Origin of the sequence: Candidatus Clostridium radicumherbarum, from assembly GCF_045310525.1 — a bacterium.
Classification (GTDB): domain Bacteria; phylum Bacillota; class Clostridia; order Clostridiales; family Clostridiaceae; genus Clostridium_AT; species Clostridium_AT radicumherbarum.
Window position 1 is genome coordinate 576,714 of sequence record NZ_JBJHZY010000001.1, and the last position, 57,671, is coordinate 634,384.

Annotated in this window: 53 protein-coding genes, 1 riboswitch and 1 other annotated feature (1 of these 55 only partly in view); of the genes, 35 read left to right on the forward strand and 18 right to left on the reverse strand. The window is 31.7% G+C overall.

Annotation, left to right across the window (positions count from 1 at the left end):
- Positions 1 to 116: 116 nt before the first annotated feature.
- Positions 117 to 1,184 carry an ArsR/SmtB family transcription factor gene (locus ACJDUH_RS02800; protein WP_406763631.1) on the reverse strand — a complete coding sequence of 356 codons (1,068 nt, stop codon included), beginning with the start codon at positions 1,182 to 1,184 and terminating at the stop codon, positions 117 to 119.
- Positions 1,185 to 1,425: 241 nt separating this feature from the next.
- On the opposite strand from ACJDUH_RS02800, the gene ACJDUH_RS02805 reads away from it, so the two are divergent.
- The 8 genes from ACJDUH_RS02805 (at position 1,426) to ACJDUH_RS02840 (ending at position 10,193) form a co-directional block, all read left to right on the forward strand.
- Positions 1,426 to 2,055 carry an SOS response-associated peptidase gene (locus tag ACJDUH_RS02805; protein ID WP_406763632.1) on the forward strand — a complete coding sequence of 210 codons (630 nt, stop codon included), beginning with the start codon at positions 1,426 to 1,428 and terminating at the stop codon, positions 2,053 to 2,055.
- A 149-nt stretch (positions 2,056 to 2,204) separates the two neighbouring features.
- Positions 2,205 to 2,759: a DsbA family oxidoreductase gene (locus ACJDUH_RS02810; RefSeq protein WP_406765004.1), complete on the forward strand. Its 555-nt coding sequence runs from the start codon at positions 2,205 to 2,207 to the stop codon at positions 2,757 to 2,759.
- 120 nt (positions 2,760 to 2,879) lie between these two features.
- Positions 2,880 to 3,923 (forward strand): DNA polymerase IV, encoded by a 1,044-nt coding sequence (locus ACJDUH_RS02815; protein WP_406763633.1) that lies wholly within the window; start codon positions 2,880 to 2,882, stop codon positions 3,921 to 3,923.
- Positions 3,924 to 4,122: 199 nt separating this feature from the next.
- Complete coding sequence (locus tag ACJDUH_RS02820; RefSeq protein ID WP_406763634.1) at positions 4,123 to 4,656, forward strand: RNA polymerase sigma factor; 534 nt, start codon at positions 4,123 to 4,125, stop codon at positions 4,654 to 4,656.
- A gap of 14 nt (positions 4,657 to 4,670) precedes the next feature.
- On the forward strand, positions 4,671 to 6,341 hold the full coding sequence (locus ACJDUH_RS02825; protein ID WP_406763635.1) for a LolA family protein: 1,671 nt from the start codon (positions 4,671 to 4,673) through the stop codon (positions 6,339 to 6,341).
- Between the two features lie 324 nt (positions 6,342 to 6,665).
- Positions 6,666 to 8,915 carry a type IA DNA topoisomerase gene (locus tag ACJDUH_RS02830; RefSeq protein WP_406763636.1) on the forward strand — a complete coding sequence of 750 codons (2,250 nt, stop codon included), beginning with the start codon at positions 6,666 to 6,668 and terminating at the stop codon, positions 8,913 to 8,915.
- Between the two features lie 215 nt (positions 8,916 to 9,130).
- Positions 9,131 to 9,394, forward strand: a complete 264-nt coding sequence (locus tag ACJDUH_RS02835; protein WP_406763637.1) for a hypothetical protein — start codon at positions 9,131 to 9,133, stop codon at positions 9,392 to 9,394.
- 160 nt (positions 9,395 to 9,554) lie between these two features.
- Positions 9,555 to 10,193: a hypothetical protein gene (locus ACJDUH_RS02840; RefSeq protein WP_406763638.1), complete on the forward strand. Its 639-nt coding sequence runs from the start codon at positions 9,555 to 9,557 to the stop codon at positions 10,191 to 10,193.
- Between the two features lie 149 nt (positions 10,194 to 10,342).
- Here the strand turns inward: ACJDUH_RS02840 and ACJDUH_RS02845 are convergent, their stop codons facing one another.
- From ACJDUH_RS02845 to ACJDUH_RS02855, 3 genes are read right to left on the reverse strand one after another with little or no spacing between them, the layout of a single operon-like run.
- Positions 10,343 to 11,338 (reverse strand): ABC transporter substrate-binding protein, encoded by a 996-nt coding sequence (locus ACJDUH_RS02845; RefSeq protein ID WP_406763639.1) that lies wholly within the window; start codon positions 11,336 to 11,338, stop codon positions 10,343 to 10,345.
- A gap of 60 nt (positions 11,339 to 11,398) precedes the next feature.
- Entirely contained in the window at positions 11,399 to 12,154 is a 756-nt protein-coding gene (locus ACJDUH_RS02850; RefSeq protein ID WP_406763640.1) for an ABC transporter ATP-binding protein, read from the reverse strand.
- Positions 12,141 to 13,019 carry an ABC transporter permease gene (locus ACJDUH_RS02855; protein WP_406763641.1) on the reverse strand — a complete coding sequence of 293 codons (879 nt, stop codon included), beginning with the start codon at positions 13,017 to 13,019 and terminating at the stop codon, positions 12,141 to 12,143. The genes ACJDUH_RS02850 and ACJDUH_RS02855 overlap by 14 nt, the downstream gene beginning before the upstream one ends.
- A gap of 540 nt (positions 13,020 to 13,559) precedes the next feature.
- Here ACJDUH_RS02855 and ACJDUH_RS02860 point away from each other — a divergent pair.
- On the forward strand, positions 13,560 to 15,332 hold the full coding sequence (locus ACJDUH_RS02860) for an aminopeptidase P family protein (RefSeq protein WP_406763642.1): 1,773 nt from the start codon (positions 13,560 to 13,562) through the stop codon (positions 15,330 to 15,332).
- A gap of 307 nt (positions 15,333 to 15,639) precedes the next feature.
- On the opposite strand, the gene ACJDUH_RS02865 is transcribed toward ACJDUH_RS02860, so the two are convergent.
- Both ACJDUH_RS02865 and ACJDUH_RS02870 read right to left on the reverse strand, forming a co-directional pair.
- Entirely contained in the window at positions 15,640 to 17,994 is a 2,355-nt protein-coding gene (locus ACJDUH_RS02865; protein WP_406763643.1) for a glycosyltransferase family 39 protein, read from the reverse strand.
- Positions 17,995 to 18,188: 194 nt separating this feature from the next.
- The gene (locus tag ACJDUH_RS02870) at positions 18,189 to 19,346 is read right to left on the reverse strand and encodes a 3D domain-containing protein (RefSeq protein WP_406763644.1); all 1,158 of its coding nucleotides are present in this window, start codon (positions 19,344 to 19,346) and stop codon (positions 18,189 to 18,191) included.
- A gap of 254 nt (positions 19,347 to 19,600) precedes the next feature.
- Here ACJDUH_RS02870 and ACJDUH_RS02875 point away from each other — a divergent pair, with 254 nt between their 5' ends.
- Positions 19,601 to 20,374 carry an FMN-binding protein gene (locus ACJDUH_RS02875; protein ID WP_406763645.1) on the forward strand — a complete coding sequence of 258 codons (774 nt, stop codon included), beginning with the start codon at positions 19,601 to 19,603 and terminating at the stop codon, positions 20,372 to 20,374.
- Between the two features lie 56 nt (positions 20,375 to 20,430).
- On the opposite strand, the gene ACJDUH_RS02880 is transcribed toward ACJDUH_RS02875, so the two are convergent.
- A complete protein-coding gene (locus tag ACJDUH_RS02880; protein ID WP_406763646.1) occupies positions 20,431 to 20,901 on the reverse strand; it encodes an FMN-binding protein in 471 nt (156 codons plus the stop codon).
- A 163-nt stretch (positions 20,902 to 21,064) separates the two neighbouring features.
- Here ACJDUH_RS02880 and ACJDUH_RS02885 point away from each other — a divergent pair, with 163 nt between their 5' ends.
- Positions 21,065 to 21,217 (forward strand): hypothetical protein, encoded by a 153-nt coding sequence (locus ACJDUH_RS02885; RefSeq protein ID WP_406763647.1) that lies wholly within the window; start codon positions 21,065 to 21,067, stop codon positions 21,215 to 21,217.
- Positions 21,218 to 21,360: 143 nt separating this feature from the next.
- On the opposite strand, the gene ACJDUH_RS02890 is transcribed toward ACJDUH_RS02885, so the two are convergent.
- Positions 21,361 to 21,846 carry an FMN-binding protein gene (locus ACJDUH_RS02890; protein ID WP_406763648.1) on the reverse strand — a complete coding sequence of 162 codons (486 nt, stop codon included), beginning with the start codon at positions 21,844 to 21,846 and terminating at the stop codon, positions 21,361 to 21,363.
- A gap of 184 nt (positions 21,847 to 22,030) precedes the next feature.
- Between ACJDUH_RS02890 and ACJDUH_RS02895 the strand changes: the two genes are divergently transcribed.
- Together ACJDUH_RS02895 and ACJDUH_RS02900 are read left to right on the forward strand one after the other, a co-directional pair.
- Positions 22,031 to 22,174, forward strand: a complete 144-nt coding sequence (locus ACJDUH_RS02895) for a hypothetical protein (RefSeq protein WP_406763649.1) — start codon at positions 22,031 to 22,033, stop codon at positions 22,172 to 22,174.
- 151 nt (positions 22,175 to 22,325) lie between these two features.
- On the forward strand, positions 22,326 to 23,690 hold the full coding sequence (locus tag ACJDUH_RS02900) for an MATE family efflux transporter (protein WP_406763650.1): 1,365 nt from the start codon (positions 22,326 to 22,328) through the stop codon (positions 23,688 to 23,690).
- Positions 23,691 to 23,818: 128 nt separating this feature from the next.
- Here the strand turns inward: ACJDUH_RS02900 and ACJDUH_RS02905 are convergent, their stop codons facing one another.
- Positions 23,819 to 24,208, reverse strand: a complete 390-nt coding sequence (locus ACJDUH_RS02905) for a rhodanese-like domain-containing protein (RefSeq protein ID WP_406763651.1) — start codon at positions 24,206 to 24,208, stop codon at positions 23,819 to 23,821.
- A 293-nt stretch (positions 24,209 to 24,501) separates the two neighbouring features.
- Here ACJDUH_RS02905 and ACJDUH_RS02910 point away from each other — a divergent pair, with 293 nt between their 5' ends.
- Positions 24,502 to 24,732 (forward strand): glutaredoxin family protein, encoded by a 231-nt coding sequence (locus ACJDUH_RS02910; protein ID WP_479723044.1) that lies wholly within the window; start codon positions 24,502 to 24,504, stop codon positions 24,730 to 24,732.
- Between the two features lie 54 nt (positions 24,733 to 24,786).
- Here ACJDUH_RS02910 and ACJDUH_RS02915 read toward each other — a convergent pair whose 3' ends face one another.
- Together ACJDUH_RS02915 and ACJDUH_RS02920 are read right to left on the reverse strand one after the other, a co-directional pair.
- Positions 24,787 to 25,386: a TlpA family protein disulfide reductase gene (locus ACJDUH_RS02915; RefSeq protein WP_406763652.1), complete on the reverse strand. Its 600-nt coding sequence runs from the start codon at positions 25,384 to 25,386 to the stop codon at positions 24,787 to 24,789.
- A gap of 56 nt (positions 25,387 to 25,442) precedes the next feature.
- Positions 25,443 to 26,147, reverse strand: coding sequence for a cytochrome c biogenesis CcdA family protein (locus ACJDUH_RS02920; protein WP_406763653.1), 705 nt, complete (start codon positions 26,145 to 26,147; stop codon positions 25,443 to 25,445).
- Positions 26,148 to 26,330: 183 nt separating this feature from the next.
- On the opposite strand from ACJDUH_RS02920, the gene trxB reads away from it, so the two are divergent.
- The 6 genes from trxB to ACJDUH_RS02950 all read left to right on the forward strand — a co-directional run bounded on the left by trxB (position 26,331) and on the right by ACJDUH_RS02950 (position 32,581).
- The gene (gene trxB / locus ACJDUH_RS02925) at positions 26,331 to 27,260 is read left to right on the forward strand and encodes a thioredoxin-disulfide reductase (RefSeq protein ID WP_406763654.1); all 930 of its coding nucleotides are present in this window, start codon (positions 26,331 to 26,333) and stop codon (positions 27,258 to 27,260) included.
- 339 nt (positions 27,261 to 27,599) lie between these two features.
- Positions 27,600 to 27,855 (forward strand) — a binding site (T-box leader).
- 146 nt (positions 27,856 to 28,001) lie between these two features.
- Positions 28,002 to 29,165: an ABC transporter substrate-binding protein gene (locus ACJDUH_RS02930; RefSeq protein WP_406763655.1), complete on the forward strand. Its 1,164-nt coding sequence runs from the start codon at positions 28,002 to 28,004 to the stop codon at positions 29,163 to 29,165.
- A 66-nt stretch (positions 29,166 to 29,231) separates the two neighbouring features.
- Positions 29,232 to 30,116, forward strand: coding sequence for a branched-chain amino acid ABC transporter permease (locus ACJDUH_RS02935; protein WP_406763656.1), 885 nt, complete (start codon positions 29,232 to 29,234; stop codon positions 30,114 to 30,116).
- A gap of 59 nt (positions 30,117 to 30,175) precedes the next feature.
- Positions 30,176 to 31,126, forward strand: coding sequence for a branched-chain amino acid ABC transporter permease (locus tag ACJDUH_RS02940; RefSeq protein WP_406765005.1), 951 nt, complete (start codon positions 30,176 to 30,178; stop codon positions 31,124 to 31,126).
- Complete coding sequence (locus ACJDUH_RS02945; RefSeq protein WP_406763657.1) at positions 31,104 to 31,874, forward strand: ABC transporter ATP-binding protein; 771 nt, start codon at positions 31,104 to 31,106, stop codon at positions 31,872 to 31,874. The genes ACJDUH_RS02940 and ACJDUH_RS02945 overlap by 23 nt, the downstream gene beginning before the upstream one ends.
- 2 nt (positions 31,875 to 31,876) lie before the next feature.
- On the forward strand, positions 31,877 to 32,581 hold the full coding sequence (locus ACJDUH_RS02950) for an ABC transporter ATP-binding protein (protein WP_406763658.1): 705 nt from the start codon (positions 31,877 to 31,879) through the stop codon (positions 32,579 to 32,581).
- A gap of 14 nt (positions 32,582 to 32,595) precedes the next feature.
- Here the strand turns inward: ACJDUH_RS02950 and gap are convergent, their stop codons facing one another.
- Positions 32,596 to 33,642 (reverse strand): type I glyceraldehyde-3-phosphate dehydrogenase, encoded by a 1,047-nt coding sequence (gap, locus tag ACJDUH_RS02955; RefSeq protein ID WP_406763659.1) that lies wholly within the window; start codon positions 33,640 to 33,642, stop codon positions 32,596 to 32,598.
- 358 nt (positions 33,643 to 34,000) lie between these two features.
- Here gap and ACJDUH_RS02960 point away from each other — a divergent pair, with 358 nt between their 5' ends.
- From ACJDUH_RS02960 to ACJDUH_RS02980, 5 genes are all read left to right on the forward strand, one after another.
- Positions 34,001 to 34,384: a hypothetical protein gene (locus ACJDUH_RS02960; RefSeq protein ID WP_406763660.1), complete on the forward strand. Its 384-nt coding sequence runs from the start codon at positions 34,001 to 34,003 to the stop codon at positions 34,382 to 34,384.
- A gap of 168 nt (positions 34,385 to 34,552) precedes the next feature.
- Complete coding sequence (locus ACJDUH_RS02965) at positions 34,553 to 35,461, forward strand: D-alanine--D-alanine ligase (protein ID WP_406763661.1); 909 nt, start codon at positions 34,553 to 34,555, stop codon at positions 35,459 to 35,461.
- 11 nt (positions 35,462 to 35,472) lie between these two features.
- Positions 35,473 to 36,933, forward strand: a complete 1,461-nt coding sequence (locus ACJDUH_RS02970; RefSeq protein WP_406763662.1) for an aminotransferase-like domain-containing protein — start codon at positions 35,473 to 35,475, stop codon at positions 36,931 to 36,933.
- 171 nt (positions 36,934 to 37,104) lie between these two features.
- Positions 37,105 to 37,605, forward strand: coding sequence for an NUDIX hydrolase (locus tag ACJDUH_RS02975; protein WP_406763663.1), 501 nt, complete (start codon positions 37,105 to 37,107; stop codon positions 37,603 to 37,605).
- Positions 37,606 to 37,877: 272 nt separating this feature from the next.
- Positions 37,878 to 39,620, forward strand: coding sequence for a methyl-accepting chemotaxis protein (locus ACJDUH_RS02980; RefSeq protein ID WP_406763664.1), 1,743 nt, complete (start codon positions 37,878 to 37,880; stop codon positions 39,618 to 39,620).
- Positions 39,621 to 39,675: 55 nt separating this feature from the next.
- On the opposite strand, the gene ACJDUH_RS02985 is transcribed toward ACJDUH_RS02980, so the two are convergent.
- From ACJDUH_RS02985 to ACJDUH_RS02995, 3 genes are all read right to left on the reverse strand, one after another.
- The gene (locus ACJDUH_RS02985) at positions 39,676 to 41,145 is read right to left on the reverse strand and encodes a S1C family serine protease (RefSeq protein WP_406763665.1); all 1,470 of its coding nucleotides are present in this window, start codon (positions 41,143 to 41,145) and stop codon (positions 39,676 to 39,678) included.
- A gap of 210 nt (positions 41,146 to 41,355) precedes the next feature.
- On the reverse strand, positions 41,356 to 42,189 hold the full coding sequence (locus ACJDUH_RS02990) for a DegV family protein (protein WP_406763666.1): 834 nt from the start codon (positions 42,187 to 42,189) through the stop codon (positions 41,356 to 41,358).
- A 171-nt stretch (positions 42,190 to 42,360) separates the two neighbouring features.
- The gene (locus ACJDUH_RS02995; protein WP_406763667.1) at positions 42,361 to 42,936 is read right to left on the reverse strand and encodes a hypothetical protein; all 576 of its coding nucleotides are present in this window, start codon (positions 42,934 to 42,936) and stop codon (positions 42,361 to 42,363) included.
- A gap of 360 nt (positions 42,937 to 43,296) precedes the next feature.
- Between ACJDUH_RS02995 and ACJDUH_RS03000 the strand changes: the two genes are divergently transcribed.
- Positions 43,297 to 43,716, forward strand: a complete 420-nt coding sequence (locus ACJDUH_RS03000) for a DUF3785 family protein (RefSeq protein ID WP_406763668.1) — start codon at positions 43,297 to 43,299, stop codon at positions 43,714 to 43,716.
- Positions 43,717 to 43,934: 218 nt separating this feature from the next.
- Here the strand turns inward: ACJDUH_RS03000 and ACJDUH_RS03005 are convergent, their stop codons facing one another.
- Together ACJDUH_RS03005 and ACJDUH_RS03010 are read right to left on the reverse strand one after the other, a co-directional pair.
- Entirely contained in the window at positions 43,935 to 44,846 is a 912-nt protein-coding gene (locus tag ACJDUH_RS03005) for a transposase (protein ID WP_406763669.1), read from the reverse strand.
- Between the two features lie 83 nt (positions 44,847 to 44,929).
- Entirely contained in the window at positions 44,930 to 45,679 is a 750-nt protein-coding gene (locus tag ACJDUH_RS03010; protein WP_406763670.1) for a DUF438 domain-containing protein, read from the reverse strand.
- A 301-nt stretch (positions 45,680 to 45,980) separates the two neighbouring features.
- On the opposite strand from ACJDUH_RS03010, the gene ACJDUH_RS03015 reads away from it, so the two are divergent.
- The 6 genes from ACJDUH_RS03015 to deoD all read left to right on the forward strand — a co-directional run bounded on the left by ACJDUH_RS03015 (position 45,981) and on the right by deoD (position 53,367).
- Positions 45,981 to 48,662, forward strand: a complete 2,682-nt coding sequence (locus ACJDUH_RS03015) for a sigma-54-dependent transcriptional regulator (protein WP_406763671.1) — start codon at positions 45,981 to 45,983, stop codon at positions 48,660 to 48,662.
- Positions 48,663 to 48,814: 152 nt separating this feature from the next.
- Positions 48,815 to 49,207 carry a PTS sugar transporter subunit IIA gene (locus ACJDUH_RS03020; RefSeq protein ID WP_406763672.1) on the forward strand — a complete coding sequence of 131 codons (393 nt, stop codon included), beginning with the start codon at positions 48,815 to 48,817 and terminating at the stop codon, positions 49,205 to 49,207.
- A gap of 221 nt (positions 49,208 to 49,428) precedes the next feature.
- Positions 49,429 to 49,734: a PTS sugar transporter subunit IIB gene (locus ACJDUH_RS03025; RefSeq protein WP_406763673.1), complete on the forward strand. Its 306-nt coding sequence runs from the start codon at positions 49,429 to 49,431 to the stop codon at positions 49,732 to 49,734.
- Between the two features lie 118 nt (positions 49,735 to 49,852).
- On the forward strand, positions 49,853 to 51,145 hold the full coding sequence (gene celB, locus ACJDUH_RS03030; protein ID WP_406763674.1) for a PTS cellobiose transporter subunit IIC: 1,293 nt from the start codon (positions 49,853 to 49,855) through the stop codon (positions 51,143 to 51,145).
- A gap of 215 nt (positions 51,146 to 51,360) precedes the next feature.
- Complete coding sequence (locus ACJDUH_RS03035) at positions 51,361 to 52,473, forward strand: DUF871 domain-containing protein (RefSeq protein ID WP_406765006.1); 1,113 nt, start codon at positions 51,361 to 51,363, stop codon at positions 52,471 to 52,473.
- 186 nt (positions 52,474 to 52,659) lie between these two features.
- Entirely contained in the window at positions 52,660 to 53,367 is a 708-nt protein-coding gene (gene deoD, locus ACJDUH_RS03040; protein WP_406763675.1) for a purine-nucleoside phosphorylase, read from the forward strand.
- Between the two features lie 48 nt (positions 53,368 to 53,415).
- On the opposite strand, the gene ACJDUH_RS03045 is transcribed toward deoD, so the two are convergent.
- Positions 53,416 to 54,786 (reverse strand): MATE family efflux transporter, encoded by a 1,371-nt coding sequence (locus ACJDUH_RS03045; RefSeq protein WP_406763676.1) that lies wholly within the window; start codon positions 54,784 to 54,786, stop codon positions 53,416 to 53,418.
- Positions 54,787 to 55,057: 271 nt separating this feature from the next.
- Here ACJDUH_RS03045 and mgrA point away from each other — a divergent pair, with 271 nt between their 5' ends.
- From mgrA to cobU, 3 genes are all read left to right on the forward strand, one after another.
- On the forward strand, positions 55,058 to 56,047 hold the full coding sequence (gene mgrA, locus ACJDUH_RS03050) for an L-glyceraldehyde 3-phosphate reductase (RefSeq protein ID WP_406763677.1): 990 nt from the start codon (positions 55,058 to 55,060) through the stop codon (positions 56,045 to 56,047).
- Positions 56,048 to 56,260: 213 nt separating this feature from the next.
- A riboswitch (cobalamin riboswitch) is annotated at positions 56,261 to 56,430 on the forward strand.
- Between the two features lie 175 nt (positions 56,431 to 56,605).
- Positions 56,606 to 57,103 (forward strand): ECF transporter S component, encoded by a 498-nt coding sequence (locus ACJDUH_RS03055; RefSeq protein WP_406763678.1) that lies wholly within the window; start codon positions 56,606 to 56,608, stop codon positions 57,101 to 57,103.
- Between the two features lie 12 nt (positions 57,104 to 57,115).
- On the forward strand, positions 57,116 to 57,671 hold the 5' portion of the coding sequence (gene cobU, locus ACJDUH_RS03060) for a bifunctional adenosylcobinamide kinase/adenosylcobinamide-phosphate guanylyltransferase (protein WP_406763679.1). The gene runs 35 nt beyond the window's last position; the window shows 556 of its 591 coding nt (coding positions 1–556); its start codon is at positions 57,116 to 57,118; its stop codon lies beyond the right edge, outside the window.

A 57,671-nucleotide genomic window follows, 5' to 3' on the forward strand; every position in this document is an offset into this window, starting at 1 on the left:
TTTTGTACATAAAAATTTTTATTTACCATTTAAATATTTCTAATAAGTTTACACTACTATACTAATATGATATTAATACTTATTAGATACAAATCTAATATTAGTTGAAAAAATTATTAACTAAGAATAGCTTTAGCAATTCCTTGAGATAATTCTTCTAATTTAATTTTGTTAAGCTTATAATAGGTTTTATTTCCATCCTTCCTAAAAGTAACTAAGTTTAAATCCAACAAGGAATTTATGTGATAAAAAACTGTTGGAGGAGTAAGATTAAGTTCAGCTGCAAGCTCAAGACCGTACCATTCCTTCTTAGCTAAAAGTTCCACCATTTCAAACCTTTTATTATCGGAAAGAATTTTAAGAAACTTTTTAATTCTTTCTTTTTCCATATAGCTTTTAGGAAACTGTTCTGTATACATTCCAATATTTATCCATTCACAATTATTGTATGGGGAAATATAAAATGTCCAAGGTCTCACTTGAATAAAATAACCTATATTAATAATGAAATTACTATCTTTAGCTTCAGAATATCTTCTCAAATATTCCTGGAAAAAATATTTATTATCTTCTTCAAAAAGTTTTTCATATCTTTCTTTAAAGGGCTTTAGATATTCTAGTATTTCTTTTTCAAGAGGTAAATAGCATTTTTCATAAAATTGCCTTAATAAAATACAGAGCCTAAGCTTTAATTCCTCTGGACTTTCTAAGCATTCTAAAAGTTTTTCTTTTATGTCCTCCTGTTTATATACAGTATCAGAGATAACATCCCTTAAATCTTCATTTTCCTGTTTATCTAGCATTGAAATTATAAGTTCCTGAACCTTTGGATTATCTGAGTAGTTTTGATTAAGAATATAAGAAGATAAAATTTTGTTATCAATTTTTTCTATAAAGGTTATAAATTCGTGAACTGAGCTCAAATTCTGATTTTGAGTTGCAATTCTACCAAGTACATGCTTTATCTCAGGCCATTTGAAGAAGTAATTTAATTCTGAGGATAGATATTTTGTTATTTTTTTTCTCATAAAGTCTATCTTTTGTTTTACGTCTTCTACTTGGACATAATTAAATTGCAAAAAAAACTTATCCATTTCCTCCATGTTTGCAGTAAAGTGAAGGGCATAAATAAATTCTACTGGAGGGTGAATAATAAAGGAAACCTGATTATTTTTAGTTTTCATAGTAATCCTTCTTTCATAATATATGGATTAAATATTAAACGATATTAGATATTCATCTAATATAATTATATTGTCTATTTCAATAATATGTCAATAAAAATTGAAAAATTTATGAGTATTAAATATAATTTAATAAAGCAAACAAAAAATATTGCCTGCTAATGAAAAATAATTGTAATAAAGTTTAGAAATACTAAAATAATCTATTACTGAATTGTTTAGTAGAAAGGGGGTGGCTATCTTGTGCGGACGCTTTTTCATTGAAAGTGACATAGAAGATATCATTGCTCATTATGGGTTAAAACAAACTTATAATGGTGCCTCTGCAAAAGGAGAAATATTTCCTGGAACTAAAATTCCCGTTGTTTTAAATAACAAAACTAAAGAGTTAAATTTTCTAAAATGGGGATTTCAAGTAAGAGGGATAAATAGGGAACTAATAAATGCAAGAGTTGAAACAGTATCAGAAAAACCGGCCTTTAGAAAAGCATTTTTAAACAATAGATGTCTAATACCTGCGAATGCCTTTTTCGAGTGGAAGACTACAGAGAAGAGCAAGGTTAAATATAAAATAGAGGTAGAGGAGGAAGGATTGTTTTCCATGGCAGGCTTGTTTGACAAGTTTGTAGATAGAAATAACAAGGAGTATTTAGGAGTTGTCATTTTAACACGGCCTGCAAATGAAGAAATGTCAAAGCTACATAATAGAATGCCAGTTATACTAAGCAAAGGAAAAGAAGATGATTGGCTTTCTGCATCAGAAAAGGAAATTATAAATATTCAAAAGGACATAGAAATAGATCCCTTTGTAAAACTTAAAATTTATCCAGCAGAAGGAATTCAGCAGATGTCATTTATTGATTTAATGTAACTAACAATATAATATTAAAATTATGCATAAAAAATAAATTCTATATACCAGTATGATGATAATAAAAATTGAAAAAATAACTAAAGGAGAAGGTTTAAATGAAACATAGATTTTTAATTTTTTCAGATTACATATGACCATTCTGCTATATCGGCAAGGGTATTGTCGAAAAGCTAAAAGAGGAATTTGATATTGAGGATGAATGGCTGCCTTTTGAAATACACCCTGAAACACCTATGGAAGGAATGGAGCTTACTAAAAAATTTCCAGGACCATCCCTTAATAAAATGATTTCTAATCTAAAAGCTATGGGGAAATTATATGGTATCGAGTTTAATGAATTTACAATTTTATCTAATTCACACTTAGCACTAGCGGCTGGTGAATACGCTAAAGAAAATGGAAAATTTCATGAGCTTCATACAGAATTATTTAGAGGCTATTTTGCCTTAGGAAAAGATATTGGTGACATTAATGTTCTTACATCAATTGTAAAGAATGTTGGACTTGATGCTGAGGAATTACTGAAAAGACTTGAAAGTAAACATTATGATAAAAGACTATCAGATGTTCAGAAAAAGGCATATGAGTACGAAATTAATAGCACACCAACCTTTATAATAGATGGTAAATATGCTATTGTTGGAGCTCAAGGAGTAGAATATTTTAGAGAAGCTCTCATGAGAATAGAAAAAGAGCAATAGTAAAAAAAGTATATAAGGAGTTGCTTCGCCTAAATGCACTAGTTTTTTTATGATATGAAGCACTGAGTGGTAGAATTATAGTATATTTATAGTTTTAAGTGTACCTGGGGGAAATTTTAAGTGGAAAGAAAAATAATTCATGTAGATATGGATGCATTCTTTGCATCTGTAGAAATAATAGACAATCCAAGTCTTAGAGGTAAGCCTGTAGTGGTGGGCGGCACTACGGAAAGAGGTGTGGTTGCAACTTGTTCTTATGAAGCTAGAAGCTTTGGCATTAAAAGCGCCATGCCTATATATATGGCTAAGGTAAAGTGCCCTCAGGCAATATTTCTGCCAGTGAGATATGGAAGGTATAAGGAAGTTTCAAATAAAATATTTCAAATTTTTTATAACATAACCCAATATGTAGAACCTATGAGTATTGATGAGGCTTATTTGGATATTACTCTTTTAAATAAGGATCCAGTTAAAGTAGCAAAATTTATAAAGCAGGAAGTAAAAAAGGCAACTGGGTTAACCATTTCAGCTGGAGTTTCCTATAATAAATTCTTGGCTAAATTAGCTTCTGATTGGAACAAGCCTAATGGCCTTAAGGTTATTGAAAAAAACATGGTACCTGAAATTTTATTTCCTCTACCAGTAAGTAAGGTGTATGGGCTTGGACAGAAATCGGCAAAGAAGCTTAACGACATTGGCATCTTTACTGTTAAGGAGTTATATGACTTGCCTCAAAGTTTACTTGTAGAGTTCTTTGGTAAATTTGGCGTGGAAATCTACGACAGAGTTAGAGGCATTGATAATAGAGAAGTTCATGCAACTAGGGAAAGGAAATCCATAGGAAGGGAAACTACACTAAGGACAGATACAGATAATAAGGAGGAGCTTAAGGTGTATATAAAAGCCTTTGCTCGTTCAGTTTCAAATACAATGCACATGAAAAATGTAAGCGGTAAAAGTATTACTATAAAGATAAAAACCTCATCCTTTGTAAATCATACAAGAAGTAAGACCTTAATGCATTATATCTCTAATGAAGAAGATATTTATAATGAAGCCATAATAATTCTAGAGGAAATTGAACTTCAAGAAAAAATAAGACTAATAGGCTTATCTATATCATCCTTAAAGGAAAACTACATAGAGCAGATGTCCATGTTTTGATTTTATGGCTTAAATGTATTTGAAAAATCGCCAAATCCACTTTGATCTTAGTAAAAACTAAGAACGAAGTGGATTTTTATTTTTGTCTTATTTTATTTTAATTTATGCGAAAAATAATAATGCTTAAAATGTAACATAAAATTAAATTTGGCGTCTTTATTATTGTAATACCTAGCTAGGGAAGAGGAGTTAAAATAATATGAATGCTGAAAGGAACATTATAATGAAAGTAGATGATGAGGAGTCTATAGAGAAGCTGTGTAATTCAACTTGGGAAGCTGTTTATCGTTTTGTCTATTATAAGGTTCAAAACCAAGAGGAAGCTGAGGACATAACTCAAGAAACCTATATTAAAGCAATTACTTATATAAGAAAAAGCAGGACTAAAATTGACAATACAGTAGGATTTTTGAAGACTGTTTCCCTAAATGTGCTGAGAGATAGGTGGAGGAAAAATAAACGTCAGGGCACATTAATCAATATTGATGATATAAATCCTAAGGATGCAGCAATAAATGATTCCATTGAAGATATAGGACAGCTTGACGCAGTACGTAATGCATTGCTTAAGTTAAATGAAGACCAGCGCTGCGTTATAGATTTAAGAATACTTCAAGGATATTCTGTAGCAGATACGGCTATAAAGATGGATAAAACAGAGGGAAACATTCGGACTTTGCAGTTTAGAGCTCTTCAGAATCTTTCAAAGCTCTTAAAAAATGATTTTAAATAAGGAGGCGTGTTAAGATGGATAATAGGGAGAAGGAAAACAAATTATCAAGCTATATAGACAGTTTAAATAATGAAAGAAAGCCACAGGAACACGGAAACAGAGAAACAGATGATATAGAAGAGGTTTTAGAAACTGTAAGACAAGTAAGAAGCCTTAAAAGGCCAAGCCTTCCAGATAATAAATATAGTGAAAGACTAAATGAAAAGCTTAATGAAGAGATGATAAAAGATAGGTCTTCAAGAAAGCATAAAAAGAGATGGTTCTATGGAATGGCGTCTGCAGTTGCTGCAGCACTCTTAATAATTACTTTTAATATAACTGGGCCACTAAGGCAGCCTAATATGGTTTACGCCATGGAACAAGCATATAATGGAGTAAAAGCCTATCATGGAATTCTAGAAGTAATGGAAACTAATGCAGAAGGCAAGACCAATGTTCAGTCAAAACTTGAAGTATGGGCTGATAAAGAAGGCCGTTACTACGTTAAAGGCCTAGAAGGGGCACAAAAGGACCTAATAACTATCAATGACGGAGACAAAAAGTGGCAGATTAACAATGATAAAAAGGAAGTTGATAAATTTGCAGCTTTTCCAGACCCGTATAGGTTTACCTTTGAAATCGGAAATGAAATTGAAAATGTGAAAAATGCAGTTAACACTAAGGCTATTGGTGAAGAAAATGTTTCCGGCAGGGCAGCATCTATAGTTGAGGTAACTCCAAAAGGAGGAAGTCCTTATAAGCTATGGATAGATAAAGCAACTAAAATGCCTCTGCAAAAACAGTCAGCCATGGAATTTTCACTGCAGTATAAAGTGCAATATACAAACATTAGTTTTATGGAATCTGTTCCTAAAGAATTGTTAAATTTTAGTATTCCACAGGGATACAAGGAATTGAATACAAATTCTGAGTTTGTTGTGAATAATTTAGAGGAAGCAAAGACATTAATTGGATTTAACCCTAAAGAAATTACCAATATACCTAGTTCTTATATTAAAACCAGCACTGTAGTATTTAATAACAATAAATCTGTTAAAACAAATTATGCTTCTTCAGATAATAAAAAGAAAGTATCTATTTTGCAGCAAAAGGCCGCAGGAGAACTTAAGCCAGCATCAATGGCTAGCCTTGGAAGTATCAATAACAGCACTGCTGAGGTACAATCACCAATTGAAGCTGAGGCAGGTGTACTTTTAGGCGGGGGAGCCTATGTAGGAGTAACAGGTTTAAGCTCAGTAAGATGGCAGCAGGAAGGATTTGAATACGCAGCTGTGGGAAATGCTTCTTTAGAGGAGCTAACCCAATTTGTAAAAGGCTTAACAAATGGGAATGTGCAGTTATCCCCTTCTGAGCAAAGTATAAATAAACCTCAAGTAGAAGTAAAATATGATCTTAAGGTAGAAGAAGCAGATCAAAAAAGTGTTGATGCTGGACATTCACCTTGGAAACTTGATCCTATATTTGTATCACAGGTATTTGTAAGTTTAAAGATTTCACCAGAAGGAATAACAGGAGATTATCCAATTAAGTACGAGGAATTAAAAATGGCCAAAAATAATGGAAAAGAGGCTGTAGTTGAAGTAAATTCAGCTAAGTCATCAGTTAAGAGAGTATATCTAAAGAGACTAATTAGACAAGATAACACTGGAATATGGACTGTAGTAGGATACGATCCGGCAAAATAAAAATTTAATTACTATGTATTTTATGAGAGCATCAATAATAATGGTGTTCTCTTTATTTTTTCCATTTCACAAGAATAATTTGTAGTCAAAATGGAGAAATACATTGTGATAAATGCCATAAATACTCTGAGGCCATTGAAAGAATGAAGGAGAGGTTTTAGTATGTTAATTAGTAAAGATTTATTTATATTAGGCTTTTATAAAGCCTTAGGCATAATTTGTTTAAAATAGTTATAGCTGTTTTCCTTAACTTAGAAAACTTGCGAATAAAAAATTAAGATGATATCATTTAGGTACAAATTCAAATAGATTGAGGTGCCTAGAGTGGCTAAAAAAGTTATAATTGCGGAAAAGCCCAGCGTTGCAAAAAACATAGCTGAGGCCTTAAATATTAAAATTAGAAAAGACGGCTATCTGGAAGGACAGGACTATATTGTATCCTGGGCCTTTGGCCACTTACTTCAGCTTTATGATGCCAAGGATTATGACGCTGAAATGGCCCTTTGGAGAATGGAGAAGTTTCCCTTTATACCACAGCGCTTTAAATACAAGGTGAAAAGTGACTCCAAGGATAAGTCTAAAAAGGACAGTGGAGCTAACAAGCAAATAAATATAATAAAGGAACTGGTTTTAAGAGAAGATGTAGAAGCCGTCATTTCAGCTTGCGACTTTGATAGAGAAGGGCAAATAATAGGTGATACAATTTTAAAATATTTAAGGATTAGTAAGCCAATTTATAGGCTGCTCCTAAATGAGTGGACACCAAAGGAAGTATTAGGTGGTCTAAATAAATTAAAACCAAATGAAGAGATGAAGCCAATGCAGGACGCTGGAATCAGCAGACAGTGGGCTGATTGGGTTATTGGTATAAATTTAACTTCTGTTGCTACTTTAAAATATCAAAGGGGCAAGGGCAGACCCTTAAATATTGGCAGAGTTATTTTACCTACTCTTAAAATAATATATGACAGAGATAAGGAAGTAGAAAGTTTTGTTCCAAATGATTATTTTAAGCTTCAGGGAACCTTCAAAACAGAAAAAAATGAGGAATATGACGGTACTTATACCTTAAATGGAGAAGAAAAATTTAATAATAAAAAAGAACTTGAAGCAGTATTAAACAATTTAATCGATAAAAATGGAACAGTAGTAGACAAAGAAGTAGAAAAGAAAAAAGAATATCCACCATATTTATTTAATTTATCTAATCTGCAAGGATATGTGACAAGCAAGAATAAGGGATGGACATCTGATAAAGTACTTACTGTAGCTCAAGGCTTATATGAGAAAAAACATATAACCTATCCAAGAACAGCTAGTTCAGTTTTAGAGGAAAGCTTAGCTCAAAAAGCTGAAGAAGTATTAAAGCTCTTAAAAAAAGGCCTACCCTTTGAAGATGAAATTAAATTTCAAGTTACCAAGAGAATATTTGATAACTCTAAGGTTGAGAGCCATAGTGCTATAATTCCTACATATATTTTACCTAAAACACTTACAGGTGATGAGGCTGTAGTTTATAATGCTATAAAAAATAGATTCCTGGCTCAGTTTATGCCTATTGCAGAAGTGGAAGAAACCAAGATTACAACTAAGATAGATGATTCTCTTATAGAAGGCGTATTTATATCAAAAGGAAAGGTTCAAATAGTTGAGGGCTGGAAAAAGGTTGAAAAAATTGAATCTAAGGATACTATTTTACCTTTAGTTAATATAAAGGAACATGTCCAATTAGTGGATTCAAAAATAACTTCCCATAAGACTACTGCTCCGAAATATCACATTGAAAAAACCTTACTAAGGGTTATGGAAACCTGTGGTAAGAAGTTCGAGGAAGAAGACAGCAATGATATGATGGATGCTATATTAAGCGGCTTTAGTATTGGTACTCCAGCCACAAGAGCTGAGACTATTAAGAAATTAAAGGATATTGGATATATTTACAGTAAGGATAAGTCTTTGTTATGTACCGCTTTAGGCAAAAGAATGGTGGAACATTTTCCTATAAAAGAACTATTTGACCTAGAATATACAGGAAGACTTGAAAAGACTTTATCAGATATAGAAAAAGGAAAATTCAATAAAGAAGATTTTCTAAAGCTTATTTTTGAGTTTGTAGCAAGCTCTGTAATTACTATAAAGAGAGATAAAACAATTATCTTGAATGATTATAATAATAAATCAAACTCTTTTAGCGGTAATAAGGCTGGTGTAGTAAAAAAAGCTGCAGGTAATAAAGAAAATGCTCCAAGTAAAAAGTTAGATTCAACGGATGAATCAGCAGTTGAAACCTTTGGTAAATGTCCCTTATGTGGACATGATATTATAGAAGGAAAGAAAGGCTTTGGCTGCAGCAATTGGAAAAGTGGCTGCAAGTACGTTATTTGGAAGGAAGATGATTTCTTAAAATCTATTAATAAAAAAATTACCAAGTCCATAGTAAAAAAATTATTAAAAAGCGGAAAAGCAGAACTAAAGGCTATTACAGCTGAAGATGGTACAAAGTTTGATGGCTATATCAGCTATATAAAAAATGATGGAGATAATAATTTTAGATGGAAGTTAGAAAGAAAGTAGGATTTAAGTTCTATTTATTAAAAAGCTAAATAAATTAAATATAGCAAATTAAAAATTATTTTATGAAGACGGCTAGTAGTTGAATTTAAACTACTAGCCTTTTATTTTAATTTTTTAGAATAGTTAAAAATAAAAAGGACATAATATAAAACGTAAGCTGAATTTAAATAGTTTACGAATCATATATAAAATTAATAACAAAAGGAGAAATAATGATGACAAATAATGATAAGAGTTTAGAAGAAGCTAAAAAACTAAATCAGCAATCTAGACAAGGAAGCATGACTAGTTCAGCAAGTTCTACAGATTATAATAGCCCAGATACTCAAGAAGCAAGACAATTAAATTCACAAGCCGGAAGTGGAAGCACAATGGCATCATCTACTAATAATAGTGCAAATTTAACTAGTTCAACCTCTTCTAGTCTACAAGAAACAAAAGATTTAAATGCTAAATCAAGACAAAACAAAGGTAAATAAGTAGTTTATTAAAGAAGCATCTTTTTAAAGAGATGCTTCTTATTTTTACTGTATTTATTAATTGATATATTACATTTATAATGGTAAGATGTTACTAAAAACTGTAGAATTTCATTAGTAATATTAAGAGTTCATACATGAATTTATAAGGATGGTAAATATGGATATTGATATAAAAAATAAGGTAACTGTAGAACTTCCAGCAAACATAGAAGAATTAAATTCAAAGGAAATTTGGGGAGTATTATATGGTAAAAAGCTGAACACTAAAAAAAATATTTTGGAATACATAGATATCATAAAGGTACTTAAACAAAATGATTTATCAAGCGAGACAATACAAGACACCTACACCTTTGTTTATGATGCCATAGAGGAAATGAGCAGTATTATTAAAGTAAATACAAAGATGTTTTTAAAAAATCAGCTAAAAGCACAATTAGGAAAATATGTTAAGGAAAAAGATCCAAAGCCAATAAATTATTTTATTGAGTTCTTTAAGGAAGCATATCCGGCAAATAATAGAAGAAAAGATTTTACTTGGGTGCTTATGGATATAAATAAAATTACAGATGAGCAAATTTGGACTACATTGGCATATATTAATGGATGGTCTTTAAAAGATAACAACAGACTTGATGAAAATCAAAAGAAAGATATTATCAAGATGGTAGAATTATTAGTTAGCAGAAATAACCTTAGGTATATTAACAATACTAGGAGTCTAGATAAACTCCTTAAGGATTTAAATATAAAAATAATAACCTTAAAGGATAAATTTAAAGTTTTCAAGCAATAGAAGAAGTGCACCAATGAATTATTAAAAAGCAATGCGATTTAACTCAACATAAAGGCTTTTTTTTCACAAATGATGCATCATAATGTAAAATAAAAATGATAAGCTGTGAATAAGAACCCGTACTGCATTAGACAGCAGTACGGGTTCACTTATTTAGATTTTACATATACTATATCTTTATTATCAGGCTTTACTAAGGATAAGGATTTAAGAGTATCTTCATTTACTATAATCTTAGTTTCATCTGCATTAGCTATAGGCATTTTAGAAATATCATCACCTTTTAAAACCTTAACAGCCATTTCTCCAGTTTTATAGCCTAATTTATAATAGTCTATTCCTTGTGTTGCCAATGCACCGGCTTCAACGGAACCACTTTCAGAAGCAATTACAGGAATCTTTTTCTCTAAGGTTTTTTTAACAACCATAGGCATAGCAGAAACAACTAAATTATCAGTAGGAACATATAGAACATCAATTTTATCAAGCAGGCTGCCTATAGCTTGATTAATTTCATTTGTACTAGTAACTCCAACAGAGAAAACCTCATAGCCGTTTTTACTGCCGTAATCCTTAAGCTGATTTACTTGGACTTCAGAATTTATTTCGCTTGTGTTATACAAAACGCCAATTTTTTTAGCTTTTGGTATAAACATTTTAATTAAATCTAATTGCTTAGCTACTGGTAAATAATCTGAAGTTCCAGATACATTAGTATTAGGCTCTTTTAAGGATTTAACTATTCCTGCAGCTACTGGGTCAGTTACTGCACTTATTAATATTGGAATCTTTTTAGTTGCGTTGTAGGCACCTTGTGCGGAAGGAGTTGCAATTGCATAAATTAAATCCTTATTTTGAGAGGCGAATTGTTTAGCTATAGTTTGAGATATGGTTAAGTCACCTTGGGCATTTTGATAATCAATTTCTAAATTTGTTCCTTCTTTATAGCCGTTATCTTCCAATGCTTTTATAAAGCCCTTTCTATTATCGTCTAAAGCCGTGAACTCAGCAATTTGACTGATTCCTATCTTAACATTAGACTTTGAATTAGTAACCTTTGCACCTGCTTTACTGCAGCCTGTTAATATAGCTGCACCTACCAGTAACATAATAATTAATACTCTTGTAATCTTTAATTTTTTCATTTTTAATTTACCCCCTGTATATTTTTATAATAACTTAATAAATATTTACTAAGCTTATTTTTATATTGCATAATCAAACCTTTCTAATATATTTTCAATGGTTAACTTTTGCTTCTCGCTGCCGCTTACATCTAGTAGAATCTCTCCCTTATGAAGCATAATTAGTCGATTTCCATAGGTAAGAGCATGTTTTAAATTATGGGTAACCATTAGGGTAGTAATGTTTTTATCTTTAACAATATCATTTGTTAAATTCATTATTTCATTTGAGGTTTTAGGATCTAAGGCAGCGGTGTGCTCATCTAATAGAAGAATCTTGGGATTTGAAATATTAGCCATAACTAGAGCTAGTGCCTGTCTTTGTCCTCCTGATAGGTATTTAACTTTAATATCCAAAGACTTTTTTAAATCTAAGGAAATACAAGCTAATATCTCTTCTAATTTTTCTGTTTTATAGCAAAGGCACCTTTTAAGATTTAATAATTTTCCTTTATTTAAGGCTAGAGATAAATTTTCTCTAACTGTCATTGATGGACATGCACCTGCTGAAGGATTTTGAAAAACTCTACTAATAAGTTTTGTTCTCTTATGCTCAGGTAAAGCAGTTAAATTTATATCATCTAAAGTAATTTCTCCAGAGCTTTCTTTTACAAGTCCAGAAATGATATTTAGAAAAGTAGATTTACCTGTACCATTGCTTCCAATAATACTAATAAAATCACCATCCTTTATATCTAGGGAAATATTTGATAATACAATATTTGGTGCTCCATAGAGAATAGGATAAACCTTTGATAAGCCATTAATTTTTAACATTTATAAAGTCCCCCTTACTAAGAATTGTGATTTTTTTATAAACTTTTAATTGGCATAGTCCTAAAAATAAAACAATAACTAGGGAAGTAACCATTTTTAAATCTGTTGCAGACATTCCTAGATTCATAGCTAAATAAATAGTAAATTGATAAATTATTGCACCAATTAATATCCTGCTGGTTTCCTTTAAAAATATGATTCTTTTCAATAGTGTTTGCCCTATAATAATGGAGGCAATACCTAAAACTAAAGTACCTATACCCATAGAGATGTCTGAAAATCCTTGATACTGAGCCATTATACTTCCAGAAAAACATATAAGTGAGTTAGATAACATAAGCCCCAAAATTTTTATGCTGCCAACTTTTATGCCAAGAGAACTCACCATTTGTGAATTATCTCCTACAGCTTTAAGGATATATCCAAGCCTAGTTTTCAAAAATAAATCGAGGAAAAGCTTGCATATAACTACCAAAACTAATGAAAGAATCACGGGAGAAGGGTTATTTTTAAACATATTATTTGTATTGAACAATGGAACATTAGCTTTTCCCATAATCCTTAAGTTAAGAGAATATAAAATTCCCATCACTAAAATTCCAGAAAGTAAATTTGAAATTTTAAATTTCACGTGAAAAATTCCAGTTAGAAGTCCAGCTGTTAACCCTCCTATTAGTGCAAACAAAGAACCTGTAATTGGGGATAAACCACTTTTTAAGGAGAGAGCAATTATAGCTCCACCTAAAGAAAAGCTTCCATCTGCAGACAAATCTGGAAAGTCTAAAATACTATAACTTATATATACTCCCATAACCATTAGACCTAATATTAATCCTTGTGTACATACTGCTGCTACTACACTCATAAACTTGCCCCCTTTTATTAATATTTTTGGATATAAAAAGGCCGCATAAATTTCTCTATGCGGCAAAAAACGAAATAGCCACATAGATTATCTATGTGGCTTCTTTATAGTTACAATGAATAACTTTATAAACAAACTAGCCAACATAGATACAAAACCTTAAGATTTCATTTCTCTTAGGATTTGTATCTATGCTATGATTAACATAAGTACAAATCCTATCTAAATTGGCTATTAAAAAAGAATTGTACATGTTTGTTTACTAAAGTTATCATTGATATCTCTCCTTTTAAATAAATTATATAATATAATACTATAGTTAAAGTGGAAAGTCAATATGTTTTTTAATATTAAATTAATTTATTATTTTTACACAATACATAATTTTTTAAAAATACTTAATAAATATAATATATGATGATGTTGCTAATAAAAATTTGAATAATGATGACATCTTTAACTTGCAAATCTTTGTGATATAATTAATTTATACAATGAAATACTTATTGTAAATGATTACTATTAAATGAGGTGATTGTATTGAACGTAAATGAAAGAATTGAAGCACTAAGAAACTTAATGAAAGAAAGAAACCTAGATGCATACATAGTTCCAAGTTCAGATCCCCACCAAAGTGAATATGTGGCAGAACATTATGCAGCAAGAACTTTTATAACTGGTTTTACTGGTTCCGCTGGAACAGCTGTTATAACCTTAAAGGAAGCTGGATTATGGACTGACGGAAGATATTTTATACAAGCTGAAAATCAACTAAAAGGTTCTGGAGTTACTTTATTTAAAATGGGTGAAAGCGGAGTCCCAACTGTTGAAGAATATCTAAAGAACTCTCTTAATAAGGGGGCAAAAGTTGGCTTTGATGGAAAGGTTATTTCAGTAGATTATTTTAGAAATTTAAATAAGACTTTAGAAAGCAAAGAGTTTTCCTTTGCTCTAGGTGAAGATCTTATAGATATGATTTGGAAGGATAGACCTTCTAAGCCTAGTACAGAAGTAATTCTTCATGATGTAAAATATACTGGAAAATCAAGAGAAGAAAAGCTTAAGTATGTTGCAAAAGAAATGAAGGCTGTGGGAGCAGATTACTATGTAATTTCTGGTCTTGATGATATTGCATGGCTGTTAAATATAAGAGGAAGGGACGTACAATGCAACCCTTTAACAATATCCTATGTAGTAGTTTCTGAAAATAAATATTATCTATTTATAGATGATAAAAAAATCAATTCAGGAGTTAGATCTGAGCTACAAAAGGCAAACATAGAAATAATGCCTTATGACGGTATAGTTAACTTCTTACAAAATATTAATAATGGAACAATATTGTTTGATCCTGCAAAGACTAATACTTTAGTTCATAGTGCCATAAAGATTAAAACTGTAGAAGCTATGGATATTACTACTAAATTAAAAGCTGTAAAAAATGATATAGAAATACAAAATGTAAGAAATGCCATGGTAAGAGATGGTATTGCTATGGTTAAATTCTTAAATTGGATTAAGAAGACCATTAAAACACGTAACATTACTGAAATTGAGGCTTCAGATAAATTAGAAGAGCTAAGAAGACAAGGGGAAAACTTCTATGATTTAAGCTTTGGATCTATTTCAGCATACAAGGCAAATGCTTCTATGCCTCATTATAGTGCTACAAAAGAAAATCAAGCAACTATTAAACCAGAAAGCTTTTATTTGATAGATTCAGGTGCTCAATATTTAGACGGAACAACAGATATAACAAGAACAATAGTTATGGGGCCAATAACTGAGGAAGAGAAATTAGATTTTACTCTTGTACTTAGAGGAATGATTGATTTAGCTAAACAAAGATTTTTGTATGGTGCTACTGGATCAAGCTTAGATGTTATAGCAAGAATTCCACTATGGAATGCTGGTATGGACTTTAAACATGGCACAGGACATGGAATAGGATTTTTCTTAAATGTTCATGAAGGACCTCATAGAGTTTCTATGGTTCCTAACACAGTAAGACTTGAAAAGGGAATGATTACTTCAGATGAACCTGGAGTTTATAAGGCTGATAAGCACGGAATCAGAATAGAAAACCTAGTAGTTGTACAAGAAGATGTAAATACTAAAGACGGCGGACAATTTATGAAGTTCGAAACTTTAACCTTATGTCCAATAGACTTAGAAGCTGTTGATGTTCAATTATTAACATCTGAAGAAAGGTCATGGCTAAACAACTATCATAAGACCGTATTTGAAAAGCTTTCTCCTTATGTAGAGGGTGAAGAACTAGAATTTTTGAAAGCTGCAACAGTAGAAATATAAAATAAAACATTGTATTATTATCATCGGATAAAGGTATAATGGGTATACTTTTATCCGTTTTTTTTCTGCATGAATTTAGGAACATTTTAATATAAAAATTATATTATGTATTAGAATAGAGGTGGACATGCCTATTTCAATAATTAAATCACAAAAACCATTAAGATGGAAATGGTACTTGAATTTAAACTAGAGGAAATTTCAAATTTAGAATGTCCTCCTTGTTCTCCTTGTCCTCCTTCCTATTGTAGGTGATGATAAGAGGATATGGTAAAAGCCATATTCTCTTATTATTAAGCCTATTTTCTTATTTTATATTTTTTGAAAGACTTTCTGTATAAGCTTTTAAATCATATAGTTGACGGTCAGAATCTCCACCTCCAAAGCCCATGGGATTTTCCTGTGAATTATTAGAGTTTGAAGTATTTGAAATATTATTACTGCTTGTATTATCAATTTTTAAGTTACCATTTGTGCCGCTATATTCACTGGAAGCTACGACTGTTCCATTTTCTTTAACCCAAGCCATAATCTCACTGCTTGTACTTCCACCTCCATTACCGCCTTTATCTCCACCGGTCATAACATATCTCACTTCACCATTTTTTACAAGCTCTTTAAATTGATCTAAAGTTATGGATTTATCGTTTCCTAAAAAACCGCCAATTGCCATTACTGATTCGCCAGTATTTATTATAATATCTGCTGCATCATTAGCTGAACTTACTACCAGTAAATATTTTTGTGATGAAGTTTTATTTTTTAGGAGAAAATTAATTAATGCTGAGTTTCCGCTGCCTCCTATGGTAATTCCTATATTTCCAGCCATCATTCTACCTTCAGCTTGATTACTAGACAATAACTCTAAACCAGCTGCAGGGAAGGAACCATTAAGACCGTAAAACATTGCTGCTGCAGAGCCTACTAAAGGAGTTACTAATAATCCGATTAATGCTATACTTACTGCAGTTTGCTTTAATTTTAGATTCTTATTTTGTTTTACATCATTAATATCATTTTCTGATGCAAAATCATTCTTTTCCATGAATTTAAGTATTGAAAGGACAATAGATGCTCCAAAACATAAAACTATTAGCAATATCATCAATACCTTTATAATATTTGAGGCATTTGAAAAATAAGATAACATCAATAGTTGAACCACGCCATTAGCAATTAGTGATGCGGTTAAGAACCATGATTTCCAGCCTTTTTCCCTATATAGCTCCCACATTACAGTAATGCCAATACCAGTTAAAGCTGCCACAGGTGGAGCAAGCATAGTTAAGTAATAGGAATGGAAGGTACCTGTGTTAAAACTAAAATATAAAAATACAGGTAAAAACCACATGAACCACAAAACTAAGGATTGTTTTCTTGAATTATCAAGTTTAAATTTAAGCTTTTCCTTAATAGCAGCAGCAATAAATCCAATAACCGCTAGTGGTATAAACCAAGCTATTTGATCAGACAATATATTCTTTGAAAATAGCCTTGTTATACTTGATGGAGTTTGACCACCAAAAGTGCCTTGTAATCCTGCTGAATTTCCTGTGCCGGGACCACCCATTTGACCACCGCCATTTGGGGGATTGACCGTCATACCGCCGCCATTAGAAGGAGGATTTCCCGGAAAACCTTGATTGTCTCCTCCACTTTGGTTTTGTGATGCATTTGCAGTTGTATCTGTGGAACTATTTCCTGAGCTTGCTTGAGGCTGACTATTTTGATTCTGACTAGCACTTGCAGTGGCATCTGTACTGCTATTATTTTTACCTTCAGATGTTTGCCCGTTGCCGCCTGGCAGTCCTTGTGGTGCTTGCCCATTCATGCTTGGTGCTCCCATAGGGCCGCCTCCATAGCTTGAATTACTGCTTAAACTAAGTCTTTCTAGTCCATTATGACCAACTATAAGTTCCATAACAGTATTATTTGTACTGCTGTCTACATAGGGCCTATTACTAGCTGGTACAGCATCTACAATTAGTGCCCAAGATAAGGAAACTACAAGAAGAACAACAGTACCTAAAGTTAGATGAAGAAGTCTTTTCTTAAAAGTAACTGCCGAGGTTAATAGGTATGTAATATAAATTGCAGGAATTATCATATATGCTTGAAGCATTTTAATATTAAAACCTATGCCTATTAGCACCATACTCAATATTAGATACTTAAATTTCCCTTTTTCGGCAGCAATTGAAAGAGTCCAGCAAGCCAGAAGTAATGCTAAGACTAGTACGTTATCTACTGTATTATTTCTGCTTGCTGCAACAAATACTGGGGTAACAGCAAGACAAAGTGAGGAAATAAGCCCTGCTAAGGTTCCGAAGGACCTTTTAACAATAAAATATATTACTATAACTGAGATTACTCCTGCTAGAGCTTGGGGTAAAATTATGCTCCAGCCGCTAAAACCAAATACTTTAGCGGAAATAGCCTGAAACCAATAGCCAAGAGGCGGCTTATCTATTGTTACAAAGCTAGAAGGGTCAAAGGCTACGAAAAAGAAATTCTTAAGGCTCATAGTCATGCTTTTTACTGCTGCTGCATAATAGGCATTGGCTGTGCCTTCTATGTTTAAATTTACAAAATTCAGCATTGCTGACAAGAGAGTAATTAAGCTTAATGCAATTGTTTCTTTTGTAAGTTTAATTTTTTTCAATATCATTCACTCCTTTTAAGCTGTTTATGGAAAATAAACAGGCATTGTTTAATTTTCAAATTTTCCTTGATAATAAGTATAACTGCACAATGTTGTACTATTATCAAGGAATTTTGTGAACAATATGTGAAAAGGTGCTCCTACCTTACTAGTAATAAACCAGCAAAGTATGGAGCACCCGCATGATGTGAAAGTTACCACTGACCTGGATAGGCAACTATATATAGAGTCACACTTCTTTTACCCCAGGCATAGCAATCAGCTTCGGAGTTCATATATAAATCAATAATATTCCCTTTTATAGCACTTCCTGTATCAGAAGATATTGCATATCCGTAGCCAGGTATGTACACTTTTGCCCCTAAAGGCAAAACGGATGGATCAACAGCTATTGTACTTAAACCTGAGGGCTCTCTTACAGGCTTTAATCCTAAGGCTGTTATTGTGCCGCCTGTGTAAGCTGTAGCTACCATGGCAAAACTTGCCTTATAGCTATTATTGTCATTTATAACTGGTGAGGTGTTTATAGCTATTAACTCTGTTAATTTCTTATTTCCTAAGCTAATATAGCTTCTTGCTTTATTCTTAACAGAAGCAGTACTTATTTGAGAAATTAAACTATTTAAAGTTGATAGGGCATCTTGTACCTCCTGAATTGTAGAAGAATTTGAATCAATTGCTGCAACCGAATGAGCTATTAATTTTTCTTCATTTTCCTTAATTATTTCTATTGCTGAATTCTTTTCTTTATTAAATTGTACAATTAAGGCTTCAAGATTACTTTTGTCATTATTTAATTTACTTAAATTTGACATATTAGAATCCTTTAATTTTTGTAAGTCCTGTTCTTTTATTTTTAAAGAATTAATGCTTTCATTTAAATAACTTTTCTTTATTTCTAAGTCATTAAATACTTTCGCGTCGTAAGACATTACACTCTCGATTGCATCATATTTATAAAGGAAATCTGTTATATTTTTGGAAGAAAGTAAAACTGAAATAAAACTTTCGCTGTAACTATTTATATACAAAACTCTAAGCCTTTTATTAGCTATACCCTGGGCAAAACTTACTTGGTTTTCCAATTCCTCCATATGTACTTTTTCTTTATCAATTTCTTTACTGTTTTTATCTATGTTAATATTGTTTTTATTTATATCAATTTTTATTTTAGCGATTTCAGTATTTAGTAAAGAGACTTGTTTATTAGTATTTATTATATTCTCATTCATTTGCTGAAACTTTATTTTACTATTTACAATAGCATCCTGTGGGTTATCAGCATGGGCTGTATAGCTTGTACTAAAAATAAAAGCAATTATTAAAGATATTGATATAAACTTTTTTATCAATTATACTCCTCCTTTGTTCCATATTACTTGGCGACATAAGGATATTATATCATAGGTTACAAGGTTATAAAAATGTTAACTTGAAAACGGTTAAAAGAGTTATTAGATTTCAATAGCAATGTTTAGTTTTAATAGAAATATTTTAAATAAAATTATACATTTGAAAATAAATAGGTAATTTGGTTAATAATTTATCAATCAAACCATATAATGTATTAGGAACATTTATATTAATAAATTATTTGGGGGGACTTATGTTAAAGAAAAAAGTAATTTCAATTATCTTAGGGTTATCATTGAGTATAGGAGTATTAACAGGATGCAGCACAACTCAACCAACTGTTCAGGATAAACCAGCACAAAATACAAGTGTAAAAGTTTATCAGGGTCTTGGGCAAATTCCAGCTTTCCGTGTTGGACCAGGAAAAGATAAAAAAGAAGTTCAGGTTTATAGTTTTACTTATTTGACTGCAAATGCTACATTTGACAAAGACGGGAAAATAATAAATATATATTTCGATTCTCTTGAAGTAAGCACACCTAATTATGATGGAGAAAGTATGCCTCATTTTTCTGGCTGGCCCGGAATACAAGGCTATAATATAACTGACCATAAAAGCGGCGAAGTAAGTGGTATTTCTAATAATACTAATGAATCAATTGCAGCCGAAGTTAATGGATGGAAAACAAAACGTGAACGTGGAGATCAATATGGCATGAACTATAATAATGATTGGCATAAACAGGCAGATTTTTATCAGAATTTCTTCAAAGGTAAAACTGTTAATGATATTGAACAATGGTTTTCGAAATATTGTTCTGATGTTAATGGCCGTCCATTAACTACTAAATCAACAAATGAGAAGGATAAAGAAAAGTTAGCTAAACTAACTGACAGCGAAAAGAAAGCACTTGCTGACGTAACCAGTGGTGCAACAATGAGCCTTAAGGATGCACACGGCGATTTCATAAGTGTTATTAAAAAAGCTTATGAAAATCGTGTAGAAGTCACAATTCCTTCAAATTAAATAATTTATAGTAATTAAACCTCTGTAAAAATACAGAGGTTTAATTTTGTATATCCCTATTTTGCTGCAGGTATTTTTGCAGAAGTAGTTTTTCCTGTATTAGCCATACTTTCAAGTGCATATTTTACTAATGTCTTAAAGTTTGACGAGGAAGCAGTAGCCCCAGTTACTCCATCAATATTTGAGGTTTGTTTTGAAAGAAGCTGCTGTTTTAATTCCGAATAAGCCTTTTCTGGATAAGTTTTTGACTGCTCCTCCATTGATTTCTTGTAAGCCTCATCCTTTGATTTAAAAGTTCCATCATTTTTGAGTTCATCATACTTAACTTCAGTAATTTTACCACCGTTTATAGTTAACTCAAGCTGGCCCTTATAACCATGACTATCGAAATTATCATACTCGACTTTATAAACCCCATCAACTAGCTTTCCGTTATTGCTAGTAGGACTGCTTGTATTGCAACCTGTTAATATTCCAGCAGCTAATGCTAATCCTAAAACAATTGACAAAACTTTATTTTTAAACATATAACCCTCCGAAAATTAATAACATAATAGTCATTATAATTATATTAAATAAGTTGACATTTTATGTGCCGCTTAAGTATCTGAGGGAAATGATGTAAATACCTTTAATATTGTATAAAAGTACTATTACAATAAAAAAATAATAATGAAAGGGGAGATTTTTATGACTAAAAAGCTGACAGCAATGCAGCTTAGAATGGCTGCTCTTGCTAATAATGATATGGAAGCCGGGGCTGAAATTTATAAGAATCCAGAAGTAACTGAGAAGATAAAAAGTAATATAAGCAAAAAACAAGTCTCAAAGTCTGCCGAATAAAAGGTTACAAATTAAATTAGAGAAGCACATGTTATAAAGAGGACACAGCAAAATAAATAAAATATGCTCATGAAGCATATTTTATTTATTTTAGTAAACTTTTATTTTATTAAATTAGTTTGAGTCAGTCCATTTTATAAATCTTATTGAGCTTTTGATAATGCAGCGGATACGGCAGCTTTCCAGCCATTTGAACTAGCTGTAGCGCCACTTATTACATTTACATCAGCAGATTGTTTAGCAATCATTGCATTTGCTAAATCCAGCCTAAATTGTTTTAGGTTTGGGTATCCATTTTTAGTTCCATCCCAGTCGTTATAATTTACTTCCTTCTGATTGTCATCCAATCTCTTTAGGTCAATATTAGAAATTTTTCCGCCTTTAATAGTTACAACTGCTTCCTCATAGCCAGGCTTAGTACTCTTGTGTTTCTCGTCATAGGTTCCGTCTTTGTAGGTTATAGACTTTCCATTACTTGCTGTGTTTCCTCCAGTAATAGCATTCTGTCCAGTAGTTGAAGGCGTTGGTGCATTACTTCCTGTTGCTGGAGGTGGGGTAGTCTTAGGGGTACAGGCAGACATAGAAAGAATTAAACAAGCTGATAAAATACCATTTGCTATTTTTTTCATTTCAATCCTCCTTGTATTACTTTAATTGTCTTACTATTTAAAAATTCAATATACAATATTATTGTCCAAAATTATTATAATTTTATACATTTATTTTATTTTTACTGCATTATTGAAGGAATATTCAGATAATTGTAGAAATATATTACATATAGGTAAAGTTATATTCAATTTTCAAATTAACATGGTCTGCGTAAATACTTATAAAATTTACGTAAAAAATGAAGAGCAGGAGGGAAATAAGATGCCTGATAAAGGAAAAAGCAAAAGCGGTTCTACTAAAAAGGGAGACAAGAAAGGCGAAAAGAAGAAGGATAAGAAAAAATGATGAAAAAATACAACATGTAGCTTGACTATATGTTGTATTTTTTATAAGGACTAAAATATATGAAATTATACAATTTAATATTGGTCTTTACCATTAAATAATATATAATAATATTCATGTTAGTAAAAAGGTAAGTGGAGGGGCAAGCTTTATGGATCGTACAAAACAATTAGGAGAAGAAAGTGTTGGAAAATTATTATGGAAATTTTCTTTACCAGCTATTGTGGGGATGCTGGTTAATGGACTTTATAATATTATAGATAGAATATTTGTAGGTAAAGGTGTTAGTGAACTTGCTATTACTGCAATTACTATTGCCTTTCCTATCATGAATATTATAATGGCTTTTGGTATGCTAATAGGAATTGGGGCTGCAGCCACCGTTTCTATAAAACTTGGACAGCAAAATAAGAAAGAGGCTGAACATATTTTAGGAAATGCCTTTACATTAATAATAATCTCATCACTATTAGTTTCTGTTCTCGGACTTATTTTCCTAGATCCTATTCTAAGGTTTCTAGGAGCCAGTGAAGAGGTTCTGCCTCTTGCAAAGGATTTTACTACTATTATTTTAATTGGAGTAGTTCTGCAAAATGTTGGCTTTGGCTTAAATAATTTAATTCGTTCAGAAGGAAACCCTAAAATAGCAATGATTACAATGCTAATGGGCTCTATTTTAAATACAATTTTTAATCCATTATTCATATTCGTATTGCATTTTGGAATAAAGGGTTCAGCAGCGGCAACTATTGTATCTCAATCAGTGTGTTCTATATGGGTGCTATCATATTTTCTTGGCAAAAAAAGCAGTTTAAAGCTTAAGAAGGAAAATATGAAGTTAAATTTGCATATAGTAGATCAAATTTTCTCCATTGGATTATCCCCATTTCTTATGCAGGTAGCTGCAAGTGTAATTAACATAGTACTTAACAATGATCTTGCTGTTTTTGGAGGAGACAAGGCTATAGCTGCAATGGGAATAATAAACAGTGTTGCTATGCTTATACTTATGCCTATTTTCGGGATTAATCAGGGATCTCAGCCTATTATTGGATACAACCATGGTGCCAAGAATTTTGAAAGGGTTAGGAAGGCTCTTAAACTAGCTATATTAGCAGCTTCAGCTATATGTATTTTCGGATTTGCAGTGGTTCAACTGTTTCCAAAGGCAATTATTAATGCATTTAGTAATGCTGATGCTGAGTTAATAAATATAGGATCAAAAGGTATTAGGATTTTCTTAGCCATGCTGCCTATAATTGGTTTTCAAATTGTAAGCTCAAATTATTTTCAAGCAGTTGGAAAAGCAAAGATTTCTATCTTCTTAAGTTTATCTAGGCAGGTAATAGTGTTACTGCCGCTGCTTTTAATACTACCGAAATTTTTAAATTTAACCGGGGTTTGGATGGCTGGCCCAAGCGCTGATTTCATTGCCTCTTTAGTAACTGCGTTATTCTTATTTAGAGAATTGAGGCATTTAGGAAGTGTAGCATCTAAGGCAGAAAGTGTCATTTAGATTGGGAGATTTTAATTAATAATTATGGTCCAAAAATGCTGCAAATTTCATTTGCTACCCCTGTGTTAGAAAGCTAAAATAGTTAAACTTTTTAACACAGGGGACATATGAAAATGCAGCATACATTTTTACTTTAGCTTTCCAGTAAAACCAATTAGTCCATGGTTCATATGATAAATGGGAGCAAATTTATTTTTAAGTAAAATATTAACAGCCTTTGGACTTCTACCGCCAGAAGCGCAGTGTACCAAAATTGGCTTTCCACGAAACTTTTCAAGTTCACCTATTCTTGATGCAATCTCAGAAACAGGCATAAGCTTGGACCCATTAATATGCCCAGAGTTATACTCACCTTTGCTTCTAACATCCAGAATAATAAGCTCTTTGTTTTCTTTAATGAGATTTTCTGCATCTTTACCAGAAATATTTTTAACTTTTTTATTAAATTTAATAACTATTTTGGGATAAAGCATGTAAATTAGTAAGAGAACTGCTAATACAGTTATTATGTTATTCATTTTACTTCCTCCTATTCCTTATTTTGAACACTACAATTATTACAAAAGGTATAGTCTTGATAACAATACTTAAGTATATTAGTATATTATTATATATTAATATATTAGTCAATAGTTCTAAGAGAAAATATACTGTAAATTTATGCATTTATTAGTTAATGGTAAAGGTATAAACTAATAAAAATAGAACAAAATAATAAAAATATTTGCAGAAGCTTTTGGAAAAAATAATAAAAGTTATATCAGTATAATTTTAGACCTTATATAAAATCTATTTATGAGGAGGAGAATATATGAATGTTACAGTTTACACAACACCTTCTTGACCATGGTGTCATAAGGTAAAGGATTACCTAAAAGCTCAAGAAATATCATTTTCTGAAAAGGATGTAACTAAAGATTCTACAGCTGCAATGGAAATGATAAATAAATCTGGACAGCGTGGAGTACCTGTTATTGATATTGACGGGAACATAGTTATTGGATTTGATCAAGAGAGTATTGATAAGTATTTAGGAATATAAAACATAAAGGAAGGCGATAGTGATAATGCCTTCCTTTAAATTTATTTTAGTCCCTTATTTTAATTTGTCTATGTAGTTTTTCATATCTTGTATAGTCATACTGCCAATATGCTTATCTACAATATTACCATCCTTATCAATAAAATATGAAGTTGGAATTGATGAAATTTGATATTTTTCTGCTGCCGTACTATTACTATCCAATAGAACTTTGAAATTATATTTGTTATTATTTACAAAGCTTCTGACTGTTTCTGTAGATTCTTCAAGATCAACAGCTAAAATGACTAAATCACTATCTTTTGTTTCTTCGTACAGCTTCTCCATTTCTGGCATTTCAGCTTTACAAGGTGGACACCAAGTTGCAAAGAAATTTAGAAAAACCCTTTTACCTTTGAAATCACTTAAGGAAACCTCTTTTCCACTTAAATCTTTTAGCTTAAAATCCGCTGCCTTCTGCCTTGAAATGCCTATATTAAATTTTGTGGAAGTTGATGCAGCTAATGAGTTATTATCAGTGCTGCTATTGCTTTTATTTAATACTTGACTTTCTTTATTTGTATTGCTTAGATTGGTCTTATTATAGTTATAAAGGGTATAGACAGCTCCTCCTATTACAATAACTGCGCTTAAAGCTATTATCCATTTTTTCATATTCATGCCTCCAAATATTCTTATTAATAAAATTAAAATTACTTTAAATTTAATTATTAAAAATTAATAAAATTAAAATATTGACTTAATAAACCCATCTTATTAGTAAAAATTAAAATCCCCATAATTATCATTAGTATTCCACTAAACACAGAAATTAGCCACAGGTATTTATTTAGTCCCTTGAGTTTAATCCATAGGCTCTTAATGGCTAATGCAGTTAAGATAAATGGCACACCAAGGCCCAAGGAGTAAACTGAAAGCAGTAAAACTCCTTTATTTATAGTTTCAAGACTACCGGCGTATAATAAAATAGAGGACAAAATTGGACCAACACATGGAGTCCAGCCAGCTGCAAAGGCCATGCCCATAAAAACAGCACCTAAAGCGCTATTGGTACTTTTTAAGGATAAAAATTTTTTCTCATAATAAAAAAATTTAATTTTAAAAATACCTGTCATATGTATTCCAAAAATAAATACTAATAGACCAGCAATTTTTTTAAATACCAGTTGATTTTTTATAAAGATTTTTCCTAGGGAAGTAATTGAGGCGCCCATAATAATAAAAATTACTGAAAAGCCAACTACAAAAGCAAGGGCCCTATAAAGTACGTATAATTTTGATTTTTCAGAAGTTTGTTCCTGAGAGGCAGAATCTGTAATATAACTTATGTATGCTGGAACTAGAGGTAAAACGCAGGGTGATAGAAAGGACGCAAGTCCAGCAGAAAAAGCCAAAGCTAATGAAATATTAGTCATATATAGTATCTCCTTATATTAATTTAATTCTACTCCTGTTTTAAAAAAATATATTAATAAAAATGAACAAAATTACATTAAATTCATATTGTTTTTTATACCTATGAGGGGTATATTTATCTTATCACATAATTATAAAATATTAAAGTATAATATATTATTATAAAATAGGGAGAGATTAAAGTGAATAAAGAAATAAAAGATTTGGATTTACTTATAATAGGAGGCGGTCCAGCTGGACTTGCAGCTTCAATTTACTCTGCAAGAGCAAATATGAATATGATACTACTAGAAGATGAGGTATTGGGTGGACAGGTGAGAAACAGCTATACCATTGAAAATTATCCTGGCTATAAGTCTATATCAGGTGCAGAGTTATCAGATTTAATGATAGAACAGGCGAAAGATTTAGGAGCTAAAATAGATGCCTTTAGCAAGATTATAAAGGTTGACTTTAATGATAATGAAAAACTTGTTGAAACAAAGAAAATTATTTATAGACCTAAAGCCGTTATTATTTCTACTGGTGCAGCGCCAAAGAAAATTCCTATTCCTAATGAAGAGAAGTTTTCAAGCAGAGGAATACATTATTGTGCTGTATGTGATGGTGCTATGTATGAGGGAACTGTAGTAGGAGTTGTAGGTGGAGGCAACTCCGCACTTGAGGAAGCGTTGTTTCTTACAAAGTTTGCTTCTAAGGTTGTAATGATAAGAAGACATGATTACTTCAATGGTGAAAAAGCTACCATAGATGAAGTTTTAAATAATCCTAAAATTGATGTTTTGTATAACTGGGATTTAGTAAATGTTGAAGGCGAACAATTTGTAAATAAAGCAATTATTAAAAACACCATTACAGGTGAAATAAAAAAATTAGAACTTAGTGGAATTTTCGGCTATGTTGGAACTACTCCTAAAACCATACTGTTTAAAGGTATTTTAAACCTTACACCAAAGGGTTATATAATTACAGATGAAAATATGCAAACTAATATAAAGGGAGTATTTGCAGCGGGTGATGTAAGAGAAAAGCAATTTAGACAAATTACTACTGCGGTTTCAGACGGAACAATAGCTGCCTTATCAGTAGAAAAGTATATTGCGCAAATATAATTATGCTAAATTTATAGCAAACATTAAAACTGCAGGAACATAGCCGTTAAAAAAATAGACATGAAGGAAAATTTGCAATTCCCGAACTATAAAAAATCAATTTGCACAATAATCTATGAAAATGTTTACAATAGTAAATGAAATTTAAATTTAGTATATTGGCTATAGAACTTGAATATACATTGATTATAGGAAATGATAAATTATAAAAAGAGTTTTAAAAATATATCTATTGAAATTTTAAATTTAAAAACTTGCAGAAATGTATTGACATTATATTTTTGCCATGATATATTATTTATCAATAACACAAGGAAATAAATTTTTGAAATTTAATATTATAAAACTATGATGAAGAGCGAACTATTTGAAAATCAATTACAGAGAGCTGAAGGAGCTGAGAGTCAGCATTGATAATATAGTAAGCCATCACTTCGGAGTTCTATGACTGAATTAAGTAAGTCATAACGTAAAGCTACGTTAAAAGGCTAGGGTTTAAAAAAGAGTTTTTATATCAAAATTCTTTAGAACCTAATGAGTTAATTATCGTGAGATAATTATAAATTAGAGTGGCATCGCGAACTACGCCTCTATATGTATAACTATACATATAGAGGCGTTTTCTTATAATATTACTAAAAAAGGGGGCGGTTTAGTTGGGAATTATTGTAGATCAGGATGAAGATGGTATTATAAGTAAATCAATTTTATATTATGAATTATCTATAAGGGGTGTTAATTGTGAATAAAAAATTGTCTTTATTAATAGTTTCAATGCTTTCTCTAAGCATTCTATCTGGCTGTTCTCCAGCTGCTACAGCCGCAAAATCGGACAAGATTAAAGTGGGTTTAGATTATGAACTTTCCGGTAATGTGGCAACCTATGGTCAAAGCTTGACTGCAGGTATAGAAATGGCATTTGAAGAGATCAACAATAATGGCGGAGTGCTTGGAAAACAATTAGAAGAAGTAAAGGTAGATAATAAATCTGATAACACTGAATCTGCAAATGTTGCTACCAGACTAGCGACAAGAGATAAAGTAGTTGCTATTTTAGGAGCCGCAACATCAGGCAATACTAAGGCAGCTTCGCCAGCAGCTATGCAAAATAAAGTTCCTATAATTTCAGGCTCAGCAACAGCAGATGATGTTACTGTTGATAGCAATGGAAAGGTAAGGGATTTTGTATTTAAAACTAGTTTTAGTGATTCCTTCCAAGGAGTAATGATGTCAAACTTTGCCTATAACGACTTAAAAGTAAAAAAAGCAGCAATGCTAATAGATACTACAAGTGACTATAGCAAGGGCCTCGCTAAGAACTTCAAGGAAAACTACAGTAAGCTAGGTGGATCTGTGGTTGATGAAGAAGCTTATCAGGCAAAGGATACTGATTTTAAGGCAGTACTTACTAAAATCAAGGGACAAAATCCAGAAGTACTTTTTGTTCCAGGCTATTATGAAGAAGTAGGACTTATTGTTAGACAGGCTAGGGAGCTTGGATTAAATGTACCAATTCTTGGCGGAGACGGTTACGAGTCACCAAAACTTACGGAACTAGCAGGAAAAGATGCTTTAAACAATGTATATTATACAAGCCATTATTCATCTAAGGATAATTCTCAAAACGTAGTTAAGTTTATAGATGCATTTAAAAAGAAATATGGCAAGGAGCCAGATGCTTTTAATGCACTGGGATATGATCTAGGATACTTCTTTGCAGATGCCTTAAAAAGGGCAGGAGCAGTTGATCCTTTAAAATTAAAAGATGCTTTAGCTGCTACTAAAGATTTTAAAGGGGTTACAGGAACCTTCTCAATGGATAAGAATCATAACCCAGTAAAATCAGTAACAGTTATACAAATGAAAAACGGAGAACCAACATTCTTAAAGAAACTAAACCCATAGAATGAAATAAATGCATTCAGAGGTATTGCACCTTTGAATGCATGACCTTTTGAAAGGAGTGGTTAAATGGAACAGTTATTTCAACAATTAATTAATGGAATATCACTTGGAAGCATATATGCATTAATTGCACTTGGCTATACTATGGTATACGGAATAATTAATTTAATAAACTTTGCTCATGGAGATATTTATATGGTGGGTGCCTATGTTGGTTTTGCAGCAACTACATTTTTTCATTTAGGGTTTATTCCAGCTTTAATAATTTCAATGGCAGTCTGCAGTATATTAGGAGTACTAATAGAAAAGGTTGCATACAAACCTATAAGAAAATCTACCAGAATAGCTGCATTAATTACTGCAATTAGTGTATCTCTGTTTTTGGAATATGCAATGATGTATTTTGTTAAGCCCGACACTAGAACCTTTCCTAATGTGCTAGCTGAAAATAAAATTACATTCTTTCAGGGAAATGTAATTATGGATATGAAAAATTTATACATTATTATAATTACTGTTTTTCTAATGCTTTTTCTTCAATATTTTGTTCATAAAACTAAAACTGGCAAAGCCATGAGAGCTGTTTCCCTAGACAGTGTGGCGGCTGAACTTATGGGGGTAAATGTTAATAAGACTATATCTTACACCTTTGCTATTGGCTCTGCACTAGCAGGTGCAGCAGGAGTCCTTGTTGGTGTCTACTATAATTCCATTAATCCACTTATGGGTATTGTACCTGGATTAAAAGCTTTTATTGCTGCGGTAATAGGAGGAATAGGCATTATCCCAGGGGCAGTATTTGGTGGATTCTTTTTGGGAATGACTGAAACAATGGTAAGCGCCTATGGTGGATCCATATTTAAAGATGCAGTTGCATTTACTATATTAATATTAATTTTATTAATAAAGCCTAATGGTCTATTGGGGAAAAATGTACAAGAAAAAGTGTAAGTTTAAAGTACATTGTTTATTAAGTAAGGAATAAGAAAATAAGGGGGAAGTTGCTATTGATGAAGCAGTTAAAGAAAAGCAATATTATAATTTTTTTAATAATATTAATTAGCTACATTTTAGTTCAACTATTTATAAATAATGGAACTATTGATTCATATCTAATGCTTAATATTGTTATTATTTGTATTAATATTATTTTAGCAGTCAGTTTAAACCTCATTACTGGTATTACAGGTCAGTTTTCACTAGGACATGCAGCATTTATGTCCATTGGAGCTTACGTATCTGCCGTTGTAACTGCAAAATTTGGTTTTCCATTTGTTACAGGAATAATATTCTCAGCCCTTGCAGCGGCCCTGGCAGGAATACTTATTGGAATTCCAACTCTTAGGCTAAAAGGAGATTATCTTGCCATTGCAACACTTGGTTTTGGAGAAATTGTTAGAATAATAGCATTAAATATAGATTATATTGGAGGGGCTACTGGTTTTAACGATATACCTCAGCTTACTAATTGGACATGGATATTTTTCCTTACTGTGGGAACTGTTATACTTATTACAAACTTTATTAAGTCTTATCACGGCAGAGCTTGCATTGCAATTAGTGAAGATGAAATAGCTGCAGAAGCTATTGGAGTAAATGCAACTTATTATAAAGTTTTGACTTTTGCAATAGGAGCAGCTTTTGCAGGAATTGCTGGAGCCCTCTATGCAAATTATTTTTATTTTATAAAGCCTGATTCTTTTGGCTTTATGAAATCCATAGATATTCTTGTAATTGTAGTATTCGGAGGTCTAGGAAGCATTGGGGGGTCAATTGTTGGGGCAGTGGCATTATCTATAATTTCTATATTTCTTCAAAATATACCTGAGCTAAGAATGGTAGTATATTCTTTAATACTCTTTATTATAATGGTTTATAGACCTCAGGGCCTTTTAGGAAAACATGAATTTAAGCTATTTAAAAAGGGGGTTAAATTCAATGTCAGTGCTGAAAGTAAATAACTTATCTAAATCCTTCGGAGGAATTAAAGCTGTTGCTGATGTAAGTTTAAATATTGAAAAAGGTGAAATTGTGGGCTTAATTGGGCCAAATGGTGCTGGTAAAACTACTTTCTTTAATTTGCTAACAGGCATATATTCACCAAGCATTGGAGAGATTGTATATGAATTAAACAAAACCGTTAGGGCCAAGGATTTGAAACCATACAAAATTACGAGTTATGGTATATCAAGAACTTTTCAGAACATTAGGCTATTTAAAAATATGACCGTGCTTGATAATGTATTACTAGGTTTTCATCATGGTTTAAAATATGGGATTAGCACTGCACTTTTTAGACTTCCTTATTTTTATAAGGAAGAAGAAGATGTAAAGGGAAAAGCCCTTAAACTTCTTGAAAAGTTTAATTTATTAGATATGAAGGATGAACTTGCAAAAAATCTTTCCTATGGGGATCAAAGAAGGGTTGAAATTGCCAGGGCATTAGCAGCTAAGCCTAAGCTTCTTCTATTAGATGAGCCTGCAGCAGGTATGAATACTAAGGAAACAAAAGAATTGACTGAATTAATTATCTGGATTAGGAAAACCTTTGATTTAACTATAATTCTTATTGAACATGATATGTCTCTTGTTATGGGTATATGTGAAAGAATATTTGTATTTGATTACGGAAGTTTAATAGCAAGTGGAAGTCCTGAAGAAATTCAGAAAAATGGCAAAGTTATTAAAGCTTATTTGGGGGAGGCATAAAGATGTTAGAAATTACAAATGTAAACGTGTTTTACGGCGCCATTCATGCACTTAAAAATATAAGTCTTAATATTAAAGAAGGAGAGGTTGTAACCTTAATTGGCGCAAATGGGGCAGGAAAAAGTACAACCTTAAAGGCCATTTCGGGTATAGAAAAACCCAAAACCGGAAAGATTACTTTTAATGGCAAAGAAATAAATAATATGCAGGCTGCTGATATTGTTAAGCTTGGCATCTCTCATGTACCTGAAGGCAGAAGGATTTTCTCTTCTATGAGTGTTATGGAAAATCTTGAAATGGGAGCATACTCTAGAACCGACAAACTTAAGATAAAGCAGGATTTTCAAAAGGTATTTTCCTTATTTCCAAGACTTTTAGAAAGAAAAGATCAGCTAGCTGGTACCTTATCTGGCGGTGAACAACAGATGCTTGCAATAGGAAGAGCCTTAATGTCAAAACCTAAGTTACTTTTACTGGATGAACCTTCTATGGGACTTGCTCCTATTATAGTAAAGGAAATATTCAGCATAATTAATGAAATAAATAAAGAAGGCACTACGGTTCTACTTGTAGAACAAAATGCTGCTATGGCACTTCAAGCTGCACATAGAGCTTATATAATACGAAATGGAGAAATTGAAATAGAAGGAAATGCAAAAGAACTTTTGATGGATGAAAAAGTAAAGAATGCCTATCTTGGTGGATAAGCATTCTTTACTTTTTAAATTGCTAGGCTTAAATTAGGAAGGTAATTATTTTTCATCTGATCTGCTGTATAATTTACAAGATCCACCGTCCTGCAGGAATAGCCCCATTCATTATCATACCAGGAGACAACCTTTATCATATTTCCATCCATAACCATAGTTGAAAGCCCATCTATTATTGAAGAACGTTCGTCTCCTTTGTAATCAATGGATACAAGCGGCTCTTCAGAATAGCCAAGTATTCCTTTCATAGCTCCATTAGATGCTTCTTTTAAGGCATTATTAACTTCCTCTGCTGATACTTTTCTAGAAACCTCACATACTAAATCTGTAAGGGACACTGTTGGGGTAGGGATTCTCACTGAAAATCCATTTAATTTTCCACTAAGACTTGGAATGACTTTGCTAATGGCTTTAGCAGCACCTGTAGAGGTAGGAATTATGGATTCTGCAGCGGCTCTAGCCCTTCTTAAATCCTTATGGTTTTTATCCAATAGCTGCTGGTCATTAGTATAAGAGTGAATAGTTGTCATAAGGCCTCTTATAATTCCAAAATTCTCATCTAAGACCTTGGCAAAGGGTGCTAAGCAATTTGTTGTACATGAGGCATTAGATATTATAACGTGTTTATTTATATCTAGTTTTTCTTCGTTTACTCCCATTACTATTGTTATATCATCATCCTTTGCAGGAGCAGTCAATATAACTTTTTTTGCTCCTGCAGTTATATGCTTCATTAGACTTTTCTTATCCTTAAAAACTCCTGTAGATTCTACAACTATATCTATATCAAGAGCCCCCCAAGGTAAGTTTTCAGGCTTACTTTCTCTATATACCTTAATACTTTTTCCATTAATTATAATTGAATCTTCTGTAGTTTCTACTTCTCCCTTAAATGTACCATAACATGAATCATATTTAAAAAGATGGGCTAAGGTTTTGCTGTCTCCTCGTGCATTTATAGCAACTATATCTATATCCTCGTATAAATTCTGCTGAGAGATTCTAAGCACGGCTCTCCCAATTCTCCCAAAACCGTTAATGGCAACTTTTACTGACATTTCGTATCCCCCTGTAATCTTATTAATAAACGTTAAATAGTATATATACTATACAATATATTTATTACTATATAAATGTGATATACTATATATAGCAATAATGTACACATATGTCAACCTTATTTATACTTGTTATATTAAATTAGCTTTATTTTTCAGCTTTTTATTCATCAATGCTAAATATTTTAACTATATATATAATGGATAATATTAATGAAGCTGATTAAGTGAATTAATATAATACAAACTCTGAAGAGTTTCTGTTAGACCTTGAAATTAGCTTATTTCATGTAATTTTATTTCACATTACTATGTCCAATTAATAAATAGCGGAATATTATATCATAGAGGTGATTTTATGGAGCTTGAAGTTGCTGATAAATTAAATATTTTGGGTGCTGAGCTTTCATTTATAGGTGAAGGATTGGCAGTATTAGCCGCAAGAATGGCGGCAGAACAGAAATTAGAGCAAAATGTAGAAAGGAAAAAGCAATTAGATGAAGAAGCAACAGAATTAAATAAAATCTCAAATTGGATTATATTACTTGGCGATTCTACTTCTCTGTATGCAGCAGAACTTGAGGCTCAGGAAAACATTATAGAAATAAGCAATGATGAATTAAAATTAGAAGCTACGAATCTAAATTTAATTTCAGGTTGGCTAAATGTCTTTGGAGATGCTTTTGCAGTTAAAGCTCAGGCTTTAGAAGAGAGTTCAGAGAATGATACCACAGTACCATAAAAGTTATGAGGCTGTGGTTCTTTTTTTTATATTCATATGGTTTTACTATATAAGTAAGCCAGAAATGTATATAAGGAGGTAAATGTCCTAAATGGACATTTACGAGCAATTATCGAGTGGGAACGAGAGAGATTAATTGCTCAGTGTACCGATAAAGGAGGTATAAAAATGAGAGTTGGAGTTATTATGGGTGGTACGTCTTCTGAAAGGGATATTTCTCTGCTAACAGGTAAGGAAATATTTGAGAATCTGGATAAAGATAAATATGAGGCAGTTCCAATATTAATAAATAGTAAAAAAGAATTAATTGAGAAAACACTAGAGGAAAAAATAGATTTTGCATTTCTTGCCTTACATGGGAAATTCGGAGAAGATGGCAGTGCGCAGGCTATCTTGGAAGGACTTAATATACCATATTCCGGTTCGGGAATATTGGCCAGCAGCCTAAGCATGGATAAGGATATTTCTAAAAGATTAATGCGGTCAGAGGACATTAATACAGCTCCTTGGGTAACAATTAGAAAACATGATGAAATAAATTACAAGGTTTTAGAGAAACTTGGATACCCCTTAGTAGTAAAGCCTGTAAATGGTGGATCTAGTATTGGAACAAATATTGTAAAGCAAAGTGAAGGGATAATTGATGCAGTACTAAGTGCCTTTGATTTTGATGATGAGGTAATGATTGAAAAGTACGTTAGCGGGAAAGAAATAACCTGCTGTATTCTAGAAGGTAAACTGCTTCCAATTATAGAAATTAAGCCTTCTTCTGAATTCTTTGACTATAAATCAAAATATGCTGACAAGGGCTCGGATGAAATTATAGTAGAACTAGAAGCTTCACTTGAAAAGTCGGTTATGGAAATCTGCATTAAGTGCTGGAACTTATTTAAATGTGATATATATGGTAGAATAGATATGATAATTGAAAATAACAAACCCTATGTACTTGAAATTAACACTTTGCCTGGAATGACAAAAAATAGCCTATTGCCTAAGAGTGCTAAGGCAGTAAATATGGATTTTAAAAGCCTATTAGATAATATAATTAGTGCGTCATTAAAAATTAACAGATAAAGAGGGAGAATATGTTTTTATCAGAAATCATTTTTAATAGCAGTGAACCATTATATATACAAATAGAGGCACAAATAATAAAAATGATAGAAGAAAATATGCTTGTAGAAGGTAGTAAACTGCCTTCTACAAGAGAGCTGTCAGAAATTTTAAACTTGAGTAGGAATTCCTGTATGCACGCCTATGAGCTGCTGGAGGATAAAGGCTATATAAAAGTTATAAAAGGGAAGGGAGCCTATGTTTTTAGTGGCTTTAAGAATAAAGAGATAGGGTGGGTAATTGATTGGGATACAAAGATTAGTAACTATGGTAAAAAGGCATTGGAATTAGATATTGTTAAAAACGAAGCAGTAACTGAAAAAAATATGATATCTTTTAAGAGTATAGCTCCTGATGAAAAACTATTTAATCTTGAGCAAATCAGACGGGATTTTCTAAATAGTATTTCCTTTGAAGGAGAAAAAATTTTTAATTATGGCTACGCAATGGGATATAAGCCTCTTTTAGATAAATTAAAGGAATATGTGAAAAATAAAGGAATAGATTTATTAAATAAAGAAGTTATTGTTACAAATGGCTTTACAGAAGGTTTTGATATTACCTTGTCTGCACTTACAAATGAAGGTGATTTAGTACTCTGCGAAAATCCAACCCACAACACAGCTATAAAACTAATGAAGCTTCATGGCTTAGAAATTCAAGGGGTAGATATTAATGAAGATGGAATAAACCTTGGAGAGCTGCAGGAGAAGCTTGCTAAGAATAAATATAAATTAATATACCTAATTCCTTCATATCATAATCCAACAGGAACCGTAATGTCTGCAGATAAAAGAATGGAAGTTTATAAGCTTTGTAAAAAATATAACTTGCCAATTATCGAAGATGGCTTTAACGAGGAACTGTTATATTCATCATCTCATTTGGCTTCAATTGCTGCACTTTCTATGGAAGATAACAGTGTAGTATACATCGGTAGTTTTTCTAAAATATTATTTCCTGGAATTAGGATAGGCTGGATAGCTGCAGATAAAAAGCTAATTAACAGCTTAGAAAGTATAAAAAGAAGTAGGAATATTCACAGTTCGGTATTGGACCAGGCATTCTTATATGAATTTTTAAAAAGCGGTGATTATGGGGCATATTTAAAAAAGGCACGAAAGCACTACAGAGAAAAATATAAGTTTATAATGAGCTTAGCTAGTAGGTACCTCTCAAGCTGTAAAATTTATGGTGAAGGTGGCCTTCACATATTTGTAAAGCTATTTAATATTGATGCCAGAAGCCTATTAGATATGGTTATGAGGCAAGGCGCTATTTTTATGCCTGGAGATATATTTTATGTTGATGGGAAAGGAACAGATACACTTAGACTTGGTTTTTCTAGATTATCTCTTCAGGATATAGAAAAGGGAATTAAAATTATAGGTAAATGTATTGATGAACTTTCTGTTAATCATAAAATTGAATAATTATAATAAGATGCTAAAATATTTCCTCCTTAGCTTCCTGAAAATACACTTTATTATTTTAGGGAAAAATTAGGCAATATTTGTTGTATAATGGAGAATTTAATATAATTATATGTTATAATATTGCTCAGATAAAAAAATCATAATTCTTGTATAAGAAGGAGAAAACTCATGGAGCTTTGGGATCTTTTGGATGGAATGGGTAACAAGTTAAATAAGACAATCATAAGGGGAGAGGAGCTTAAGGAAGGGGAATTCCACTTAGCCGTTCACATATGGATTGTTAACGATAACAAGGAATTCTTAATCCAAAAGAGGGCTGATAATTTAAAACATTTACCAGGTATATGGGCAGTTACTGGAGGTTCTGTTATTGCTGGAGAAGACAGTTTAACTGCTGCCTTAAGAGAAGTAAAAGAAGAAATAGGTATTAATATTGATTCTGAAAGAATAAAAATGCTTTTTAGAATTAAGAAAAAAGATCACTTTGCAGACGTCTGGATCATTAGGAAGAATGTTGCAATAAATGAATTAGAAATTCAAGTTGAGGAAGTCAGTTTAGCTAAATGGGTGAGCAAGGAAGAATTATCAGATATGATTAACACAGGTGTTTTTCATAATTATGGACATGATTATTTTGAAGTCATTTTTAGAGAATATAAAGCGCTGTAGGGTTTTAGCTTAGTGCTAAAATACTACAGCGCTTTTTTATAATAAGAAATTGTATTGCTGATATTTTTAAACTTTTAATAATTAAAAACTTAAATTTAATAATTAGCTTTGTTTAATGATTAAAATTATTGATAAATTTTAAAATATATACAATAACATACAATTTTCATCTTACTTCGACATGAAGTTTGAAGTATAATTTCATTTGTTAAAATTAATACAAAATAATGATTTAAGTTACATAAGAAAAAAAGTGTAATTAAGGAGAAAAAATGAATAAAAAATTAGTATTAAAAGAAACAGATGATGTACCTTATTTTAAAAAGCTAAAAACAAAGACAACCTTTACCTTTTTATTTATCTCAGTAATAATTATAGCAATGTTATCAACCTCCATTTATTTTGCTTGCAGCAATATTATAACAAAAACTATGGCTCAAAAGGCTGAGAATATTGCAAAAACAGCAGTTGGTTACATTGATATAAAGGAGTTTGAACAGCTTAAGACCAAAGAGGATGAGCAAAAGGACTCATATATAAAAATGAGAGAGAGTTTAAGTAATATAAGGAAAATTAGTGGATCAAAATTTGTGTATACATTAAGAAAAAATGAAGATGGAAAATTCACATATGTTGTTGATGGTTCAGAGGAAAGTAATTTATCTCATATAGGGGATATTGATGACTCAAGTCCTATTTATGAAGAGGTATGGAGTGGTAAGCCATACACAGATGCCAAGATACGCCAAGATCAATGGGGAACCCTAATAAGCTCCTATTACCCAATAATGGATAATAATCAAACTATAGGTTTTGTAGGAGTTGATTATGATGCTTCTGATATGTATGCTGGTCTCAAAAATATTAAGCTTTTAAGCTTGATATTTTCAATTGCCGCAAGCTTAATTATTTCCTTTTGTGGATTTTTATTGGCCAGTTATATGGTAAAACCAATATTAAAGATAGCTAAAATATCTGATAAAGTTTCTAAGGGAGACTTACGTAATGCTGAACTAGAATTTAAAAGCGACGATGAATTGGGCTTATTGGCAAAATCATTTAATAAAATGATTTTAAATATGAGGAAAATGGTTACTGAAATTAAGGATACTTCAGAAATGTTATTAAATTCATCTAGTGTTTTAACTACCTCTACATCTGAAATTGGTATTTCTAGTGAAAGTATTAATAAAACAGTTTATGAAATTGCTTCAGGGAGCACAAACCAAGCAGAAGAGTCAAATAAAGGGTTTGAATTAGTAAATAACTTGTCCTTAAAAATTGAGGAAGTATTAAAAATAATAAATACAACAGTTTCAAATACAAATAACATGAAAAATAAAAATGATATTGGAACTGAATCATTAAGAGAATTGGATAAAGATTTTAATGAATACCAAAAATCAGCATTAAATGTAGTTGCAAGGATTAAAAGTTTAGAAGAAGCTTCAAATTCAATTGAAAATATACTAAAGTCAATAAGTTCTATTGCAGAGCAGACTAACCTTCTAGCTTTAAATGCAGCTATAGAAGCAGCTAGAGCAGGAGAAAATGGGAAAGGTTTTGCGGTTGTTTCCGAAGAAGTTAGAAAGTTAGCAGAACAGGCATCATATTCCACTGATGAAATTCAAAAAATTGTAGATAACTTAACTAAGGATATAGAAAACATAAGCCTTGAAACTAACTCAAGCGTACCATTAATAAATAGGGTAAAATTATCATTAGACAAATCTCAAGAGGCTTTTTCAGAAATAGGATACACAGTAAATAATACAATTGAAGATATTCGAGCGTTAGATGGACATATAAAAGATGTAGATAATGTAAGAATAAATGTATTAAGTGCAGTTGAAAATATTGCATCAGTGGCTCAGCAGTCCGCTGCAGCAACACAAGAGATAAGCGCTTCAGTAGAAGAGCAGACCTCATCCATCGATGAAGTCATTACTTCAACTAAAAAATTAGATGAAATTATAGAAAGTTTTGATGAGATTATAAAGGAATATAAAAATTAAATGCAGCAAGAAAAGAACAAAAACAGCTTGAAAAATTTCAAGCTGTTTTTGTTTTTTATTGATTAGTTAAGGTTAAAGTTAAGTTCTGCTCTTTTCCATCTCTGCTTATGGTAACAGAAACCTTATCCCCTGCTTTATGCTTATTCTTCAATGTATTAACCTGATCAAATGTAGTTACCGTTTGACCATCAAATTTTACTATAACGTCTCCAGTTTTAATACCTGCTTTTTCAGCTGGGCTAAAGGTTGTTACATCTTGGACATAAAGGCCAATAGGCAAATTGTACTGGCTTGATGTAGCCTTATCTATTTGTTGCCCTTGAATTCCTATCATTAATACAGGTTTTGAAAGATCTGGAATCTTATTCTTTACAGCATTTATTGGAATTGAGAAGCCTAGGCCTTCAACACCACTTTCTTTAATTTTAGCTGTGTTTATACCTATTACTTGACCTCTTGAATTAATTAATGGTCCACCACTGTTACCTGCATTTATTGCTGCATCTGTCTGTATATAAGATAAATTATTTGGATCACTACTTATTTTTCTATTTAAGGCACTTACTATCCCAGAGGTTACTGAACCAAAGAAGTCAGTCCCTAGTGGGTTACCTATTGCTACCACTGATTCTCCAACCTGAAGGTTATCAGAATCTCCAAGTTCAACCACTGCAGGTACTTGAACACTATCAGTTATTTTAACTACAGCCACATCATAGCTTGAATCATAGTTTACAACTTTAGCATTTACCTGCTTTCCGTTGCTTAAAGTTACCTTTATTGACTGAGCACCTTCTACTACATGATAATTTGTAAGAATATAACCGTCTTGATTTATAATCATTCCAGTTCCAACACCTTGTGTTGGTTGATTATAGTAGCCACCTGAACTTTGAAGAGTAGAAGTTATAGCTACTACTGCCGGTCCTACCTTTTTTGCTATTTCAGTAGCACTTAAGGCTGATCCTGTTGAAGCCAGCTGAGTTGGGTGTCCGTCATAAACTGTATTTGAGGTATTAGCATTAGTAGCTATTGATTTATACAAGTCGCTGTTTTTAAAGAAATTAGTGTTCGGTAAGGCATAGAGCACAGCAGCACCTGAAGCAACACCGCCTATTACTGTACAAATTACCCCTACAGCCACATAGGAGAATACCTTTTTAAACTTACTAGGTTTCTTTTTGAAATTTTGTTTATTATCGCTGTAATTAAAGACATAATTGTCATTATGTTCAGATTGACCATTATTGCTAGCATTATCGCTGCTTATTAATTCCTCGGCCTCATTTTTGCCTGCACTTTCTACACTGATATTTTGCACATCATTATTAAGTATATTTTCAGTGTTTATTTCACTAGCATTATTGTCTACAGTTTCTGCACTGATATTTTGCTCATCATTATTAAGTGTACTTTCAGTGTTTACTTCACTATCATTTTTGCCTTCACTTTCTGCACTGATATTTTGATCATCATTATTAAGTGTATTTTCAGTGTTTACTTCATTATTATTGTTATATTCCATAAAGTTTTCCTCCTTTATTTAAATTCCTTCATTAATTAATTTCTTTTGTAGTATATATATAAAATAAAATACTTTTATGGCAATTTCATGACAAGGTTGTTACAAATTTAAGAACTTTATTAATACAAAATATATTACTACAAATACTTATTTTTTAATACTATTAAAAAAATAAAGCTTGCCCACATGATTGGAACAAGCTTATGTTGCTTAAAAAGCTATTACAATACCACCATTATCAGCATAGGAAGAACTTAGACCCTTCATCTCTACAATAATAATATCTTTAAAATTATATCTCTTTAAAGCTTCTTCCTTTAGCTGCAAAGCTCTATCGAGACAATTACAATGGGCAATTCCTAGTATTTTATCCTCAAGGTTCTTTCCTTCTTCACCTATTGTATCAATAAGCCTTATAAATGCTTTTTTATAGCCTCTGACTTTTTCTACAAGCTTTATGTGTCCGTTATCTCCACCCATTATGGCGGCTATAGAAAACATTGAAGCTATCTTTGCAACTATATTGTTTAATCGCCCAGCCTTTGCAAGGTGATCAAGGCTTTCTAGCAGAAACAGTGTTTTCATATCCTTAATATAACTTGTTACTTTATCCACTATTTCCATATCCCCTAAATTTAATTTTGCAAGCTCATTTATCTTAAGAACTACAAGAGTTTCACCAACAGACGCGCTTAAGCTATCGAAAACATGAATGAATTTATTTTGAGCTTCTTCTAGAAATAAATTTTTAGCTAAAACTGCGCTATTATAAGATCCGCTTAATACGTTAGAAAGCGTTACTACAAAAGTGCTTTCTAAGCCAGCATATCTTTTCATATAATCATCAGGGGAAGGGCAAGCTGTTTTTGGAGCAGTTTCACATTGAGCCATTGCTTTAACATAGGCTACTACATCAAGGCTATCATCATCAACATAAGCTTTTTCTCCAAGCTGCAGAATTAGTGGGGCTATATCTATATTTAATGTTCTTTTTAATTCATCATTTAAGTCACAGCTGCTATCAGCTATAATTTTGATTGACATCTTTTGTATACCTCCAATTAATAATAAATTAATTATATCAAAGATAATTGCAAATTACAGCAGTAAGAATAAAGAAATAAATTTATTATATTATAATATAATAGTAGGGCCCTTTCTAAGAATTTTAATAAATCTTAGAAAGGGCCCACACTATTTTAATTTTAAATTAAATTACTTTGTATAAGCTTTAACTTCAACTTTTCCAGTTATTTTAGTTGTAGCATCAGCCTTGAATGCATTCTTTAATTCTTCTGTAGCAAAGTAAAGATTTCCGTCAATTGTAGCATCTTTAGTTGTGAATCCCTTAGCTTGTACATAAACATCGCCCTTTAGAGTACCAAATTCAAGAAGTGTATTTTCGCTGTTTATTACTATTTTTGGTGCTGCAACTGTAAATCTCTTGTCAACTTTCTTATCAGCTGTTTCTGTAGCTAATCCAAGTGAGCGAGCAACAACTTCTTTACCTGTCTTATCCTTTTTAGTAAATGTACCGTCAACAGTTATGTCCTTAGTAAAAGTAAGGTCTTTATTAGTAAGAACTACAACAACACCGCTTTTACCTATCTTTTGCTCAAAAGATGCTTCATCAGTAGCCATTGAAGCTCCTGTTACTGTATCTGTTTTAGCTGGTGTAGTAGCAGCTGGCGCTGGTGTAGTTGGTACTGGTGTTGGAGCTGCTTGTTTTGCACATCCTGTAAATACTGTAGATACTACAGCTAATGATAATACTAATGCTCTAATTTTCATTTTTTTGTCCTCCTCGTATTTCCTATTAGTAATAAACAAAAATAATTGTTTATTACTAAAATGTTAATTTATTTTTAATTCGACTTAATTATATCATCATGATAAAAACATAACAAGGTCAAAATTAATAATTTATTAATTAAATTATAAAAAAATGAAAAAAATTAGTATACTGCTAATAAAAAGTGAAATAATTGTAGAATTGCGTAAATATTCAAATTTTACAATAATTCATTCAAAGTGTGATAAAATACTTGGGAATGGTTAATTCCTGATTCAACTTCTTGATGAGTTTGAGTTTGGCACGGTTAATTCCTCACTCAATTCTTTGATTTAAATTTAAAATTTATGGAGGAGCATATGAAAAGTTATAAATTCCAATTCAATGATAAAACCTATGAACTTAAAGAGGATAATTTAGATTACATTGCCAATGATGAAGCACAACCAGTTGAAGGCATTGATAGGGATCTAATATTTGCTCTATTAAATGAGACAGATGAAGTTAATTTTGACGTAGAGTACTACGATAATCCATGTGAAAATTGCTTTGCTGGTAAAAAGGAAAAAGCTAAGTTTTTTAGATTTCTTGAATACCACTTTTTCATCTTTACTAATAAAGGTGAATATATTATTAGCAATATATCAAATGAATTTAAAAATACTACAGCATCCCAGTTATTTAAATCAAATAAGGCAGACAACAGCTTTATTGTAAGCATTGCAGTTTGTGAAAATTGCGGACACTACTCTATAGAAATTGATCAATGTGACATTTAGGGAAGGATAAGTTTTATGAACATTTCAAGGTTAAGGGACGGTTAATTCTTTAAGTGAATTTCCACCCTTAACCTTGAATAAGAAATATCTATCAATTAATATTTATTAAAAAATATTTAAATTTCAACTAAATATCAATCTATAACTTTAAGTGTAATATTTTCAATTTTAAACAGCTTGTACAATACTTTAAAATTATTAATAATAAATTTCTGAAATTAAGAACAAATATCTATAAATTCATAAACTATGTTTTTATATTTTTCATCATAGGTAATTAGATCCTTACCAATATCACAAAGCTTAGAAACACGTGATTGAGTTATATTGCCAATAATACCACAAATATCTTTACAACTAGAATTGCACAAATTTCTTAGCAATAGAACTAATAATGCTCTAGCTTTAACTACATTCTTATTATATTTTGCGTAAAGATTGGTTTTGCTTATATTCGTATATCTTGCAACGTACGCAATTATATCTTCTGCCTTGAAATCTCTGTTTAGTATTTTACGTTCACTTCTATATTCAGTTGGTTCACTTTGAAATTCTGCTTCTTCTTCAGCTATTAGTTGTGTTGATTCCAAAACTAATTTTATATAATGCTCCTTGGACTTATTAGAACATACACCGAAAAGGCTTTGAACAAATTTAAAATCAATAATTTGAAAAGCATCATTCCTCAATTTTAAATATATTCTTAGACTAGAAAAAGAGTAATCTTCAAGGTTATTTTCATACTCTGGTAAAGATGAAGGATTATTATGTATATAGGCTGTTAATGTAAACAGGTATCTTTCATTGAAAACAATTTTGCTTTTAAATCTATCTTGAAATAGATGTCCATGTCTATTATGTTTTCTATTAAAATAACTAGCATATTTAAAATTTATACTATGCATTATCTTAGATATATCTGCACCATTAGAATCAATTATTATATGTAAATGATTATCCATTAGGCAGTAAGCATATACTTTAAAATTATAAATTTTTTGATAATCTTTAACAATATATAAATATTTTTTCTTATCTTCATCATCTTTGAAAAGATCAATTTCAGAGATGCTTCGGGCCATAATGTGATATATTGCTGTGTTTGACTTTATTCTTGCTTGTCTTGGCATAAAAATCACCTCAATTATGGAATAATATATCTTGAATTATATCCAAAATTGAGGTGACATAGACAACTAATGATATTTGGCCACTACTTGCCGGGGGTAAAGCTGCAGTAGCCAATTTTATCGCAAGATTCTTTCATTGTAATCCAAAGGTTTTTATCTGAAAGAGTCTCAATTGAAGTAGGATAAAGAATATGATTTTCCTTATAAATATGATCTCTAAGGTTAAATATTAAATACTTAGCAGCATCATCTAATTGAGATTTAAAATCCATAAAATTCATTGATTCTACATTTTCAGCTAGTGACTTGATTTCTTTCTTTTTAGCTCTTAACATGTCATGTTCCATTCTCATTACCCTCGTTGGTCCTGTAACTCCTCTTGATTCGAGTTCTGGGAAAAGCACATCTTCTTCTCTTTTATGATGTGGTTCTGCTCCTAGGATTTCAATGGCTACTTCTAAAAGTTCTTTAAACAAACCAGAATTATTATCAAAAGTCTCCATTTTCTGAATTTTACTATTTATATCTTCAAGTATTGTTAAACGCTTTAATATTTCATCATGTTCAGCAATTAATGTAGTTAATACATGGTCAGGTGTTAAGCTCACCTTTAATTTATCTAATTCATCTTTTAAAACTTCCATGTGAATATCACATAGATGTCTCAAATCTTCAGGTTTAGTTCCATTTTCAATTAATTTTTGTTCTGCTAATGATAATTCTAAAGGATCAACAGTTTTTACCATTTCTAATGCGTTCTGTCTAAGTTCTGGTGTTATATCTCCAGAGTTTAATTTTTGTAATAAATCCACTAAATTATCTATTTTATTCATTCAACAATCTCCTCCAATTCATTTATTAATTAAATTATAGTTTTTTTAATTAATAATATCTGTGACTATAGTCAATATAAAATGTGATTTCAATCAAATTTTAACTCTGGATCAAGCGAAAGTAATGAAAATTATTAACCGTCCCTCTTGAGATTATGCTATTGAATCGAAAATTGTTAACAGTTCCTCATTACTAATGAGTAAAGAGTAAAAAGTTGTTAACCGTCCCTAAGTTCTTTGAAAAAAGTAATGCAAAAGCTTTGATGATTAGGTAGAATAAGGATAAGGAGGGGCGAGATTAATGAAGAGAATTGATGTGGTATATGAAAAGCTTAAGGAACTTAGTTGCGGAACTGGAGTAAGTGCACTTGAAATTGCTGAAAAACTAAAATTAAGCAGGGCAAATGTAAGTAATGATTTAAATAGACTATGCGAAGAAGGGAAGGTTTCTAAAAGTAATGGAAGACCTGTACTTTTTACTATAATAGATGAAGTTGAAATGGAAACAGAAGTTACTGCTATTGATAAATTTGCTGCGCAAAATCAAAGTTTGTTTTCTTCTGTTGAGCAGGCAAAGGCAGCAATACTTTATCCACCCAAGGGGATGCATATTCTTATTCTTGGAGATACTGGCGTTGGAAAATCAATGTTTGCTGGACTAATACATAGATATGCTATTGAAATGAATAAAATGGAAGAAGGTTCTCCTTTTATAACATTTAATTGTGCTGATTATGCTAATAATCCTCAGCTTTTAATAAGTCAGCTTTTTGGAAGTAAAAAGGGTGCATATACAGGTGCAGACTCAGATAAGATTGGATTAATTGAAAAGGCTAATGGAGGAATGTTATTTTTAGATGAGGTTCATAGATTGCCGCCAGAAGGACAGGAAATGTTCTTTACCTTTATGGATAGAGGTAGTTTTAGAAGGCTTGGAGAAACAGAACAGGAGAGAAAAGCAAATGTTCTTATCGTTTCCGCAACTACAGAAAATCCTGATTCGGCACTACTTAGAACCTTTACTAGAAGAATACCTATGATAATTCGCATTCCAGGACTTTCAGAAAGAAGTTTGGAAGAAAGATTCTATTTAATAAGCCATTTTTTTAAGGAAGAATCTTCTAGATTAGATAGAGAAATAATGGTTTCAGTAAATTCTATGAGAGCTTTCCTAAGTTATAATTGTACTAACAATGTAGGACAGCTAAAAACTGATATTCAGCTAGCCTGTGCAAAAGCTTATGCAGATTATGTTTCTAGAAAAAAAGGAAGCATCATGATAAATAGCAGAGAGCTTCCGGGTTATATAAAGGATGGCCTTTACAAAGAAACTGAACACAGGCAAATATGGAATAAGCTAATTGGAATAAACAAGAGATATTGTACTTTTGACAAAAGTGAAGATAACAACCTCTTTGAAGAAGAAGAAAGTGAAGAAAATATTTATGAAATGATTGATTTTAGAGTACATCAGCTTAAAGGTAGAGGTATAAGCGGAGATGAACTTGAAAAAGAAATGGAAAAAAATATTGAAGACTATTTTGCAAAATATTTATTAAGCGTAAATAGAAAAAATGATATTTCTACTCTTCAAAATGTTATTAGTGAAGAAATAATAAATGTAGCTGCTCAAATAGTAAGTTTTAGCGAAGATAGGCTAAGAAGAGTGCTAAGCCAAAAGGTTTATTATGGTATTGCTGTACATATTTCAAACTCTATAGAAAGAATAAAAAGAAATAGAAAAATTATAAATCCACAGCTTAATAGGATTAGAACAGAGCACAGTGATGAATTTGGTGTAGCGCTTGAATGCTTAAAAATTATTGAAAGTAACTTAGATATTACAATGCCAATAGATGAGGCAGGATTTTTAACTATGTTTCTTGCTTACAATGAACGAGATAACATAGAACTACGAGAAGAAGTTAAAGTCATAGTTGTAGCTCATGGTAATTCAACTGCTACTTCAATATCCGAGGTAGCAAATAAGCTATTAGATGTAAAACAGGTAATTGGAATAAATGCACCACTAGAAGAAAAACCGCAACAGGTACTTCAAAGGTTAAAGAATCATGTGAAGGATGAAAATATAACTTCTGATATATTGCTTTTGGTTGATATGGGTTCACTCACAACCTTTGGAGAGGAGCTGCAAAAGGAATTTGAAATTAATACTAAAACAATACCACTAGTTAGTACTCTTCATGTTATTGAGGCAGCAAGGAAAGCTATGCTTGGTTATTCTTTAGATGAAGTATATAAAGATACCTTAAATGTTAATAGCTTCATTCAAAATGAAACAATAAGATATCAGTTTGAAGATGAGGTAAAGCCGAGCCTTGTGATATTAACCATATGCACAACAGGAGAAGGAAGTGCATTATCTTTAAAAAACTTTCTTGAGGAACAGCTTAAGTTTGACAAAGGATTTTTAGAAATAATCCCTATAAACTTAATAGATAAGGAAAATATAAACATTAGAATTAAAAAGCTTATAAAAGATAAGAATCTGGTTTGCATAGTTAGTACCTTTGATGTAAACTTTAAGGTTCCTCAATTTGGACTACATGAGGTGTTAAACTTGACAGCAATTAGCACTATACAGCAGCTCATTGATATAGAAGCTACCTATATTAAAATGGGTGATACTTTAAAGCATCAACTTAAGAATGTAGATGGTAGTGAAGTCTTTAAAGATATAAGGAAAATAATTTCTCAGGTAGAAGAAGAGCTTAACATAAAAATGGATACAGATATTTTAATAGGAGTTACACTTCATATGGGCTGTATGATTGATAGGCTTAAGATTGGAGGAGCTATAATAGAGTTTGAAGATAGTGAGCAGTATATAAAGGAGAATCCGGAATTATACACAGTGGTTCAAAAGGCCTGCAGCTATTTAAATAAAAAATATAATATTAAAATTATAGAAGATGAAATTTGCTATATTATGAGTTATTTAAATACTAAAAACTACTCATAGAGAGTAATAGGTGCGGGTAATTACCGCACTATTTTTATATACCTATGATCAATATCCTTTGAAAGTTTAAATAATATTAATAGTGTTTTGGCATGATATTTGCTTGTATATAAAGTAAAAGAAATAATTAATATTTTCAAATTACAATAGTAATGAAGCCTGTGGTTTTAATTAATGAAAGTTATATGTACATGGATAAACAAAACACAACAACATTAGAAAGGGTGGTAGACATGGATTATCAAGAAATAATACTTAAAATTATCGTAAATGGGGGGGATGCCAGAAGTCATGCAATGGAAGCAATACAATTTGCAAAGATAGGAAAAATAGCTGAGGCAAGAGAAGCTCTTATAAAAGCAAATGATAATTTAGGAGAAGCTCACAAGGTACAAACTCATCTTATTCAGGAAGAAGCAGGTGGAAGATCCATGGAGGTAACTCTTCTCATGGTACATGCCCAAGATCATTTAATGAATGCAATAACCATAAAAGATATGGCTCAAGAATTTGTTGATATGTATGAAAAATTTTTAAAACAGTAAGGGAACTTAACAAAACACTAATTTATAAAAATTAAACACAAAGAAATAAATAAAACACTAGCATAAATTTTCAAAACACTGAGTATAAATAAAGTGATAAAGCACAGAGATATTAGCTTATTAATTGAAAATCATAGTTTTTAATAAAAATAGTGTTTTGGCACAAAAATTGCTAGTTATACCAATAAATAAAATATATTACAAAAAAGGAGGTTGTTGTAATGAAGAGAATTACTTTAGTATGCGGTGCTGGAATGTCCACAAGCTTACTTGTTGTAAAGATGGAAAAGGCTGCTGTTAAGCTTGGAGTAGAAGCTAAAATTATTGCAGTAGCAGAAGCTGAACTTAAACACCACATAGAAAATACTGATGTTTTACTACTTGGACCACAGGTAAGATTTTTGCTAAATAAATATAAAGCTGCCTATGAGCCAAAGGGAATTGTTGTTGATGTTATAAACAGCATTGACTATGGAATGATGAATGGAGAAAAAGTTTTAAACTATGCATTAAGTCTATTTAAATAGTTTTCGTTAAGGTAATATAAATGAAAATTAAGGCAGTTCATTCCATAAATTTAAATAGTTATCATTAAGCCAATGGCTTATGAAATTATAATAATTTAATAAAACAGGGGGAATTACAATGAAAAAAATTATTGAATTCCTGGAAAAGTACTTTGTGCCTTTTGCAGGAAAAGTCGGTTCTCAAAGACATCTTGTGGCTATACGTGATGGTTTTGTTGCTATTATGCCTTTGATTTTAATTGGCTCATTAGCAGTTCTATTCAATAATCTGCCAATACCAGGCTGGACTGATTTTATGAAGAGCATTTTTGGGGATCAATGGAATAGCTTTGGCGGTAACTTGTGGAATGGTACATTTGCTATAATGTCACTCTTAGTTGTTTTCACTATAAGCTATAATCTTGCCAAATCTTATGAAAAAGACGGACTTACAGCTGGTATAGTATCCTTTGCGTCCTTATTAATGCTTTATGCTGGATCGGCTAAGGATTGGGCAATACCATTTGCTTTCTTAGGAGCTCAAGGACTATTTGTTTCATTATTTGTAGCTTTAGTTGCAACAGAAATTTTTGTTAAGCTAATGGGCAATAAGAAGCTTGTTATTAAAATGCCTGATGGAGTTCCACCAGCAGTTTCAAGATCCTTTGCAGCATTACTTCCTTCTATGATTACTCTAATTGTTTTTTGCATAATAAGAATAGTTCTTACAGATATAGGCGTTCCGGATATTCATAATTATATTTTTACTATTATTCAAAAACCACTATTAGGATTAGCAAGCAGTCTAGGAGCAGCTTTACTAGTTGTATTCTTAATTCATCTTTTATGGTTCTTTGGATTACATGGAGCAAATATATTACTACCAATAACAAGTGCATTATTCTTACCTTTGATGGATGCTAATGTTAAGGCTTTTGCAGCAGGTCAAGCAGGACCTAATATAATAACCTCCACCTTCTTTGATACATTTGTATATATGGGAGGAGCAGGATCAGCAATTTGCTTACTTATAGCAATATTTATTGTAGGTAAAAGAGAAGAAAATAAGGCAAAGGCAAGATTAGGTATTGCACCTTCGTTATTCAATATTAATGAACCAGTTTTGTTTGGTATGCCACTTGTATTAAATCCTATTTATGTTATACCTTTTATTTTAACACCTTTAGTATTAACAATTACAAGCTATGCAGCAATGGCAGCTCACATAGTTCCTAAGACAATTGCTTTAGTACACTGGACTATGCCTCCAATAATCAGCGGTTTCTTAGCAACAGGTTCAGTAATGGGAATAGTTTTACAATTAGTAAATTTAGCAATAGGTATTGTAATTTATATTCCTTTTGTAGCAGTATCTGAAAAATATGCAAAGAATTTAGAGACTAGTAATTCTTCAAAATCTTTAAATATGTAAGATAAACTAGACACGGAGTTAATTAGAATACAAATATGCACAGTAGAGCCTAATTTAAACAAATATGTGCATTGGTGTATTTTGTATAACCCGTGTCTAATTATTTAAATGGAGACCAAATGATAATAATCATTTGGTGGGGTAAATATGAATATTAGGAGTGTAACAATAAATAATTGTTACGTACTGCATAAGTAATACAAGGAGGGATTATGATGAAGAAACTTGGTATATCAATATATTCAGGACACACCAGTTTAAAAGATAATTTAGACTATATTGAACTTGCAGCAAAATATGGCTTTAAAAGAATATTTACATGTCTTATTTCTACTGCTGATAAGGCTATAGAAGATACAATAAATGAATTTAAGGAAATAACTCGACTTGCTAATAGACTGGATATGGAAGTTATTTCTGATATAGACTCTACGGTTTTAAAAAGATACGGTATCTCGATTTCGGACTTATCTTTTTTTAAGGAACTTGGAGTCAGTGGCATAAGGTTAGATTTAGGGTTTAGTGGAATAGAGGAGTCCATAATGTCCTATAATCCTTATGGACTAAAAATAGAATTTAATATGAGTAATGGAACGAGATATATTGAAAATATACTATCAAATAAGGCAAATAAGGAAAATATTTTAGGCTGCCATAACTTTTATCCTCGTATTTATACAGGCTTAAGCTTAGAACATTTTGTTAAATGCTCAAAGCAATATAAGGAACTTGGCATAAGAACAGCTGCCTTTGTAAGCTCAAATAGTGCAAAATATGGCCCTTGGCCAGTATCAGAAGGACTTTGTACTCTTGAGATGCATCGCTTTATGCCAATTGAAGTGCAGGCAAAACATTTATATGCCACTGAATTAATAGATGATGTTATAATTGCAAATGCTTTTGCTGCAGAAGAGGAATTAAAAAAATTAAGTAAGTTAAATAAGGATATGCTTCAATTTTCAGTTGAGCTTGAAGAAAATATTCCTGAAATAGAAAGAAAAATTGTTTTGGAAGAACCTCACTTTAATAGGGGAGATGTATCTGAATATGTGATAAGGTCTACTCAAAGCAGAGTAAAATATAAAGGACATGAATTTCCGCTCTTTAATGCAAAGGATATTAATAGAGGAGATATTCTTATTGATTCATCTCTTTATTCCAGATATGCAGGAGAGCTGCAAATAGCTCTTAAAGATATGAAAAATACAGGAAAAACCAATGTAGTAGGAAGAATTTCAGAGGAAGAACTTTTCCTATTAAATTATATAGGACCATGGAGTAAATTTAGTTTTATTGAAAAATCCAATATAATAATGAAAGCTCTATAAAATAGGTATAATATATATTATTATATAAATTTTCTAGAAATAATTGTATTATAGCTATGGTTATTTGTAAAAATATCACTTATAATAATAATACCATTAGGGTATCCTTTGTTACTTTGTTGATATTTAACAGTTCAATAAATGATAATGGATGCTCTTATTATTAAACTTTGGAGAGTGATATATATGATACCAACACCTCACATTGGTGTAAGTGAACAAGGAGTTATAGCTGAAACAGTGCTTCTGCCAGGTGATCCTTTAAGAGCAAAATTTATAGCTGAAACCTATTTAGAAAATTCTGTTCAATTTAATACAGTGCGAAATATGTTTGGATACACTGGTACATATAAAGGTAAAAAAATTTCTGTTATGGGAACTGGGATGGGTATACCATCAATAGGTATCTATTCCTATGAGCTGATTAATTTTTATGGAGTTAAAAATGTAATTAGAATTGGTTCCTGTGGATCTATGCAAGAGAATGTAAAGGTTCGTGATATAGTTATAGGAATGTCAGCGTCTACAAATTCAAATTATGCAAGTCAATATAATTTACCAGGTACATTTGCTCCAACAGCTTCCTGGGATTTATTAAAAAAGGCAGTTAAAATAGCTGAGGAAAAGGGTATTGAGCCAAAGGTTGGAAACATCTATTCTTCTGATACATTTTATGACGACGATCAAGAGTCATGGAAGAAGTGGGCAAAAATGGGTGTAATGGCAGTAGAAATGGAAGCTGCAGCCTTATACATGAATGCGGCTCGTGCAGGTGCAAATGCACTTTGCATATTAACTGTATCAGACTCTTTAGTCACCCACGAAGCCACTACTGCTGAAGAAAGACAAACATCTTTCACTCAAATGATGGAAATTGCATTAGAGTTAGCATAAGAAAACAAATGGGGCTATTGCAAAATAGCTCCATTTTTATGTGCAAAATTAAGTATTTTCAATGACACTGTGATTCTTCCATTTACCGTTTTTAAGTCTAATATAGTACAACGCACCTCTAACCAGCCAGTCTGTGTACATACCTAGCCAAACACCAACAAGGCCAAGCTTTAAAGAAATGCCAAGAAGATAGCCAAGGGTTATTCTAAATACCCACATACCTATTATAGAAGTCGCTAAGGTGTATTTTACATCTCCTGCACCTTTAAAGCCTGATGGGAGTACAAAAGAAAAGGGCCAAAAGAGAACAAAAACAGCATTTATCACCATTAATTTTGCAGAAAGATTTATTACATCAATATTTGTTGAGTACAAGGAACAAATACTTTTAGCAAAGGGTGCAGTTAAAAGGCCTATTATACCAAGGCAAACAGATGAAAAGAAAACAAGATATCTTAAGGAATTTTCAGCTTCCTTGAACTTTCTTCGCCCCATTAGCTGCCCTACAATTGCTGTAGCAGCTATGCTAAATGCATTTCCTGGAATATTAATCATTCCAGCTATTGAACCACTAATTGCATTTGAAGCAATAGTAACAGTTCCCATACTAACAATAAATATTTGAGTAATAAGTTTTCCTAAATTAAATAGAAGAGATTCCAAACTAGCAGGAATACCAACATTAAATATAGGCTTTAATAATTCTTTATCTAATTTAAATTTTAATATCTTTGTTAACTTTATTATTCTAGAACCTCTTAAAAGTACAAATAAAATTATTATGGCACCTATAGTTCTTGCTAATGCAATACCTAGGGCAGCACCTTTAATACCCATACCCTGTAGAACTATATTAAAATGCTCATTATGAATGTTTATTCCATAAATAAATAGATAACTAAAAATTATATTAATAAAATTCATGAAAATAGTAATCATCATTGGAGTTTTAGTATCTCCAGCACCTCTAAGTATACCATTTGCAACTAAGTCTATTGATATTAAAGGATATGTAAGCAAGGTTATGCCTAAATATAAGATTGTGTTTTTAATAACCAGAGAATCCGCTGATCCAAATAATCCATTAATAATAGGAACTCTAAGGGTCCAAGTAATTATGGTAACTAGAAAGGATATTAAAAAGCCGGAATAGAGTGCCTGCTTCATAGCTGCATTAGCTTTCTTTATGTTGCCTTGACCTACGAACTGCGCCACTACAACCGTACCGCCTACCGCTAATGCTGAAAAAAATGAAATGAAAATAAAATTTAAGGAATCCACCATTCCAATAGCTGAAACAGCTTCTTTACCAATATGGCCTGCCATCATTGTATTTATAGTCCCCATTGAAATAACGAAAACTTGTTCAGTTAGTATAGGTAAAGCAAGCTTCATTATATCTTTTCTTATAAACTTCATTATGCAGCCCCCTTATGTAAAAAGAATATACTTACAATATTAGCACAATTTTAAATATAAGCATAATAATTTGAAATACAAAATTGCAATGATATAATATATATTAAGTAAGACAATTATTAATTGTTGCAAAAGTCCATCATTATATAATCATTAACAATAATAGTGTTTACGTAGCCATTAGAACTTAAAAAATTGATAATTGCTTTATAAAAATTCGAATCAGTTATGTTTGACAATAATTAAGTAAATTATCTAAGGAGGTTTTTAAATGTCCTATATAGCAAGTGAAAAAAGGTATGAAAATATGAAGTATAATCGCTGTGGAAACAGCGGCTTAAAATTACCTGCCATATCTCTTGGCTTTTGGCATAATTTTGGGGGAATTGATATATTTGAAAATGGAAGAGAGATAGTTAGGAAGGCTTTTGACTTAGGTATTACTCATTTTGATTTAGCAAATAATTATGGCCCTCCAGCAGGCTCTGCAGAAGAGAACTTTGGTAAAATATTAAAACTTGATTTTAAGGCTTATAGAGACGAAATGATAATTTCCAGCAAGGCCGGTTATTATATGTGGCCAGGACCTTATGGTGAATGGGGTTCTAAGAAATACCTTGTAGCAAGCTTAGATCAAAGTTTAAAACGTATGGGTCTAGATTATGTGGATATCTTTTATCATCACAGACCAGATCCAAATACTCCTCTAGAGGAGACCATGGGAGCTCTAGATTTAATTGTAAGACAGGGTAAAGCACTTTATGTTGGAGTATCAAACTATAATGCTGAACAGACCAGAAAAGCTGCAGAAATATTAAAAAGGTTAGGTACGCCTTTTGTAATTAATCAACCTAGATATAATATGTTTGACAGGTGGATTGAAAATGGACTTCAAGATGTTCTTAAGGAAGAAGGCATAGGTTCCATAGCATTTGTTCCGCTGGCTCAGGGACTTCTTACTAACAAATATTTAAATGGAGTTCCGAAGGACTCCAGAGCTGCTGGACCATCACAGTTTTTAAGCAATAAGGATATTACAGATGAAAAGTTAAGTAAGGTAAGTAAGCTTAATGAGCTTGCTATGAGCAGGCATCAAAGCTTAGCTCAGATGGCAATTGCCTGGGTACTTCGTGAAGGTCGTGTAACTTCTGCACTTATTGGTGCAAGCAAGGTAATTCAAATTGAAGATAATGTGGCAGCCTTAAACAACTTAGAATTTTCTAAAGAAGAACTTAGTAAAATTGATGAAATACTAAAATAAGAAATAATAACATAGCAGCATATATTATGAAGGAAGTTACAAACTCACTTTGGTTATTTATAATGCTTTTGTATATTATATCTAATAAAATTATTTTGAGCTTCCAACCATAGTAAAATATATTGTTATTAAAGTGAGACTCTTATTATCATTTAGAATAAGTAAATTTTATTGACACCATATAGAGGTAATGTTATTATTAACTTGTAAACAATTAAATACTATGCCCCAGGTACATTTAGTTTAAAAGGGAAAGTGGTGAAAATCCACTACAGCCCCCGCTACTGTATACGGATACGAATCCTAACCACTGGTTAACAGCCGGGAAGGTGGGAAGAGATTGACCCGTGAGCCAGGAGACCTGCCTTGGACAATACTAATCCTTCGGAGGGAAGGGAAGTGGTTTGAGAAATCTTGTTAAGGTTTATTATGCCCACTTTTAAAGTGGGCTTTTTATTTTAATTAGATTACTCTAGAGTCTTAAGCCATTAAACTTCCTCTACAGGTTTGTAGAGGTTTTTTTATTTAATTGTATTTTAGTATTGGGGGGTCATTTTTATGAAATTAAGAAAGCTTGTTACTTGTGCAATGCTAATTGCACTATGCTTTGTTGGAAGCAATATAAAGGTGTTTGGAACAATAGCCTTTGATTCAATGCCTGCATTTTTAGGAGCATTAATACTCGGACCATGGTATGGAGCAGTACTTGGAGCAGCAGGACATTTCTTAACTGCACTAACCTCAGGCTTTCCTTTATCTTTGCCCGTTCATATTGTTTTAATGTTTGGTATGGCCTTAACTATGATATTTTTTAACATTACTCAAAAAGGTTTGGAGAAAAAAATTAATGTGTGGGCTGCAAGAATAATAGGAATATTAGTAGCGCTTATATTTAATGTGTACATAAGCTGCTTAATGGTAACTCCTTTAACTGGCTTTGCTGTCTTTGCATTTGCTCCTGAACTGTTAATTATTTCACTGGCAAATGTAGTAATTGCAGAAGTAGTATATGTATTTTTACCAAAGCAAATTAAAGAAAGATTCTTATCAAAGTAGGAGGAAAAGGGAATGGGTAAACTTTGTCTTGTAACTGGAGGAGCAAGAAGCGGAAAAAGCAGCTTTGCAGAAAAAATGGCTAAAGACCTTAATGGAGACCTGCTTTATATTGCCACTTCAATAGTTTTCGATGAGGAGATGAAGGACAGAGTTAAGAAACATAGAGCCCAGAGACCAAAGAGCTGGGACACCTTTGAAGGCTATAAGAATTTAGCACCAGAAGTACTTAAGGCAAGTAATAATCATAAGGGCATTTTACTGGATTGTGCTACTGTAATGATGACTAACTTGCTGTTTGATATAGTTGGAACAACCTTTGATGATGCTAGCGATGCTGCAAACATTACAGAAATTATTACTAATGAGAGACTAGCTGAAATAGAGGTAAAAATTATTAAGGAATTCGAAGTATTTATAGATGCAGTTAAAGAGACTAACCTAACTGCAATAGTAGTTACAAACGAAATAGGCTTTGGAGTGGTACCTGAAACAGTACTTGGAAGGGTTTTTAGGGACATTGCAGGAAGAGTAAATCAATATATTGCAAGAAGAGCAGAGGAAGTTTATT

Excerpts from the sequence above, each read along its gene's own strand:
- ACJDUH_RS03035 (WP_406765006.1), top strand. The coding sequence starts at position 51,361 with ATGAAGAAACTTGGTATATCAATATATTCAGGACACACCAGTTTAAAA.
- ACJDUH_RS02970 (WP_406763662.1), top strand. The coding sequence starts at position 35,473 with ATGTTTTTATCAGAAATCATTTTTAATAGCAGTGAACCATTATATATA.
- ACJDUH_RS02895 (WP_406763649.1), top strand. The coding sequence starts at position 22,031 with ATGGTCTGCGTAAATACTTATAAAATTTACGTAAAAAATGAAGAGCAG.
- mgrA (WP_406763677.1), top strand. The coding sequence starts at position 55,058 with ATGTCCTATATAGCAAGTGAAAAAAGGTATGAAAATATGAAGTATAAT.
- ACJDUH_RS02835 (WP_406763637.1), top strand. The coding sequence starts at position 9,131 with ATGACAAATAATGATAAGAGTTTAGAAGAAGCTAAAAAACTAAATCAG.
- ACJDUH_RS02915 (WP_406763652.1), bottom strand. The coding sequence starts at position 25,386 with ATGAAAAAATGGATAATAGCTTTAAGCGCAGTTATTGTAATAGGAGGA.
- ACJDUH_RS02980 (WP_406763664.1), top strand. The coding sequence starts at position 37,878 with ATGAATAAAAAATTAGTATTAAAAGAAACAGATGATGTACCTTATTTT.
- ACJDUH_RS02990 (WP_406763666.1), bottom strand. The coding sequence starts at position 42,189 with ATGTCAATCAAAATTATAGCTGATAGCAGCTGTGACTTAAATGATGAA.
- ACJDUH_RS03055 (WP_406763678.1), top strand. The coding sequence starts at position 56,606 with ATGAAATTAAGAAAGCTTGTTACTTGTGCAATGCTAATTGCACTATGC.
- ACJDUH_RS02945 (WP_406763657.1), top strand. The coding sequence starts at position 31,104 with ATGTCAGTGCTGAAAGTAAATAACTTATCTAAATCCTTCGGAGGAATT.
- ACJDUH_RS02880 (WP_406763646.1), bottom strand. The coding sequence starts at position 20,901 with ATGTTTAAAAATAAAGTTTTGTCAATTGTTTTAGGATTAGCATTAGCT.
- ACJDUH_RS02935 (WP_406763656.1), top strand. The coding sequence starts at position 29,232 with ATGGAACAGTTATTTCAACAATTAATTAATGGAATATCACTTGGAAGC.
- ACJDUH_RS02920 (WP_406763653.1), bottom strand. The coding sequence starts at position 26,147 with ATGACTAATATTTCATTAGCTTTGGCTTTTTCTGCTGGACTTGCGTCC.
- ACJDUH_RS03045 (WP_406763676.1), bottom strand. The coding sequence starts at position 54,786 with ATGAAGTTTATAAGAAAAGATATAATGAAGCTTGCTTTACCTATACTA.
- ACJDUH_RS02950 (WP_406763658.1), top strand. The coding sequence starts at position 31,877 with ATGTTAGAAATTACAAATGTAAACGTGTTTTACGGCGCCATTCATGCA.
- ACJDUH_RS02840 (WP_406763638.1), top strand. The coding sequence starts at position 9,555 with ATGGATATTGATATAAAAAATAAGGTAACTGTAGAACTTCCAGCAAAC.
- ACJDUH_RS03020 (WP_406763672.1), top strand. The coding sequence starts at position 48,815 with ATGAAGCCTGTGGTTTTAATTAATGAAAGTTATATGTACATGGATAAA.
- deoD (WP_406763675.1), top strand. The coding sequence starts at position 52,660 with ATGATACCAACACCTCACATTGGTGTAAGTGAACAAGGAGTTATAGCT.
- gap (WP_406763659.1), bottom strand. The coding sequence starts at position 33,642 with ATGTCAGTAAAAGTTGCCATTAACGGTTTTGGGAGAATTGGGAGAGCC.
- ACJDUH_RS02850 (WP_406763640.1), bottom strand. The coding sequence starts at position 12,154 with ATGTTAAAAATTAATGGCTTATCAAAGGTTTATCCTATTCTCTATGGA.
- ACJDUH_RS02825 (WP_406763635.1), top strand. The coding sequence starts at position 4,671 with ATGGATAATAGGGAGAAGGAAAACAAATTATCAAGCTATATAGACAGT.
- celB (WP_406763674.1), top strand. The coding sequence starts at position 49,853 with ATGAAAAAAATTATTGAATTCCTGGAAAAGTACTTTGTGCCTTTTGCA.
- ACJDUH_RS02985 (WP_406763665.1), bottom strand. The coding sequence starts at position 41,145 with ATGGAATATAACAATAATAATGAAGTAAACACTGAAAATACACTTAAT.
- ACJDUH_RS02855 (WP_406763641.1), bottom strand. The coding sequence starts at position 13,019 with ATGAGTGTAGTAGCAGCAGTATGTACACAAGGATTAATATTAGGTCTA.
- ACJDUH_RS02965 (WP_406763661.1), top strand. The coding sequence starts at position 34,553 with ATGAGAGTTGGAGTTATTATGGGTGGTACGTCTTCTGAAAGGGATATT.
- ACJDUH_RS02900 (WP_406763650.1), top strand. The coding sequence starts at position 22,326 with ATGGATCGTACAAAACAATTAGGAGAAGAAAGTGTTGGAAAATTATTA.
- ACJDUH_RS03000 (WP_406763668.1), top strand. The coding sequence starts at position 43,297 with ATGAAAAGTTATAAATTCCAATTCAATGATAAAACCTATGAACTTAAA.
- ACJDUH_RS02820 (WP_406763634.1), top strand. The coding sequence starts at position 4,123 with ATGAATGCTGAAAGGAACATTATAATGAAAGTAGATGATGAGGAGTCT.
- ACJDUH_RS03025 (WP_406763673.1), top strand. The coding sequence starts at position 49,429 with ATGAAGAGAATTACTTTAGTATGCGGTGCTGGAATGTCCACAAGCTTA.
- ACJDUH_RS02975 (WP_406763663.1), top strand. The coding sequence starts at position 37,105 with ATGGAGCTTTGGGATCTTTTGGATGGAATGGGTAACAAGTTAAATAAG.
- ACJDUH_RS02890 (WP_406763648.1), bottom strand. The coding sequence starts at position 21,846 with ATGAAAAAAATAGCAAATGGTATTTTATCAGCTTGTTTAATTCTTTCT.
- ACJDUH_RS02995 (WP_406763667.1), bottom strand. The coding sequence starts at position 42,936 with ATGAAAATTAGAGCATTAGTATTATCATTAGCTGTAGTATCTACAGTA.
- ACJDUH_RS02940 (WP_406765005.1), top strand. The coding sequence starts at position 30,176 with ATGAAGCAGTTAAAGAAAAGCAATATTATAATTTTTTTAATAATATTA.
- ACJDUH_RS02960 (WP_406763660.1), top strand. The coding sequence starts at position 34,001 with ATGGAGCTTGAAGTTGCTGATAAATTAAATATTTTGGGTGCTGAGCTT.
- ACJDUH_RS03015 (WP_406763671.1), top strand. The coding sequence starts at position 45,981 with ATGAAGAGAATTGATGTGGTATATGAAAAGCTTAAGGAACTTAGTTGC.
- ACJDUH_RS02875 (WP_406763645.1), top strand. The coding sequence starts at position 19,601 with ATGTTAAAGAAAAAAGTAATTTCAATTATCTTAGGGTTATCATTGAGT.
- ACJDUH_RS03005 (WP_406763669.1), bottom strand. The coding sequence starts at position 44,846 with ATGCCAAGACAAGCAAGAATAAAGTCAAACACAGCAATATATCACATT.
- ACJDUH_RS02845 (WP_406763639.1), bottom strand. The coding sequence starts at position 11,338 with ATGAAAAAATTAAAGATTACAAGAGTATTAATTATTATGTTACTGGTA.
- ACJDUH_RS02905 (WP_406763651.1), bottom strand. The coding sequence starts at position 24,208 with ATGAATAACATAATAACTGTATTAGCAGTTCTCTTACTAATTTACATG.
- ACJDUH_RS03010 (WP_406763670.1), bottom strand. The coding sequence starts at position 45,679 with ATGAATAAAATAGATAATTTAGTGGATTTATTACAAAAATTAAACTCT.
- ACJDUH_RS02885 (WP_406763647.1), top strand. The coding sequence starts at position 21,065 with ATGACTAAAAAGCTGACAGCAATGCAGCTTAGAATGGCTGCTCTTGCT.
- ACJDUH_RS02800 (WP_406763631.1), bottom strand. The coding sequence starts at position 1,184 with ATGAAAACTAAAAATAATCAGGTTTCCTTTATTATTCACCCTCCAGTA.